The sequence below is a fragment of the Lentzea sp. NPDC058450 genome, from assembly GCF_042721395.1.
Taxonomy (GTDB): Bacteria; Actinomycetota; Actinomycetes; order Mycobacteriales; family Pseudonocardiaceae; genus Lentzea.
Map to the genome: position 1 here is coordinate 164,112 of NZ_JBHXLO010000013.1, position 55,030 is coordinate 219,141.

Below are 55,030 nucleotides of genomic sequence, written 5' to 3' on the forward strand. Positions count from 1 at the left end.
GGGCCTCAACCGCAAGCCGCACTACCGGGCGGGCCTCGTGCTCGTCGGTGACGCCGGCGGCATGGTCAACCCGTTCAACGGCGAGGGCATCGGCTACGCCATGGAGTCGGCCAAGATCGCGTCCGAGTCCATCGTCCAGGCCCTCGCGCGCACCGGCGTCAACCGTGAACGAGCGCTCCACGGCTACCCGGTGAGGATCGAAGAGGCGCTCGGCAGTTACTACCGTTTGGGCAACGTCTTCTCGAAGCTCATCGGTAACCCGGCGATCATGCGGACCGCAACGAAGTACGGAATGCCGCGGAAACGCCTGATGAAACTCGTGCTCAAGCTGCTCGCGGGCCTCTACGACCCCAAGGACGGCGACGCAATGGACAAGCTGATCGTGGCCGCGACGAAGCTCGCTCCGACCGCTTAAATTACTCCGAATAGGTGACGGCACCGGCTCAATACGAGCCGGTGCCGTTTCGCATGTGACGGGCAAGTTAAAGCCCCAGGTCAGACCCTGTGATCTAGGTCATTTACAGGCGTTCTACACTGGCGAGCGACCTTGTGAATCACTTCACAACAGTCTGAACTAGCTTGTGAACTGTTTCACAAGCGTTTGTTAGGTTCGCCTAACAAACGAGTCGGAGAACAACACCCTTAGGGTGCGGTCGACCGCGAGGAAAGGACGACGGAGCGTGCTTGACCCTTACCTCCCCCTCGTATTGATGTTCGCGCTCGCCGGGGCGTTCGCACTGTTCTCGGTGACCGCAGCGCCGTACATCGGACCCCGCCGCTACAACAAGGCGAAGCTCGACGCGTACGAGTGCGGCATCGAGCCGAGCCCGCAGCCGGTCGTGGGTGGTGGGCGCATGCCCGTCGCCTACTACCTGACGGCGATGCTGTTCATCTTGTTCGACATCGAAATGGTCTTCCTCTACCCGTTCGCCGTAGCGGCCGACAAGCTCGGCCTGTTCGGGCTGGTGGAGATCGTGCTGTTCGTCGCAACGCTGGGCTTCGCGTACATCTACGTGTGGCGCCGCGGCGGCCTCGACTGGAACTGAGGAAGTCATGGGTCTCGAGGAGAAGCTCCCGAACGGCGTCCTGCTGGTCAGCGTCGAGAAGCTGGTCAACTGGACCCGCAAGTCCTCGCTCTGGCCTGCCACCTTCGGCCTGGCCTGCTGCGCCATCGAGATGATGACGACCGGCGCGCCGCGGTACGACCTGGCCCGCTTCGGCATGGAGGTCTTCCGGGCCTCACCGCGCCAGGCGGACCTGATGATCGTGGCCGGTCGCGTCACCAACAAGATGGCGCCGGTGCTGCGGCAGATCTACGACCAGATGCCCGAGCCGCGCTGGGTGCTGGCCATGGGCGTGTGCGCCAGCAGTGGCGGCATGTTCAACAACTACGCGGTGGTGCAGGGCGTTGACCACGTCGTGCCGGTCGACATGTACCTGCCGGGCTGCCCGCCCAGGCCGGAAATGCTCATCGACGCGATCCTCAAGATCCACGCCAAGATCATGGACGAGCCGCTGAACGCCGTGCGCGCCAAGGCACTCGCCGACTCGGGCTACCGCACCGATCTCATCCCGTCCTCCGAGCGTTTTGCGAGGAAGAAGTGACCGAGCCAGGGGGAGAGCACTCCAGCGCCCAGCGCGCTGTCGAGGGCCTCGAAACCAACGGCGCCGAGGCAAAGGCGCCGATCGTCGCGGGCAAGGAGCGCAAGGGCCTCTTCGGCGTCTCCGGCTCCGGTGACACGTCGGGCTTCGGCGGCCTGCGCCTGCCCGCCCACGTCTCCGCGCCCGCCGAGCGCCCGTACGGCGGCTGGTTCGACGAGGTCGCGGACGAGCTGTTCGCCTCGATCAGCGAGAAGGGTCTGCCCGCCGACACGGTGCAGCAGGTCACGGTCGACCGCGGCGAGATCACCTTCTACCTCCGGCCGGAGACGCTGCTGGAGGTGGCGCGCATCTGCCGCGACACCCCGTCGCTGCGCTTCGAGCTGTGCAGCTCGGTGTCCGGTGTGGACTACGGCGCCGACGTGCCGCAGCGCCTGCACTCGGTCACCCACCTCACGTCGATGACGTACCGCCGCCGCATCCGGCTGGAGGTCGCGGTCGACGTCGAGCACCCGCACGTGCCGAGCCTCGTCGAGGTCTACCCGACCTCGGACTGGCAGGAGCGCGAGACCTGGGACATGTTCGGGATCATCTACGACGGTCACCCCGGACTGACCCGCATCCTCATGCCGGACGACTGGGACGGCCACCCGCAGCGCAAGGACTACCCGCTGGGCGGCATTCCGGTCGAGTACAAGGGCGCGGAGATTCCTCCGCCGGACCAGAGGCGGTCGTACTCATGACCGAGCGGCTTTCCGACGTAACGACCGGAACCGACACCAGCTCAGCGGCAGCCGACACCGAGATCGCGGAGTCGCGCCGCACCACCGAGGGAACCGTCTACACGGTCACCGGTGGCGACTGGGACGAGGTGCTCGCGGACGCGGTCCACGACGAGCGCATCGTCATGAACCTCGGCCCGCAGCACCCGTCGACGCACGGCGTGCTCCGCCTCGTGCTGGAGCTCGAGGGCGAGACGGTCACGCACGCCCGCAGCGTCATCGGCTACCTGCACACCGGCATCGAGAAGAACATCGAGTACCGGAACTGGGTCCAGGGCGTCACCTTCGTCACGCGCACCGACTACCTCGCGCCGCTGCACCACGAGGCGGCGTACTGCATGAGCGTCGAGAAGCTGCTCGGCGTCACGGTGCCGGACAAGGCGCAGGCGATCCGCGTGCTCCTCATGGAGCTCAACCGGATCAGCTCGCACCTCGTCGCCCTCGCCACCGGCGGCATGGAGCTCGGTGCCCTCACCGGCATGACCTCCGGCTTCCGCGAGCGCGAGGAAGCGCTGCACCTGCTGGAGCACCTCACCGGTCTGCGGATGAACCACGCGTTCATCCGTCCCGGCGGCCTCGCGCAGGACCTCCCGACGGACGCGGTCGAGAAGATCACCTCGTTCGTCAAGATCATGGAGAAGCGGCTCCCGGACTACGACAAGCTGCTCACCGGTCAGCCGATCTGGCGCAACCGCCTCGCGGGCGTGGGCTACCTGCCCGTCGACGCGTGCCTCGCGCTCGGCATCACCGGCCCGATCCTGCGCTCGGCCGGCCTCGGCTGGGACCTGCGCAAGGTCGAGCCGTACAGCGGCTACGAGAACTACAACTTCGACGTTCCCACCTCGAACGCGGCGGACTGCTTCGGGCGGTACCTGCTGCGCCTCGAGGAGATGCACCAGTCGCTGAAGATCATCAAGCAGGTCGTGAAGAGCCTGCCGACCGGTCCGGTGATGGTCGAGGACGCGAAGATCGCGTGGCCCGCGCAGCTCACGATCGGCAGCGACGGCATGGGCAACTCGCTCGAGCACGTCCGCAAGATCATGGGCCAGTCCATGGAGTCCCTGATCCACCACTTCAAGCTGGTGACCGAGGGCTTCAAGGTGCCGGCCGGCCAGGTCTACGTGCCGGTCGAGTCGCCGCGCGGCGAGCTCGGCTACCACGTCGTCTCCGACGGCGGCACCAGGCCGATGCGCGTGCACCTGCGCGAACCGAGCTTCGTGAACCTCCAGTCGATGCCCGCGATGTGCGAGGGCGGCATGGTCGCCGACGTGATCGCGTCCGTCGCCTCGATCGACCCGGTGATGGGTGGTTGCGACCGATGACTCAGGCAGCTGAGAACACCACGTTCGACCAGTCCACTGTGGACCGCGCGCAGGCGATCATCGCCCGCTACCCGCAGTCCCGCAGTGCGCTGCTGCCGATGCTGCACCTCGTGCAGTCGGTGGAGGGCTTCGTCTCCCAGGAGGGCATCCGGTTCTGCGCCGGGCAGCTCGACCTGACCGAGGCCGAGGTCAGCGCGGTCGCGACGTTCTACACGATGTACAAGCGCCGCCCGTGCGGTGAGCACCTGGTCAGCGTGTGCACCAACACGCTCTGCGCGGCGCTCGGCGGCGACGCGATCTACAAGTCCCTCAAGGACCACCTCGGCGTGGGCCACGAGGAGACCGCGGGCGAGCCGGGCGCGCCGGGCTCGATCACCCTGGAGCACGCCGAGTGCCTCGCCGCGTGCGACCTCGGCCCCGTTCTCCAGGTGAACTACGAGTTCTACGACAACCAGACGCCCGAGAAGGCGCTGGGCCTCGTGAAGGCGCTGCAGTCGGGGGAGAAGCCCGCCCCCACCCGCGGTGCCCCGCTCACCGACTTCAAGCAGGCCGAGCTCCAGCTCGCCGGGTTCTTCGAGGGTCGCGACGCCGACCTCGACGGCCCGTCGGCGGCGCCGGAGACGCTCGCCGGTGCGCAGATCGCCAAGGACCGAGGCTGGGACGCGCCCGCGATGCCGTCCAACGCCGAGTTCCCCGCCCTGCCGGAAAAGAAGTAGGGACGAACATGGTTGACCCGCTGACTCCCGTTCTCACCAAGCGCTGGACCGAGCCCAGGTCCTGGACGATCGAGACCTACGAGCGCACCGGTGGCTACACCGCCCTGCCCAAGGCGCTCAAGGCCCACCCGGACCAGCTCATCCAGCAGTGCAAGGACTCCGGGCTGCGCGGCCGCGGCGGCGCGGGGTTCCCCACCGGCATGAAGTGGGGCTTCATCCCGCAGGGCGACGGCAAGCCGCACTACCTCGTCATCAACGCCGACGAGGGCGAGCCGGGCACCTGCAAGGACATCCCCACGATGATGGCGGACCCGCACTCGCTGATCGAGGGCGTGATCATCACGTCGTACGCGATCCGCGCGAACTTCGCGGCGATCTACGTCCGCGGCGAGGTCCTGCACTGCATCCGCCGCCTCAACGCGGCGGTGCGCGAGGCGTACGCCAAGGGCTACCTCGGCAAGGACATCCTCGGCAGCGGGTTCGACCTGGACGTCGTGATCCACGCCGGCGCCGGCGCGTACATCTGCGGTGAGGAGACCGCGCTGCTCGACTCGCTGGAGGGCCGCCGCGGCCAGCCGCGACTTAAGCCGCCGTTCCCCGCGACCTCGGGCCTCTACGCGTCGCCCACTGTCGTGAACAACGTCGAGACCATCGCTTCGGTTCCCTTCATCGTCAACGGTGGCGCGGACTGGTTCCGCGAGATGGGTCGCGACCGGTCGCCCGGTCCGAAGATCTACTCGCTGTCCGGTCACGTCGAGCGCCCCGGCCAGTACGAGGCGCCGATGGGCACCACGCTCCGGCAGCTGCTGGAGATGGCCGGTGGCATGAAGGACGGCATCCCGATCAAGTTCTGGACGCCGGGTGGCTCGTCCACCCCGCTGTTCACCGCGGAGCACCTCGACGTGCCGCTGGACTTCGAGGGTGCCGCCGAGGCCGGTTCGATGCTGGGCACCACCGCCCTGCAGATCTTCAACGAGACCGTGTCCGTGCCGTGGGCCGTCATGAAGTGGACGGAGTTCTACAAGCACGAGTCGTGCGGCAAGTGCACGCCGTGCCGCGAGGGCACGTACTGGCTCGTGCAGATCCTGCAGCGGATGGTCGCCGGCAACGGCACGGCGAGCGACATCGACACGTTGCTCGACGTCTGCGACAACATCCTCGGCCGTTCCTTCTGCGCGCTGGGTGACGGTGCCGTCAGCCCGATCACCAGCGGCATCAAGTACTTCAAGGACGAGTTCCTGGCCCTCTGCGACCAGAACTCCAAGGTCCTGGCTGGAGCGAACGCATGACCATCGCCCCTGACAAGAACAGCACCGACGAGATCGTGGTGCCCGAGGGTCACGTCAAGCTCGTCATCGACGGCGAAACCGTTGTCGCGCCCAAGGGCGAGCTGCTGATCCGCACGGCCGAGCGTCTCGGCACGGTCATCCCGCGCTTCTGCGACCACCCGCTGCTGGAGCCCGCGGGCGCCTGCCGCCAGTGCCTCGTCGAGGTCGAGATGGGCGGCCGGCCGATGCCGAAGCCGCAGGCCTCCTGCACGATGACGGTCGCGGACGGCATGGTCGTGAAGACCCAGCTGACCTCGCCGGTCGCGGACAAGGCCCAGCAGGGTGTGATGGAGCTGCTGCTCATCAACCACCCGCTGGACTGCCCGATCTGCGACAAGGGCGGTGAGTGCCCGCTGCAGAACCAGGCGATCGCCCACGGCCGCAGCGACTCCCGCTTCCACGAGCACAAGCGGACGTTCCCGAAGCCGATCAACATCTCCACGCAGGTGCTGCTCGACCGCGAACGCTGCGTGCTCTGCCAGCGCTGCACGCGGTTCTCCGCGCAGATCGCCGGCGACCCGTTCATCGAGCTCCTCGAGCGCGGTGCGCACCAGCAGATCGGCATCGCCGAGGAGAAGCCCTTCCAGAGCTACTTCTCCGGCAACACCATCCAGATCTGCCCGGTCGGTGCCCTCACGAGCGCGGCCTACCGCTTCCGCGCCCGGCCGTTCGACCTCGTGTCGACGCCGAGCGTCTGCGAGCACTGCTCCTCCGGCTGCGCCGAGCGCACCGACTACCGGCGGGGCAAGGTGCAGCGCAAGCTCGCCGGCGACGACCCGCAGGTCAACGAGGAGTGGATCTGCGACAAGGGCCGGTTCGCCTTCCGCTACGCCACGACCGGCGACCGCATCAAGCGGCCGCTCGTCCGGGACGCGGAGAGCGGCGAGCTGCGCGAGGCGTCGTGGACCGAGGCGCTGCAGGTCGCGTCCGCCGGTCTGCTGGCGGCACGGGACGCGAACGGCGTCGGCGTGCTGCCCGGTGGCCGGCTGACCGTCGAGGACGCCTACGCGTACTCGAAGTTCGCCCGGATCGCGTTGCACACCAACGACATCGACTTCCGCGCCCGGCCGCACAGCGCCGAGGAGCTGGAGTTCCTGTCCGGCACCACGGTGTTCACGAACCCGGACAACGGCGTCACCTTCCAGGGCATCGAAGCCGCGCCGGCCGCGCTGCTGGTCGCGTTCGAGCCGGAGGAAGAAGCGCCGATCGTCTTCCTGCGCCTGCGCAAGGCCGCGCGCACCGGCAAGACCAAGGTCTTCCACCTCGGCCAGTTCACCACCCCGGCCGTGGAGAAGACCTTCGGCACGCTGCTCGCCTGCGTGCCCGGTGCCGAGGCGAACGCCATCAACGCGTTGCCGGAACACGCTTCCGACGTCGTCGAACTGCTGAGCAAGCCCGGCGCGGTGATCCTGGTCGGCGAACGTGCCGCCGTGATTCCCGGCGCGTTCACCGCCGTGGCCCGCCTGGCCGAGCGCACCGGCGCCAAGGTCGCGTGGATTCCCCGCCGTGCCGGTGAGCGCGGCGCGCTCGCGGTCGGTGCCACGCCGAACCTGCTGCCCGGCGGTCGCCACGTCGGCAACGCCACCGCGCGCACCGAGGTCGAGCGGACCTGGGGCGTCGAGGAGGGCTCGCTGCCCGCGACCCCCGGCCGTGACACCACAGGCATCCTCGAGGCCGCCGCGAACGGTGAGCTGTCCGGCCTGGTGGTCGGCGGCGTCGACCCGTTCGACCTGCCGGACCCGCGACTCGCGGAGAAGGCGTTGGCAGGGGCCGGTTTCGTCGTCAGCCTGGAGATGCGTCCGAGCGCGGTCACCGCGTACGCCGACGTCGTGCTCCCGATCGCCCCGGCGGTCGAGAAGGCCGGCAGCTTCCTCAACTGGGAGGGCCGCCGCCGCGAGTTCGGGCTGACGCTCGAAGGCACCGGCGCGCTGCCGGACTGCCGCGTGCTCGACACCCTCGCGGTGGAGATGGACGCGGACCTGTTCACGCAGACGCCCGCCGCCTCGGCTGCCGACCTGGCCCGGCTCGGTGAGGGTGCCGTCACCGGCTCCTCGCTGAACGTCGCCGCGCCGCTGGTCTCCCCGGCCGGTCCCGGCCAGGCCGTCCTCGCCACCTGGCACCGCCTGATCGGCAACGGTTCGCTCCAGATCGACGAGCCGAACCTCGCCGGCACGGCCCGCCCGGTCGTCGCGAAGGTCGCCGAGGCCACTGCACAGCAGTTCGGCCTGGCGAACGGCGGTCAGGTCACCGTGTCCACCGACCGCGGCGCGATCACGCTCCCGGTCGAGACCGACGACCTGCCCGAGGGCGTCATCTGGCTGCCCACCAACTCGGGTGACGTGACCGTGCGCCGCACGCTCGGCGCGGGCCACGGTTCGATCGTCTCCGTCAGTGGGGTGAACTCATGACCCAGCACGTCTACGCAGCGGAGATCGGCGAGACCGCCAAGCTCCTCGCGGACGACCCGGTCTGGCTGATCCTGATCAAGGTCGTCGCGATCTTCGCGTTCCTCGTGGTCATGACTCTGTTCATGATCAACTGGGAGCGCAAGGTCGTGGGGCGGATGCAGCAGCGTCCCGGCCCCAACCGCGTGGGTCCCGGCGGCTGGCTGCAGTCGCTCGCGGACGGTCTGAAGCTCGCGTTCAAGGAGGACATCCGCCCTGTCCTCGCGGACAAGTGGGTCTTCTTCCTCGCGCCGGTGATCTCGTGCATCCCCGCGTTCCTCGCGTTCTCGGTGATCCCGCTCGCGGGCGAGGTCACCCTGTTCGGCGAGCAGACGGCGCTGCAGCTCGTCGACCTCCCGGTCGGCGTGCTGGTGGTGCTCGCCTGCTCCTCGATCGGCGTCTACGGCATCGTGCTGTCGGGCTGGGCCTCCGGCTCGCCCTACCCACTGCTGAGCTCGCTGCGCGCCGCGGCACAGGTGATCTCCTACGAGATCGCGATGGGCCTGTCGATCGTCGCGGTGATCATGTTCACCGGCTCGATGTCGACCGGTGACATCGTGGGTGCCCAGGCGACCACCGTGCTCGGGTTCGCACCCGGCTGGTTCGGCCTCCTGCTCTTCCCCAGCTTCGCGATCTACGTCGTGTCGATGGTCGGCGAGACCAACCGCGCCCCGTTCGACCTCCCCGAGGCCGAGTCGGAGCTCGTCGGTGGCTTCCACACGGAGTACAGCTCGCTGAAGTTCGCGCTGTTCTTCCTCGCCGAGTACGTGAACATGGTGACCGTCTCGGCGCTCGCGACCACGCTCTTCCTCGGCGGATACCACGCCCCGTGGAGCGGCGAGTTCATGAACACCGGCTGGTGGGGCCTGCTCTGGTTCGTCCTCAAGACGCTGAGCTTCCTGTTCCTCTTCATCTGGCTGCGCGGCACGCTTCCCCGCCTGCGCTACGACCAGTTCATGAAGCTGGGCTGGAAGGTGCTGGTCCCGACCAGCCTCGTCTGGATCATGGCCGTCGCGGTCATCCGCACCGGCGCGATCCAGCAGCTCTCCACGGCGCAGCGGCTCATCGCACTCGGCGTCGTCGTCGGGCTCGTGCTGCTGGTCTCGTTCCTGCTGCCGGACAAGAAGGTCCAGGACACCAAGGGCGTTCCGCTCGCGGGTTCGGGCTTCCCCGTCCCGCCGCTCGACCTCGCGGTCCCCAAGTCAGCGCCCAAGCGCAAGGTCAAGGTCGCCAACATCCCTTCGGAGAAGGCAGCCGTCACCACCGGTAAGGAGGCTGAGTAGGGATGTTCGAGTCCCTGAAAGGCTTCGGCGTCACCTTCGGCACCATGTTCAAGAAGGTGGTGACGGAGGAGTACCCCGAGGTCAAGAAGGTGACCGCGCCGCGGTTCCACGGTCGTCACCAGCTGAACCGGCACCCGGACGGGCTGGAGAAGTGCGTCGGCTGCGAGCTGTGCGCGTGGGCCTGCCCCGCGGACGCGATCTTCGTCGAGGGTGGCGACAACACCGAGGAAGCCCGCTACTCACCGGGTGAGCGCTTCGGTGCCGACTACCAGATCAACTACCTGCGCTGCATCGGCTGCGGCCTGTGCATCGAGGCCTGCCCGACCCGTTCGCTCACGATGACGAACGAGTACGAGCTCGCCGACGACAACCGCCAGGACCTGATCTTCACGAAGGAAGACCTGCTCGCCCCGCTGCTGCCCGGCATGGAGCAGCCGCCGCACCCGATGCGGCTCGGCGAGAACGAGCAGGACTACTACGTGAACGGTCCGCAGTTGGCCAAGGAGGCTCAGAAGTGAGCCTTCTCGTCCAGTTCTTGGCGCAGCAGCAGCCGGAACCCGTCCAGCGGGTGGTCGACACCGTCACCACCGGCGAGGCGATCTCGTTCTGGGTGCTGGGCCCGCTGGCTCTGGCCGGCGCGCTCGGCATGCTCTTCGCGCGCAACGCCGTGCACTCCGCGCTGTGGCTCGTCGTGACGATGCTCAGCCTCGGTGTGCTGTACATGGTCCAGCAGGCGCCGTTCCTCGGCTTCGTGCAGATCATCGTCTACACCGGCGCGATCATGATGCTGTTCCTGTTCGTGCTGATGATGGTCGGCCGCGACAGTTCGGACTCCGTCGTCGAGGTCATCCGGGGACAACGACTCGCGGCCGCGTTGCTCGGCATCGGGTTCGCGATCCTGATGGTCGGCTCGGTCGCCCGTGCGCTCACGTCGGTCGAGCCCCGCGGTCTCGCCGAGGCGAACACCACGAACGGCGGCAACGTCGTCAACATCGGCACGAAGCTCTTCACGGACTACCTGTTCGCGTTCGAGCTCACGTCGGCGCTGCTGATCACCGCCGCGCTCGGCGCGATGATCCTGGCCTTCGTCGGCCGCGACGGGAAGCCCGCCAAGAAGACGCAGAAGGAACTCGTCGAGGAGCGCTTCCAGGAGGGCAAGCGGGTCGGCTCGCTGCCCGGCCCCGGCGTCTTCGCCACCGCGAACTCGGTGGCCACCCCCGCCCTGCTGCCCGACGGCACGGTGGCGGAGGAGTCGCTGTTCGACGTCATCGAGGCGACCGACAAGTCCAAGCTCTCGGACGACGTCGCCGAGGTGGCCGGCACCGCCCACGAGGCGGACGCGCACGCGCTCAAGGGAAGTGAGTCGTGACCCCCACCTACTACCTGCTGCTGTCGGCACTGCTGTTCAGCATCGGCGCCGTCGGCGTGCTGGTGCGCCGCAACGCCATCGTGGTCTTCATGTGCGTCGAGCTCATGCTCAACGCGGTCAACCTGAGCCTCGTGACGTTCGCGCGGATCAACGGTTCGCTCGACGGTCAGGTGATGGCGTTCTTCGTGATGGTCGTCGCCGCGGCGGAGGTCGTCGTCGGCCTCGCGATCATCATGTCCATCTTCCGGACGCGTCGCTCGGCCTCGGTCGACGACTCGAACCTGCTGAAGTACTGAGGGGTCACCGGTGACGGAACCTGTTGTCGCCAGCGGGGTCGCGAGCTTCGCATGGCTTTTGCTCGCGCTGCCCGCTCTCGGTGCGGCGGTGCTGTTGGTCAGTGGCAAGCGCGCCGACAAGTGGGGCCACCTGCTCGGCAGCGCGACGCTCCTGGCGTCGTTCGGCTACGCGCTCGCGTTGTTCTTCTCGACCGTCGGCATCTCGAACGCCGAGGAGCGGGTGCAGAACCTGCACCTGTTCAACTGGATCGACGTCAACGCGCTGACCGTCGAGTTCGGACTGCGGCTCGACCCGCTGTCGCTCACGTTCGTGCTGCTGATCACCGGTGTGGGCTCGCTGATCCACATCTACTCGATCGGCTACATGGCGCACGAGGAAGGCAGGCGGAAGTTCTTCGCCTACCTCAACCTCTTCGTGTCCGCGATGCTCCTGCTGGTGCTGGGCAACGGCTTCGTGACCCTGTACTTCGGCTGGGAGGGCGTCGGTCTCGCCTCGTACCTGCTGATCGGCTGGTACCAGTACAAGCCGGAAGCGGCGTCGGCGGCCAAGAAGGCCTTCCTGATGAACCGCGTCGGTGACCTGGGCCTCGCGATCGCGATCTTCCTGATGTTCAACAAGCTCGGGACGACGCAGTACACCGAGGTCTTCAGCCGCGTCGGCGAGTTCTCCTCGGCCGAGGTCCTCGCGATCACGCTGCTGCTGCTCCTCGGCGCCTGCGGCAAGTCGGGTCAGTTCCCGCTCCAGGCCTGGTTGCCGGACGCGATGGCCGGCCCGACCCCGGTGTCCGCCCTGATCCACGCGGCGACGATGGTCACCGCGGGCGTGTACCTCATCGCCCGCTCGAACCCGCTCTACAACCTGAGCGAGGACGGCCGCCTGGTCGTCATGATCATCGGTGGCGTCACGCTGCTGATCGGCTGCATCATCGGTTGCGCCTACGACGACTTCAAGAAGGTCCTGGCGTACTCGACGGTCTCGCAGATCGGCTACATGATCCTCGCCGTGGGCCTCGGCCCGATCGGCTACGCGCTCGGCATCATGCACCTGCTGACGCACGGCTTCTTCAAGGCCGGGCTCTTCCTCGGTGCCGGTTCGGTCATGCACGGCATGAACGACGAGGGCAACATCCGCCGGATGGGCGGGCTCGCGAAGTACCTGCCGATCACCTTCGTCACCTGGACGCTCGGCTACCTCGCGCTGATCGGCATCCCGCCGTTCGCGGGTTACTTCTCCAAGGACGCCATCATCGCGGCGGCGTTCACGGGTGAGGGCTGGCGGCCGTGGGTCTTCGGTGGCGTCGCTCTGCTCGGTGCCGCGCTGACCGCGTTCTACATGACGCGCCTGCTGATCCTGGTCTTCCTGGGCAAGCCCCGCTGGAAGGAGCTGAAGACCGAGGACGGCAAGGAATACCACCCGCACGAGTCCCCGCTCACGATGACCGTTCCGATGATCGTCCTGGCGGTCGGCTCGATCGGTGGCGGCTGGTTCCTCTCCTCCGGCGGACGTCTCGCCGGGTGGCTCGAGCCCTCGCTGGGCGAGCTGAAGGAAGAGCACGGCGTCATCTCGCACGGCATGGTCGGGATCCTGACCGTCGCGCTCGCGGTCGTCGGCGCCGGTCTCGCGTTCCTGCTCTTCGGCCGCGGCAAGCAGCCGGTCGAACGTCCGATGCGCGTGTCGTTCCCGGTGCGCGCGGCCCGTGCGGACCTCTACGGCAACGCACTGAACGAGGCGCTGTTCGCGCGGCCGGGCACCTGGCTCACCCGCGCGCTGGTGTTCCTCGACCTGAAGGGCGTCGACGGTGTCGTCAACGGCACCGCGGCGCTGCTCGGCGGTAGCTCCGGCCGGTTGCGCAGGCTGCAGACCGGGTTCGTCCGCTCCTACGCACTGTCCATGCTGCTGGGCTCGATCTTCGTGCTCGGGGCGCTCCTGGTGGTGAGGTTCTCGTGACCTGGGTTCTGATCGCACTGCTGGTGGTGCCGCTCGTCGGCGCCCTGGTGGTGGCGTTCCTGCGCAAGGACGACAAGAAGGCCAAGTTCGTCGCGCTGGCGTTCTCGCTCGTCGAGCTCGTGCTGGCCGTGCTGCTGTGGGCCGCGTACGACCCGGACGGCGACCGCATCCAGCTCGCCACCGGCGTGGACTGGATCCCGGCGTTCGGCGTGCGGCTCTCGTTCGGCATCGACGGCATCGCGCTGGTGATGATCGCGGTCATCGCACTGCTGATCCCGCTGGTGATCGGTGCCGGCTGGACGGAGAAGCTGCCCGCCGGTCGTTCGCAGGGCGGCTACCTCTCGCTGATCCTGATCCAGGAGGCCGTGACGGTCGCGGTGTTCGCCGCCACCGACGTCTTCCTGTTCTACGTGCTCTTCGAAGTCATGCTGATCCCGATGTACTTCCTGATCGGCGGCTACGGCGGCGCGCGCAGGCAGTACGCGGCGGTCAAGTTCTTCCTGTACTCGTTCCTCGGCGGCCTGATCATGCTGGCCTCCGCGATCGGCGCCTACGCGATGGCGTCGGACGAGCTCGGCAAGGGCACGTTCGACTGGGCGACGCTGGTGAAGGTGGTCAGCGACGCCGACTCGACGACGCAGACCTGGCTGTTCCTCGGCTTCTTCCTGGCGTTCGCGATCAAGGCGCCGCTCGTGCCGTTCCACACCTGGCTGCCCGACGCGGCCGCCGAGGCGCCCATCGGCGTCACGGTCATCGTCGTCGGCATCCTGGACAAGGTCGGCACGTTCGGCATGCTGCGCTACCTGCTGCCGATGTTCCCGGAGGCGTCGAAGAACCTGGCGCCGTTCGTGCTCGTGCTGGCGGTCGCCGGTGTCCTTTATGGATCGCTGCTCGCCACGGGCCAGCGGGACATGAAGCGGTTCCTCGCCTACGTCTCGATCGCCCACTTCGGCTTCATCGCGCTCGGCATCTTCTCGTTCACGTCGCAGGCGGGCGTGGGCTCGGTGTCGTACATGCTCAACCACTCGATCTCGACCGGCATGCTGATCCTCGTGGTCGGCATGGTGATCGCGCGCGGTGGTTCGTCGCTGATCTCCGACTACGGCGGCATGTCCAAGGTGGCGCCGCTGCTCGCCGGCATGCTGCTGATCTCCGGTCTGACCACGCTGTCGCTGCCGGGCACGAACTCGTTCGTCTCGGAGTTCCTCGTGCTGATCGGCTCGTTCCCGACGCAGCCGGTGTTCACGATCATCGCGACGGTCGGCATGGTGCTCGCGGCGCTCTACGTGCTGTGGCTCTACCAGCGGATCATGACCGGCCCGCTGCGCGGTGACGCGCTCGTGGGTGCGGCCGCCGGTCCGGGTGCTGTGGGAGACCCGGAGAAGAAGACCACCATCGGCGACCTCAACAAGCGTGAGATCGCGATTCTGGCACCGCTCGTTGTCATCGTGCTGGCCCTCGGGTTCTACCCGCAGCCGGTGCTCGACGTCATCACCCCGACTGTCGGGGCGACGCTGACCGAGGTCGGCGTGACCGACCCGGTCACCGTGCAGGAAGGCAAGTGACGTGAACCTTCTCGTCGCTCAGGCGCAGACGATCGAGGCGCCGGAGATCGATTACGGCGCCATCGCGCCGCTGCTGATCGTGCTCGGTGCCGCGTGCATCAGCGTGTTGCTGGAAGCGTTGCTGCCCAAGCACCAGCGGTGGGCCGTGCAGCTCGTGCTGACGCTCGTGTCGATGGTCGCCGCCACCGGCACGCTGATCCTCTACGCCACGTCGGACCGCCCGGAGACGGGCGTGGCGACGCTGGCGGGTGCGATCGCGGTCGACTCGCCGTCGCTCTTCCTGTGGGCCACGTTGCTGGTGCTGGCCTTCGGGTCGGTGCTGCTGATCGCGGACCGCTCGGTGGAGCCCGGTGGCGCGTTCGTGGCGCAGGCCGCGATCCGTCCGGGCACCATCCAGGACCGCGCGCAGGCGACGAAGACCGGCATGCAGACCGAGGTCTTCCCGCTCACGCTGTTCGCGCTCGGCGGCATGATGACGTTCGTCGCCTCGAACGACCTGCTGACGATGTTCATCGCGCTGGAAGTCCTGTCGCTGCCGCTGTACCTGCTGTGCGGCCTGGCTCGTCGCCGTCGCCTGCTCTCGCAGGAAGCGGCCGTGAAGTACTTCCTGCTCGGCGCGTTCGCCTCCGCGTTCTTCCTCTACGGCGTGGCCCTGCTCTACGGCTACGCCGGTTCGGTGAAGCTCTCGGCGATCGCGACGGCCGCCGGCGGCACCGACCGTTCCGACACGCTGCTGTTCGCGGGCTTCGGCCTGCTGGTGGTGGGCCTGCTGTTCAAGGCCGCCGTCGGTCCGTTCCACGCCTGGACCCCGGACGTGTACCAGGGCGCGCCGACGCCGATCACGGCGTTCATGGCCGCCTGCACCAAGGTCGCCGCGTTCGGCGGCATCCTGCGCGTGCTCACGGTCGCGTTCGAGAACACGCAGTGGGAGTGGCGCGGCGTGCTCTACGCCGTCGCGGTCGTGTCGATGGTGATCGGCGCGATCCTGGGTCTGACCCAGACCGACGTGAAGCGCATGATCGCGTACTCGTCGGTGGCACACGCGGGCTTCCTGCTGATCGGCTCGATCGCGCTGACCCCCGAGGGCGACGCCCCCGGTGTGAGCGCGACCATGTTCTACCTGCTGGCGTACGGCTTCACCACGATCGCCGCGTTCGGCATCGTGTCGCTGGTCCGCAACTCGGACGGCGAGGCGACGCACCTGTCGCAGTGGGCGGGTCTCGCGAAGCGGTCGCCGATCGTGGCGGCCACCTTCACGTTCCTGCTGCTGGCCCTGGCCGGCATCCCGCTGACGTCCGGCTTCATCGGCAAGTTCGTCGTGTTCAGCGCGGCGATCGAGGCCGGCCTGACGCCGCTCGTGGTGATCGCCCTGGTGGCCTCGGCCGTCGCGGCGTTCTTCTACCTGCGGGTGATCGTGCTGATGTACTTCAGCGACCCGGCTCCGGACGGCCCGACCGTCACCGTGCCCGGCGCGTTCACCACGATCGCGATCACGTTGGGTGCCGTCGTGACCTTGGTGCTGGGTTTGTGGCCCACGTTCGTGCTCGATTGGGCGGGTACCGGCACCTTCCTCAGCTAGGTGTACGTAGGCTGCTGGTGTGACCAGTAGCGAGCATGAGGGACCGGGGTTCGCGTTGGTGGACCCCGTGCTCACCGAGGTAGTCCAGGACGGCCTGGCCGAGGTGGAGCGCATCCTGCACGACGTCGTGCAGAGCGAGTTCACCCCGGTCACGGAAACCTCGCTTCACCTTGTGGAGGCGGGCGGAAAGCGGATCCGCCCGCTCTTCACACTGCTCGCATCGCAGTTCGGCGCCGACTGGGACCGGGAAAAGGTCATCAAGGCGGCCGCTGTGGTCGAGCTCACCCACCTCGCGACGCTCTACCACGACGACGTCATGGACGAGGCGACCATGCGGCGCGGAGCCGTCTCCGCGAACGTCAAGTGGGACAACAGCATCGCGATCCTGACGGGCGACTTCCTCTTCGCCCACGCGTCCCGGCTGACCGCCGACCTGGGGACGGACGCGGCGCGGATCATCGCGGAGACCTTCTCGTTGCTGGTGACCGGCCAGATGCGCGAGACCGTCGGCCCGCAGCCCGGCGAGGACGCCATCTCCCACTACCTCAAGGTGATCGAGGAGAAGACCGGCTGCCTGATCGCCACGGCGGCCCGGTTCGGCGGCATGTTCTCCGACGCCACCGAGGAGCAGACGGACGCGCTGCGCCGGTACGCCGAGGTGATCGGGGCGGCGTTCCAGATCTCCGACGACGTCATCGACATCGCGTCGCCGTCGGTCACGTCGGGCAAGACGCCCGGCACCGACCTGCGCGAGGGCGTGAAGACGCTGCCGATGCTCTACGCGCTGGCCGACCCGTCCGAGACGCGGCTCGCCGAGCTGCTGGCGGGGCCGATCTCCGACGACGACCTCGTCGACGAGGCCCTGGACCTGCTGCGGAAGTCCGCGGGCATGGACAAGTCGCGCGAGACGCTCGGCGACTACGTCGACAGGGCTCGGGTGGAGCTCGGCAAGCTGCCGGAGTGCCCCGCGAGGGACGCGCTGGAGGAGCTGGCCGTGTACGTGGTGGAGCGCTCCCGCTAGCCCTGCTAGTTCAGCCGACCGGCGCGAGCGCCTGCTTGCGCCGGTTCCTCAGGGCGTCGAACGTGAAGAACGCCAGGGCGAGCCACACCAGGCCGAACCCGATCCACCGGCTCGCCGGCATCGGCTCGTGCACCACGAACACGCCCCACGCGAACTGCAGGATCGGGGCGATGTACTGGAGCATCCCCATGGTGCTCAACGGGATGAGCCGCGCGCCCGCGCCGAACAGCAGCAACGGGATCACCGTCACGATGCCGGTGGTCATGAGCATCAGCGCGTGGCCGGTGCCCTCGGAGGTGAAGGTGTTCGCGCTGCCGAGTGTGAGCAGGTAGACCAACGCGATCGGCGCGATCACGGCGTTCTCCGCGGTGAGGCTGGAGATCGCGTCCAACGGCACCTTCTTCTTCAGCAGGCCGTAGACGCCGAAGGAACACGCCAGGACCAGTGAGATCACCGGAAGCCTGCCGTAGTCGATGGTGAGCACGATCACAGCGATCACGGCCACGGCGATCGCCGCGACCTGAGTGATGCGCAATCGTTCCTTGAGGAAGATCATGCCCAGTGCCACGCTCACCAACGGGTTGATGAAGTAGCCGAGGGCGGCCTCGACGACATGATGGCTGTTGACGGCATAGATGTAGACGCCCCAGTTCACCGTGATCAAGACGGCGGCTGAGGTAACGATGAGCCAGCCTTTCCCGGATAGTTCCAGGAGAGGGCGCCAGCGCCGGAGCACTGCGACGACGATGGCGAGAGTGACGAACGACCAGACGATCCGGTGCGCGAGCACCTCGACCGGCTGGGCGGGTACGAGGAGTGGCCAGTACGCCGGGAACAGGCCCCAAAGGACGTAGGCGAGTGCGCCGTAGGTGACCCCTCGCCCCTGGGTGTGAACTTCTGGCGAAGTGATGGCCGAGGTGGTCAGAGGGGGCACAAAATCCCACTCTACGCTGGGCTTTCGACCCGTTATTTGCGCTGAACGGCGTAGTGACGGAGCATCATCAAAGGCACTGTAGTTTGGCCATGCTCACCCTTCCGAGTGAGTGGGGTCGGAGTGTGGTCTTAGAAGGGGCTTACCCGTGAACATCTTCGGGCAGGTCTGGCTGTGGAGCCTGCTGTCCTTCGTTGCGGGAGTGCTGCTCACCTGGTTGGTGATGGTGCGCCCCGCGCGAAAGCAGATCGCCGACCTGGATGATCAACTTCTCGACGCGCGCAGGGCGGCCAAGCCGGTCCCGGCCGCCGTCACCGTCGACGACTTCGAGGTCGACGAGTGGGAGGCCGCGCCGCCGCGATCGCTGAGCGACGAGGTGCTGACGCCGCCGTCGCCCGTTCCGGCGTTGCCGCCAGCGCCCGCGCCGTACGTCGAGCCGCCCGCTTACTTCGGTGAGCCGGTGCCGCCCGCGCCGGTGCAGCCGCCGCCGCCGTTGCTGACACCGCCGCCGCCTCCTCCCGTCGTGGAGGAGCCCGCGCCGTACGAGCCGGTGTCGTACGAGACGACGACTTTCGACGCCCTGCCTCTGCCTGAGCAGGACGAGGAGCCCGCCGCGCCGGTCCGCCAGTACCTGGAGCCCGAAGAGGCGCAGCGCCGCTTCGAGGAGCAGCTGGCGGAGCAGAAGGCACTGGCCGACGCCGAGGACGACCGTCCCCGCTCGCTGTTCGAGCGCCTGGCGCCCGAGGTTCCCCCGGAGACCCCGGCGGAGCAGACGACCGTCCTGTCGCAGTCGGGCCTCGAGGCCGCGGACTTCGACGACGAGCCGGAGCTGCCCGCCGAGCAGACCTCGCACCTGCCGACGGTCCCGCCGGTCGCCGAGCCCGGTGCCCCGGCGCAGTCGCCGACGGCCGGTCCCGAGGTCGAGCAGCCGGACGACTTCATCTACCAGCCGCGCGAGGTCTGGGCCCAGGAGGAGCAGGAGGTCTTCCAGGACGAGGCCGCCGAGCAGGAGGACGAGCCCGCCGGCACCCGCTCCGAGCAGACGACGTTCATCGCCGTCGAGGAGAGCAGCTGGCCCGGCAACGACCTCACCGGCGAGTACCCCGTCCTGCGCGACGACTTCTCCGGCGAGCTCGACGGGTTCACCGAGCCCGAGGTCGAGCCGGAGACCGCCGCCGAGCAGACTGGCCTGATCGAGCCGATCGACCTGGACGCGCCGCACGTCCGCAACGGCGTCTTCGAGACGACGTCGGCCGAGGAGCCGCAGTTCGCGGAGCCCGAGCCGGAACTGGAGGCGGAGCCCGAGACCGAGTCCGCGCACGCCCTGCGGGAGGAACCGACCCACGAGGAGCCGGACCACCAGGAGCAGGCGTACGAGGAGCCGGTCTACGAGGAGCGGGTCTACGACGAGTTCGTCGCTCCCGAGCACACCGGCTCGTTCACCATGCCGTTCACGACGCCCGGCGCCCCGCCGCCCGCGCCGTTCTCGGCGTTCGAGCCGCGGGTCGAGGCCGACGAGGTGCCGGAACGCACCCCGCGTGCCGTCGGTGCCGCCTTCTCGCACGCCACGGAGACCCCGGTGGCCCCGGTGGCCCGGCCCGCCGAGCCCGTGTCACGGTCGTTGTTCGAGCCGCTGCTCGAGGCCGACGAGCCGTTGCCCGCGCTGGGCCAGACCCGCACGCTCCCGGACACGAGCAACGACCAGCCGTTCGTGCCGACGTTCGTGCCGAGCGACGAGCCCCTGCTGGCCGCCCCGCCGGAGCCCGAGCCGGAACCGGTCGACCTGCCGCAGCGGCACACCGACGCGGGCCTGCCGATCCGCGAGGCACGCCGCTCGACGATGCAGCAGCAGCGTCAGCAGAGCTTCCCGGCGTTCTCGGCCTTCGAGTCCGCGAAGCCGGAAGCCCCCGCGGCCCCGGCTCTCCCGGTGCGTCCCCGCCCGGTCGGCTTCTCGCCGTCCACCGGCGGCGCCCCCGCGCCCGCGCCCACTGGCGCGCCGCCCCGGTTCCAGCAGCCGGAGGGCTTCAACCCGCGCTCGCCGTTCGGTCCCGGCTCGGTGCTGCCGAAGTCGGACGGCCACGCGCCGGCCGCGGACTTCGCGGTCAAGGCCACGCTGACCGGCCGTCGCTACTACTCGGAGGGGTCGGCGAACTTCACCGGCACCCGTGCCGACGTGTGGTTCCGCACCGAGGCGGACGCCGAGAAGGCCGGGTTCCGTCCCGCTCCCTGATCGATTACCGCCAAATGGAACGCTGTTCTGGCAGGGGATGACATGCGCCGATAGCTTCGGCGCATGTCATCCGAGCTGGCGAAATCGCAGATCTCCTCGACGATCGTGGACTCGATCGAGGCTCTGAAGGGCACCCACCACGGCCTCCGCCGCGCCCACGCCCGAGGCTTCGTCTACGAAGCCGTGTTCACCCCGTCCGGCGCCGCTGCCCCGTTCACGACGGCCCCGCACCTGCAGGACGCGCCGGTCCGCGCGACCGTCCGGTTCTCGCACACCGACGCCAACCCGCACGCGTTCGACAGCGACCGTTCCGTGCGCGGGTTCGCGACGAAGTTCCACCTCGCCGACGGCACCAACACCGACCTGGTGATGGTGAACGTGGAGCGGTTCGTGGCGGCGACGCCCGAGGAGTTCGTGGACTTCATCAAGGCGGCCAAGGCCGACACCGACGCGGCCGACCCCTCGGTGCCGCACATCAAGTCGTTCGTGGGCGCGCATCCGACCGTGGGGCCCGCTCTGGTGGCGGCCAAGTCGGTCGGCATCCCCGAGAGCTACGGCACTTCGCAGTACTGGGCGATCCACGCGTTCCTGTGGCGTGACGCCTCCGGTGTCGTGCGACCCGTGCGCTACTCGTGGGTGCCGGAGGCGGGTGTCGTGGATGCCGCGGATTCCTCTTCGTGGACCCCGCACCACCTCACCGAGGAACTGCGCGACCGCCTGCCGATCTCGTTCGGGCTGCGCGTGACGTTCGGCGAGCCAGGTGACCCGACGCACGACTCGACGCTCGCGTGGCCGGCTGATCGTCGTTCGATCGACGTCGGCCGGATCGAGATCACCGGGGAGGCCGCGGACCAGGAGCACTGGCAGGCGCAGGTGTTCGACCCGACCTCGCTGGTCGACGGCATCGAGGTGTCGGACGACCCGGTGCTGGCCGCCCGCAGCACGATCTACGCGGTCTCCTACGACCGCCGCTCGCACCAGCGTTAGGAACGGAGAAGGCCCCTGACCGAACGTTCGGTCAGGGGCCTCCGTCGTCGCGTCTGCTAGCCGACCACGGTCCAGGTGTCCTTGCCGTGCAACAGCTTGCTCAGGTCCGCGGCCTTCGCACTCTTGGCCTCGTCGACCTGCGCGCGCACGCCGTCGTCGTACGTCGCGCGGTCCGCCCGGCGGAACACGCCCGTGACGGTGTGCGTGAGGTCCTGCGTCGACAACCGCGAGAGCGCGAACGACAGGTTCAGGTCCGACGCGTCGTGCACCACGATGTCGCTCGCGTCCACGTCGGCGGACTTCGCGACGGCGAGGCCGAAGCCCTCGCGCACCACGCAGTACTCGCCCTCGCGGCCGAAGCGGATCGGCTCGCCGTCCACGACGTTGATGATCCGCCGCTGCGCCTCGTCCGCGTCCTTCAGCACGTCGAACGCGCCGTCGTTGAAGATCGGGCAGTTCTGGTAGATCTCGACGAGCGCCGAACCGCGGTGCTCCGCGGCCTGCCGCAGCACCGAGGTCAGCCCGGCCTTGTCCGAGTCGAGCGCCCGGCCCACGAAGGAGGCCTCCGCGCCCAGTGCCAGCGACACCGGGTTGAACGGGTGGTCGACCGAGCCGATCGGCGTCGACTTCGTGACCTTGCCCGGCTCCGACGTCGGCGAGTACTGGCCCTTGGTGAGACCGTAGATCCGGTTGTTGAACAGCAGGATCTTGAGGTTCACGTTGCGCCGCAACGTGTGGATCAGGTGGTTGCCGCCGATGGACAGCGCGTCGCCGTCACCGGTCACCACCCACACGCTCAGGTCCGGCCGCGCCACGGCGAGACCCGTCGCGATGGCCGGCGCACGGCCGTGGATGGAGTGCATGCCGTACGTGTTCATGTAGTACGGGAATCGGGACGAGCACCCGATGCCCGAGACGAACACGATGTTCTCGCGCTTGAGACCCAGCGACGGCAGGAACGACTGCATGGTGTTGAGCACGATGTAGTCGCCGCAGCCGGGGCACCAGCGGACTTCCTGGTCCGACTTGTAGTCCCTGGCCGACTGCTTCTCGTCGGTGGTGGGAACCCCGGTCAAGCCGGGGAGACCGATGTCAATCGCGGTCACGCCGACACCCCCTTGATCACGTCAGCGAGCACGTCCTGCAGCTCTTCCGCCTTGAACGGCAGGCCCTGCACCTTGGTGTACGACTCCGCGTCCACGAGGTACTTCGCCCTCAGGAGCATCGCCAGTTGGCCGAGGTTCATCTCCGGCACGATGACCTTCTCGTACGACTTCAGCACGTCGCCCAGGTTCTTGGGGAACGGGTTGAGGTGCCGCAGGTGCGCGTGCGCGACCGGGAGGCCGAGCTTGCGGACCCGGCGCGCGGCCGCACCGATCGGGCCGTACGACGAACCCCAGCCCACGACGAGGACCTTCGCGTTGCCGTCCGGGTCGTCGACCACGACGTCTGGCACCTCGATGCCGTCGATCTTGGCCTGGCGCAGGCGCACCATCTTGTCGTGGTTCTCGGGGTCGTACGAGATGTTGCCGGTGACGTCCTGCTTCTCCAGGCCGCCGATGCGGTGCTGGAGACCGGGCGTGCCGGGCACGGCCCACGGACGTGCCAGCGTCTCCGGATCACGGGAGTACGGCTGGAAGTTCTCCGGGTCCGTCGCGAACTCGACTGTCAGGTCCGGCAGCGTCTCGACGTCGGGGATCATCCACGGCTCGGAGCCGTTCGCGATCGCGCCGTCGGACAGGAACAGCACCGGGGTGCGGTACTGCAGCGCGATCCTGGTCGCGTCGACCACGGCGTCGAAGCAGTCCGAGGGGGACTGCGGCGCCACGATCGGCACGGGCGACTCGCCGTTGCGGCCGAACATCGCCTGCAGCAGGTCGGCCTGCTCGGTCTTCGTCGGCAGACCGGTGGACGGGCCACCGCGCTGCACGTCGATCACGAGCAGCGGCAGCTCGGTCATCACGCCGAGGCCGATGGTCTCGGACTTCAGCGCGATGCCGGGACCGGACGTCGACGTGACGCCGATCGCGCCGCCGTAGGACGCGCCGAGGGCGATGCCGATGCCCGCGATCTCGTCCTCGGCCTGCACCGTGGTGATGTCGAAGTTCTTGTGCTTGCTCAGCTCGTGCAGGATGTCCGACGCCGGCGTGATCGGGTACGTGCCGAGTACGACGGGCAGCTTCGAGAGCTGTGCGGCCGCGACGATGCCGTACGCCGTCGCCGTGTTGCCGGTGATCTGGCGGTACGTGCCGACGTTGAGCTTTGCGGGCGCCACCTCGTAGGTGACGGCGAAGGCCTCGGTCGTCTCGCCGTAGTTCCAGCCAGCGCGGAACGCGAGGACGTTGGCCTCGGCGATGTCCGGCTTCTTCGCGAACTTCTCGCGCAGGAACCGTTCCGTGCCTTCGGTGGGCCGGTGGTACATCCACGACAGCAGGCCGAGCGCGAACATGTTCTTCGCGCGTTCGGCGTCCTTCTTGCCGAGGCCCGTCTCCTCGAGCGCCCCGATGGTCAAGGTCGCCATGGCGATCTTGTGCACCTGGAACTTCTCGAGCGAGTCGTCTTCCAGCGGGTTCGAGTCGTAGCCGACCTTCGTCAGGTTCCGCTTCGAGAACTCGTCGGTGTTGACGATGAGGATGCCGCCGTCCGGCAGTTCGCCCACGTTCGCCTTGAGCGCCGCGGGGTTCATCGCGACGAGGACGTCGGGACGGTCGCCGGGCGTCAGGATGTCGTAGTCGGCGAAGTGCAGCTGGAACGACGACACACCGGGCAGCGTGCCCTGTGGTGCGCGGATCTCGGCGGGGAAGTTGGGCTGCGTGGCGAGGTCGTTGCCGAACGCCGCCGCTTCCGACGTGAACCGGTCTCCGGTGAGCTGCATGCCGTCACCGGAGTCGCCGGCGAAGCGGATCACAACGCGATCCAGCTTGCGAGTCTCAGTGCTCATTCCTACGCCGATACCTCTCTCCAAGGGTGGCCGTGCCCCACCACGAGGGTAGTCGCCAGGACCACGTGCGAGACGGGCCGTGTACCACCAGGCGAGACGAACTGTCCCATCTGCCGCAACGAGTCCTTAACTAGACGGTAAGCACAGCACTACCAGCGGATACCCGAATGCGTCAGACGTCACCCTCGATACCTGTTACCCAAGGTAACACTTATCGTCCGCTGATCCGAGCCTTCATCGCGGCAAGCCTCGCAGCGAACTCTGGAGTGTCGATCGATTCGACCTGTGGCCCCAGTTCGGCCTCGACCGCATCAGCGTGGACCTGCATTGCATCGGTCTTCCGCATCGTCGCCTTGATGGTCCGCACGAGTGTCGCGGGCGCTTCAGCGGCTGCCTTGGCCAGCTCTTTCGCCACCGCCAGCGGGTCTTCGGCCTTCGCGTAGGCGAGTCCGTGCCGCACGGCCTGGTCGGCGTCGAGGATCTGCCCGAAGAGCGTCATGGCCGTGGCGACCTGGGGGTTGGTGAGGCGCTGCAACATCCACGTCATGCCGCCACCGGGGTGGATGCCGAGCTGCAGGAACCGCGCGTCGAACCGCGCCTTGGGCCCGGCGACCCGCACGTCCGCGGCCAGCGCCAGGTTGAGCCCGGCCCCGACCGCGGCCCCGTTGACCGCGGCGATCGTGGGGATGGCGGCGTTCTTGACGGCCAGGAACCCCCGGTAGATGTTCCGCAGGCCCTCGTCCTTGGAGTTCCCGAGCTGCGTGAGGTCGGCCCCCGCGCAGAACGCCGGCGGCGCCCCCGTGACGATCAGCGCGTTGGCGTTCCGTTGCGCCTCTTCGACCTTCTCCGCGAGCTGGTGCGACAGGTCGATCGTCAGCGCGTTCCGCCGCTCCGGATCGTTGATCGTGATCACCGCGACGGACTCTTCGAACTCCAGCAGAACCTCAGCCATGCCGCGGACTCTAGGGTGCCGGCGGCCGGTCCAGGAGCCGGGACAACACCACCGTCGACACCGTCCGGTCGATGATCTCCACGGCCCGCAGCCGCTCCAGCGCGGTCTCCAGATGGTGGATGTCCGCCGCCCGCAGGTGCACGATCGCGTCCGCCGCCCCCGACACCGTGTAGGCGGCACTCACCTCGGCCATCGGCTCCAGCCGGTGCTGGATGTCGTGCGGCGCCACGTTCCCCCGGCAGTGCACCTCCACGAACGCCTCGGTGCCCCACCCGAGCGCCTCGGGGTCCACCACGGCCGTGAACCCTCTGAGAACCCCCGTGTCCAGCAGTTTGTCCACCCGCCGCTTCACCGCGGGGGCACTCAACCCCACCTCCTTCCCGATCTCCGCGTAGCTGGAACGAGCGTTGGCCATGAGGCACGAAATGATTCGATGGTCGATGCTGTCCACACGCAACATTCTGCCCTAGTTAACGCAATGTCGCGGCGTTGATCGATGGTCGACCCGCGCTTTACATTTCGATCCATGACGGTATCCATCTCCGGGCCTGGCGAGCCGATCACTCTCGACATCGCCGCACCCATCGCGCCGACGCGCATGCCGACCACCCGTCGGTACCTCATGTGCCCGCCGACGTACTTCACGGTGGAGTACGCCATCAACCCGTGGATGGATCCCACCAGGCCCACCAGCACACAGCTGGCCGTAGAGCAGTGGACGAACCTCCGCGAGACCTACGAGCGCCTGGGCCACGAGGTCCACGTGATCGAGCCTGTCGTCGGTCTGCCCGACATGGTCTTCTCCGCCAACAGCGGCACCGTCATCGACGGCAAGGTCCTGGGCTCCCGCTTCCGCGCCGAACAGCGCTCCGCCGAAGCCGACCACTTCCGCCGCTGGTTCCTGACCTCCGGCTACAACTCGGTGGTCATGCCCACAGCCGTCAACGAGGCAGAGGGCGACTTCACCTGGACCGGCTCGCTGCTGTTGGCCGGCACGGGCTTCCGCACAGACCCACACGCCCACGGCGAGGCCCAGGAAGTCCTCGGCGTCCCCGTGGTCTCCCTGCAGCTGGTGGACCCGCGCTTCTACCACCTCGACGTGGCCCTCTTCATGCTCGACGACCAGTCCCCGACCCCTCTGGTCGCCTACTACCCGGAAGCCTTCTCCCCAGGCTCGCAGCAGGTCCTGCGCCGCCTCTTCCCGGACGCCGTGATCGCCAACGACGACGACGCGGTCTGCCTGGGCCTCAACGCCGTCTCCGACGGCAAGCACGTCGTCATGCCGGTCGAGGCCACGCATCTGGCGGAGCAGGTGGCGCGCCGCGGCTTCGAGCCGGTGCTGGTCGACATCTCGGAACTGCGCAAGTCGGGCGGCGGCCCGAAGTGCTGCACGATGGAACTGCGCGGCTAGACCTCGCCCACGCAGTCCTTCAGACCGGCGCTGGTCGGAGCCCTCGAAACGGGTTCTGGCCAGCGCCGATCTGTTTCTTGCTGGAAGACGCATCGAGGGATCCGGTTCAGCACAACTTCAATCCGAGGTCGAGAATCGGACCGATGTATATTTTCAGTCCGGCGTTGTTCGGATCGTCGGCCCAGATTTCGTGGATCCTTTTCCCTCGGTTCCTCGTCATCGCGGTCCCGTTGACGTCGTAGCTGGAGCCATTCGTAGTGAAGGTGACGGCTCCGCCTTGGCATCGAACTACGCCTGAGTCGACCGTGAGTGGCCACTTCTCCCCGAAGTCCTCTCGTCGGACTTCGCCCGGTTCTCTTGCTGCTTGTGTCGGGTCGGGGGGTCTGGTCGCGGTTGTGGTGGGAGTATGCACGGAAGGCGTCGCTGGATCGACTTTTGATCCACTTGGGGATTCCTGTGTGCCGCAACTTCCGACAAGTGCCGCGGTCAAGAGCAGTGACAGGCGGCTGGCGGACCTCAAGTTCATCTGCTCTCCCAAAAAATTCTGTTGAGGTAAGAGTGAGGGCCGTGCGAGCCCTTGCATCGGTTAAGAACGTGAATGTTCGGCGCAAGGCGATCCAGCATCATGCCCCGAGCTGCTGACATACCGTCTCCCCGCTGATGAACAACGGCAAGGGCGAACACGTACGTAGGACATCGAGCGACTGGGCGGGCTGTTACGTGCCGCGCATGACGCGGGACGGCCCACGGGCCACAGACGCCTTCGAAATACCCGTGGCGCTCCGACGACCCGCAGTAGGGTTCCGGGAATGAACGGTCCCGAGCACTACGCGGCTGCCCAGGAGTACCTCGCGGCGGCCAAGGCCGACGGCGTCGAGCCGGGCGGCGCGGCCTCGAACCTCGCCATCGCGCAGGTGCACGCAACGCTCGCGCTGGCGGCGGCCACCGCGATGGCGGGCTCCGTCGTCACCGCGCACGGGGCGGTGAAGACCGCGCTGCCCGCTGTCGACGGGAAGGCGTGGCAGGCCGTGGCCGGTGTGTCGGTGCAGGCCGGCGGTCGGGACTAGCCCGGAGTGCCGGACGCGCGGGAACGGCACGAGTACAAGGCGTCGCTGAGGGTCTTCAGCGAGTTGGTGCTGGCGGACCTTGTCGCCGCGCTCGGCGAGCCCGACCACGGCTACGACATCGGTGATCCGGTGGGCAGGCGCCCTGATGGCCCTCGTCGGGCCGTGTCGCACTGGTCGCTCCACAGCCGTACGGAGCGCACGCGCCCACTAGACGAACACGTCGCGGAGCTCGTGACGTTCGTCGAGGGGCATCGGCGTGAGTTCGAGGAGCTCAAAGCCGACGTCGACATCTTCTGCGGCGTCTTCACCGCCGACGACGCGCAGGGCGGTTTCACCTTCACCGCGGACCTGATGCAGCGGCTGGCCGAACTCGGCCTAGAAGTCGGCTTCGACCTCTACTGACTCCCGTCGGGCGCGAGCAGGCGATCGGTCGCGCCGATATGACCGGGTGGCTCCACCTGGGAGGGCAAGAAGTTGTTTTAAATCCAACCCGCTTGTCGTGCCCGAAGTGCCGTTCAACGCGTTAAGGCGCTAACGGCGACGTTAAGCGTTCTGAGGAAATCGGTAAACGTCAGCACCGGCCGCTGAAGGCTTTGGTGTTGTCCGCCGTGCCGATGGCGCCGTTCAGCGACATAAGGCCGAGAACGGCTTACTGGCGCACATATGGGTCCATACGCTTGCTTCGTTCGACATAGACACGGTCCAAGGAGCGAGCAACGGTGACGTTAGCCAGGCGGTCTGACCAGCGAGGCCAGGAGAACGTGTGGTCCACGATCCGGCACCACACGTCGAGCTGGCTGCTCCTGTGGCGGTTGCTGGTGCTGGCGGTCGGCATCGCGACATTGGTGGCCGGGGCGGCCGTCCTCCTCTGGTTCCTGGGAATGAGGATCGGCATCGCCGGGTTCGAGCTGGCGCCGGCCTAGGCCTCCCACTTCACATAGCGCATCGTCGCCGTGAAGCCCGCCCTCTCGAAGATGCCGAACGCCCCGGTGGCGTTCTCCGAATCGACGCTCAACAACGCGCGGTCATAGCCTTGATTAACGGCGGCTTGTAGTGCGTGTGCGATCAGCGCGCTCGCAATGCCCCTACGGCGGTGCGACGGCAACACGCCGATGAGCATGAAGTGCGCGTCGTTGATGCCGGTGGCCTGTGTGTCGGCCTCCCAGTTCATCGTCACGAGCATGCCCGCGGCCACGCCGTCGTCGCGGAGCAGGAAGCTCATCGACGGCCTGAACGTCTGGTTGGTGATCTTGTTCTGCCAGAGCGACACGGGCATCGGCGTCGTGCCGAACGAGGAGCGGTAGGCCTCGTTGCGCAGGAGGCGGAACTCCTCGTCAACAGACGGCGACCACGGCTCGATGCGCGGGTCAGAAGAAGGCTGCACGGAGCGCAGGCCGTGCTCCATCCGCTGGAAGTAGCGGACGGGCGCGAAGCCCTGAGAAGACAAGAGCAGGGCCAGGCCCTCGACGTGCTCGGCCTTGTGGACGTTGACCGCCAACCGCAGCCCTGGGTGGTGCAACGCGTGCAGGACGCGGGCCGCCTCGACGCCCGCCCGCACGAGTCGCGTGCCGATGCCCTGGCGGCGATACCGCGGGTGCACGCCGCCGTCGAGCGAGACGCGGTGCACCTCCGTGGCGGTCGGCCGGTACTGGATCTTCATGTAGCCGACCATCACGTCGCCGTCGAAGACCGCGAGGCTGGCGCGCTCCAGGTCCGCGAACGGATCGACGAGCTCGGTGAGGGTGTCCTCCGCGGTGTAGTTCTCGCCGATCTTGTCGACGGCCTCCATCGCGTTGAGGAGGTCGGCCGACGGCTGTGCGTCGTCGCGGGTGAGCGGGCGCCACGTGAGGTCTTCGCGCATGTGACGACCGTATTGAGGCTGTCGCGCCGGTTTCGCCGCTCGAACAGCCGGTCGCGCGAGGTGCACGTCGGCGCCGACGTCGTGGTGAAGCTCATCGCTGCGGACGGCCACACGCGGCTTGACCGCGAGATCGCTCTCGCCCTGGCCAGGCAGGGCATCGCCAAGCTCAACGCCCTGCACGCCTCCGGCCGAGGCTCGCGAGGTGCTCAGGACCGTGCCAATCCACGCTGACTGCCACTGGGACAACTGGCTCGCGGACGGCCCCGAGCTCACCGCCCTGCTCGACGTGCTCGTGGCCGGCCTCTGGTGGCCGCAGTAGCGTCGCGAGATGACCGACGTTCTAGTGATCGGCTTCGACCCGGCCACCATCCCCGGCTTCGACCCCGCGCCCGTCGCGAAGGGCATCGAGCAGGGCAGCAGGCAGTTCGCCGAGCTCGGCCTCGCCGAGGACCTCTTCCTCATCGACTTCGCCGAGCTCGACGGCCGCGCCCAGGCCAAGCTCGCCGAGAAGCTGCGGGCCAGGAAGTACGACGTGGTCGTGGTCGGTGGCGGCATCCGGAAGGGGCCGGGGCTCTTGGAGCTCTTCCAAGCCGTCGTCAACGAGGTGCACTGGCATCAGCCGGAGGCCGCGCTCGCCTTCAACGACAGCCCAGGGGACAGCCCGGACTGGGTTCTCAAGGCGCTGGAGCAGAAGAGGAAGAGTTAACCCACAACATCGGGTGAACCGAAAGCGCGCTCTCTCCGTACCCCTCCTCAGACCGAGAAAAACGCTGTCCAGCGATCAAGTCCTCGCAGGTCAGCTCCCCGAACCCCCACTGCATCACGAAGCGTGACCGGATCACTCGATCGCGTGGTCGTGGACGTAACCCATAACGAGAGCCGGGCCAGCAGCGAACTAACAGACAGCTCCGACAGTTCGTCAGGAGGCAACGATGAACTTACGCGGCATTCACAAGGCTCGTTGACTGTCTGTCAGCAACTGGTAGCCCGACCCGACGCAAAAGTGACGAGAGTCACCCAACGGGCGCTCAAGCTTGCCTGCGCTCGTGACGCGAGGTTACGTTCTCGCCCGCCGATAACGGTTTGGTCACCGGCAGGACACAGGAGCTGCAAGCACTAGGGCCCTTTGTCCGCCCAGAGTCCCCCGCCTGGGTTCGCCGGAGACCAAGCTCCCCGACGCAGGAGGCTCCCCCTTGGCCCGGCACAGCAAGGCCGATGGCCGAACCGTGTACACGGTCGTGCCCAGACAGGAAGTCAAGCCCGGCGCTCACCGCGTCGAGGACGACAAGGTCCCGCTCGCTCACCGCGTGAGCGCGATCGTCGTCGCAGCAGGTGTCGCCGCCGGCACCGCCGCCATCGCCAACGCCGCCACCAGCGGGTCCTCCACGGAACTCGCCGCGGGTGCGGCCGAGCTGGGCGCTCTTCCCGACCAGCAGGCCACCAAGACGATCCAGACGGTGCACGACGTCAACCCCGGCAACCAGGTCGGCCGGCTGCTGCAGTTCCAGCAGATGTACGCGCAGCAGACGTTCGAGCAGGCCACGAAGGTCGCCGCGGACGCTCACGCCCAGCGCGAGGCGGCGGCGAAGGCCGAGGCCGAGCGGCAGGCGGAGATGCGCAAGCCCGCCAAGCAGCGCGAGGTCGAGGGCTGGATCAAGGAAGCCATCAAGGTCCTGCAGGCCAACGGCACCAACATCGACAACGGCTCCGTCGACGAGATCTACACGATCATCATGAAGGAGTCGAACGGCAACCCCAACGCCGTCAACAACTGGGACTCCAACGCGATGCGCGGGACGCCGTCCAAGGGCCTGATGCAGTGCATCGACCCGACGTTCAACGCCTACAAGCTGGCCGGCTACGACAACATCCTCGCGCCGGTCGACAACATCATCGCGGGCGTCCGGTACACCTACGCGCGCTACGGCGGCTTCCACAACCACCCGGGTCTGGTCAGCATGGGCCTCGGCGGCGGGTACCGGGGGTACTAAAGACGTCGAACCGCCGTGTCGGGGGTGCGGAAATCGCATCGGCGGACGATGCTGTCAATCAGGTTCACCCACAAGCATGGCGGCCCTAGCGGGCACACGCCCGGTAGTGCTCCCATCGAACGCGATCCCCGAACGCAGGGAGTGGCCGATGAACGAGCAACAGGCACGCGACGACGAGCTGGAGAAGATCCGCTCGGAGGCGACGAGTTGGCTGGCCAAGATGGCCAAAGCCCAGCACCGTCCCAAAGTCGAGCAACGCAAGCCTGAGCACGACGCCATGACACCCGCGAAGAAGTAAGAAGCAAGAGCACCAGCGCCTCGGCTACGGCCGGGGCGCTTCTGCTTGGAAGGCCGACCACAGCAGGTTGAGCGGGTGGTCCGCCGGATGCTTCGCCAACTCGTCCGTTCGGGCGAAAACGCCGACAAGCCGCTCCAGCGAGTCATCTGAGAGCTCGACGACCCGGAGGCCTCCTCCCTCCCGGAGCTCGTTGTTCGACGCCACCACGCCCAAGCCAGACGTCACGATCATGGCTCCCTGGACGAGGTTCGAGCGCAGCAGCGAGATGCCGTACTGGATCTCGTCGATCTCAGCGGCGATGTCGAGCCCCTGGCGGTAGTCCGGCCCGAACCAGCCCCGCAGGAACTCGGCGATCAGCCCCGCCCCCGGCACGACCAGCGGGACCGACCTCAACTGAGGTACCCGCACCCGGTCGCCCACAACCGTCGTCGGCAGATTCGTCAGCAACGCGAGCCCGCCGCGCCGCCACTCGATCACGTCGAACTCCGGCCGTTCCCATCCCGCGCCTGACCGCGTCACGACGCTGCCGCACACGAGGTCGACCTCCTGCGTCTCCAGCTTCGTCCAGATGTCCTTGGTACGGATGTGCACGACCTTGAGGTCCACGTCGCGCTCGCGGAACTCGTCGGACACGTGGTGCCACGCCTTCGCGAGCGTGTCCAGCATGTATCGCGTGGTGCCGACGGTGACGGTCGTGCCGAGCTTGCGGCGGCACTCGTGAATTCCGTCCAGCCACTCCGCGAGCGTCTCCCGCGCCAATTCGACGAGTGACTCACCGGTCGGCGTGAACAGCACGTCTTTTCCGCGTCCCTGCTTCACCACGAGCGCTTCGCCGCACAGTTCCAGGAAGTTCCTGTTCAACGTGTCGAGCTGCTTCTGAACGCTCGACTGCTCTCGTCCCAACGCACGAGCGGCACGTAGGGCCGAACGGGTCTCGTGCACCGTGAGCAGCGTCCTGAGCTGGTCCATCGTGGTATCCAGTAGTGCACCGGGCATGTTCAGCAGACGGTGCAGCGAGGTGCTCGTGGGAAGCACCAACTGGGACGAGCCGGACATCGGAACCCTCTCTGATATTCTACCGATCAGTTGAACTGAACTTGACCGCATTTCGCCGACAAATTATCTACAGATACTGTCAGCAAATCCCTGGACACTTATCCCGCCGTGTACAAAACTATCTGCGGCGACCACGCGTGGGAGCCGATTCCGGGGGGAATCATTGGGGGGTGGGGGTCCGCCAGGCGCAAGCCGGCGGGCCCCCAAGTATTACCCTCAGCCGTTGTGACGGCTTCCGCTCGCCTGGACTGGGGCACCACCTACCAGGTCACCGTGCTCGAACTCGGACTCGCCTGCTGCGGAGTCGAAGTGATGGCAGCTCTCGACCGCCTTCCCGACCTCGGCGTCACGCCTGTCGACGGCGCGGGCGAGGCGCACGTTCTCGTCGTTTCCGGCACCGTCACGGACGTCATGTTGCCCGCAGTCCTCCGCAGTTACGAGGCCATGCCCGAACCTCGGTACGTGATCTCCGTAGGCGCCTGCAGCAACACGGGCGGCCCGTACTGGGATTCCTACAGCGTCACCAAGGGGATCGACCAGGCCCTGCCGGTCCACGTCGCCGTCCCCGGTTGCCCACCGCGGCCCGAAGCGCTGCTGGAAGGCCTCAAGGCCCTGCACGGGCTGGTGAACGCGTGACGACCCCCTCGGCCCCCTCCGGCGCCACCCCGAAGACCGCGTTCGGCCAGACCGTCCACCACGTGGAGCTCGCCGGCTGGCTCACCGCGGCCACCGAACTCCACGCCGCCGGCCACACGATGTTCGACTGGCTCGGCGTCGAGGACGCGGGCCGGCCGGGTGCCGTCGGTCAGCGCCACGCGGTGTTCCTGCACGTCATCGACCCGAGCACGCGCGCGGGCGTCATGCTGCGCACCGAACTCGGCCCCGACGAGGCGCTCCCGAGCGTCGCCCACCTGTGGCAGGGCGCGCGCTGGCACGAACGCGAAGCCGCCGAGATGTTCGGGATCACCGTCGACAGCGAGCCGGAGCACCTGCTGCTCCCCGAGAGCTTCCAGGGCCACCCGCTGCGCAAGGACTTCGTGCTCGCCTCCCGCGTCGTGCGCCCGTGGCCGGGCCGCCTCGAACCGGGCGAGGACAACACGAGCGCCCCCAGCAGGCGCCGCACCGCACCACCTGGCGTGCCCGACCCGTCGTGGGGCCCGCGCCGTGAAGAGGAGCAGCAGTCGTGACGAACCTTCCCCCGCGCACGAGGGGAGTCATCGCGCTGTTGGACGCCAACTGCACGGTCTGCATGATCTGCGCGCGCGAGTGCCCCGACTGGTGCATTCACATCACGTCGCACACCGAGGTCGAGGAGCAGCCCGGCAGCGCACGGCCGCGCAGTCGCAACGTGCTCGACCGGTTCGCGATCGACTACGGCCAGTGTCTGTACTGCGGCATCTGCGTCGAGGTCTGCCCGTTCGACGCCCTGCACTGGGCGCCGGACTTCGGTTATCCGGGCACGGGCTCGCTCGACGGCGAGGGCGCCGTGGCGGAGCTCGTCCACGAACGGGACGTGCTGTCCACGTGGGTGGAGAAGGTGCCGCCGCCGCCCGCGCTCGACGCCGCCGCGGAGGCCGCTCCGGAAACGGCCGCAGGAACCGGCAGGAGGCCTGGTTCGTTGAGGGGTAGGACGTAACAGACCCGGAGGCGCAACCGTGCACAAGCACTTCAACGGGTTGAAGACCGCCGTGCTGCTCGGCGGGATGAGCGCGCTGATCTTGCTGGTCAGCAGCTTGTTCGGCCGCACGGCGCTGGTCATCGGCCTGGTGCTGGCCCTGGGCGTGAACGCCTACGCGTACTTCAACTCGGACAGGCTGGCGCTGCGCGCGATGCGGGCGGTGCCCGTGTCGCAAGTGGAGCAACCGCAGCTCTACGCCATCGTGCGGGAGCTGTCGCAGAAGGCCCGCCAGCCCATGCCCAGGCTGTTCCTGAGCCCGACGGCCGCGCCCAACGCGTTCGCGACGGGCCGCAACCCGCGCAACGCGGCCGTGTGCTGCACCACGGGCATCCTGGAGCTGCTGGACGAACGGGAGCTGCGCGCCGTCCTCGGCCACGAGCTCGCGCACGTCTACAACCGCGACATCCTGATCAGCTGCGTGGCCGGAGCGCTGGCCGGCGTGATCACGATGCTGGCCAACCTGGCCATGTTCGCGAGCATCTTCGGCGGCGGCGACTCGGATGACGACGGCCCTGGCCCGTTGGGACTGCTGCTGATCGCCCTGCTGGGCCCGGTAGCGGCCACCGTGGTCCGCCTGGCCGTGAGCCGCTCGCGCGAGTTCCAGGCCGACCAGTCGGGTGCCGAACTGACCGGCGACCCGCTGGCGTTGGCCTCAGCCCTGCGCAAGATCGAGCTGGGGACGCGGGCGGCGCCGCTCGCACCGGAGCCGGAGGTGGTGTCGCAGAGCCACCTGATGATCGCGAACCCGTTCCGCACCGGGGAACAGTTCGCCAAGTGGTTCTCGACCCACCCGCCGATCGCCGACCGCATCCGCAGGCTCGAAGAGATGGCCAGGCGTTAACGCCCTGCCTTCGCCACGGCCATGAGGTACTCGCCGTACCCGGACTTGCCGAGCTTCTCGCCGAGCGCGTAGCACTCCTGCGCGGAGATGAAGCCCATGCGCAGCGCGATCTCCTCGGGACACGCGATGCGCACGCCCGTCCGGTGCTCCAGCACCTGCACGAACTGCCCGGCCTCGAGCAGCGAGTCGTGCGTGCCGGTGTCGAGCCACGCGAAGCCGCGGCTCAGGTCCACGAGCTGGGCACGCCCCTCGCGCAGGTACGCGAGGTTGACGTCGGTGATCTCCAGCTCGCCGCGCGGCGACGGCTTGAGGTTGCGGGAGATGTCCACCACACCGTTGTCGTAGAAGTAGAGCCCGGTGATCGCCCGGTTCGACTTCGGCTGCGCCGGCTTCTCCTCGATGGACAACAGCCTGCCCGTCGAGTCGACCTCGCCCACGCCGTACCGCTCGGGGTCCTTCACCTGGTACCCGAACAGCACGCAGCCGTCCAAAGAGGACGCGTGCTGCTGCAGGGTGGTGGAGAAGCCCTGGCCGTAGAAGATGTTGTCGCCCAGCACCAGCGCCACGTCGTCGTCCCCGACGAAGTCGGCGCCGATGATGAACGCCTCGGCGAGCCCGTTCGGCGCCGCCTGCTCCGCGTACGAGAACGACATGCCCCACTGGGACCCGTCGCCCAGCAACCGCCGGAACAGCGGTAAGTCCGTCGGCGTGCTGATGATCAGCACCTCGCGGATGCCGGCCAGCATGAGCACCGACAGCGGGTAGTAGATCATCGGCTTGTCGAACACCGGCAGCAGCTGCTTGGAGACGGCCTGCGTGATCGGGTGCAGGCGCGTCCCGCTGCCACCGGCGAGGACGATGCCCTTCACCGGTAGTTGGTGAACTGGAGGGCGATGCCGAAGTCAGAGCCCTTCAGCAGGGCGATGACGTCCTGCAGGTGGTCCTTCTTCTTCCCGGACACCCTCAACTGGTCGCCCTGGATCTGCGCCTGAACGCCCTTGGGCGCCTCGTCGCGGATCTTCTTGGCGATCTCCTTGGCCTTCTCGGACGTGATGCCCTGCACGAGATTTCCCGTGACCTTGAACACCTTTCCCGAGATGGCCGGTTCGCCCACCTCGAAGGCCTTCATCGAGATGTTGCGCTTGACCAGCTTCTCCTGGAAGACGTCGATCGCAGCCTTGCAACGCTCCTCGGTCTCGGAGGTGAAGGTGATCGCCTCCTCGCCGGCCCAGGCCACTGTGGTGTTGGTCCCGCGGAAGTCGAAGCGCGTGCTCAGCTCCTTGGCCGCCTGGTTGAGCGCGTTGTCGACCTCCTGCCGGTCCACCTTGCTCACCACGTCGAACGACGGGTCCGCCACGACTTCACTCCTCAACGATCTCGGGGTCACAGCCTGCTGCGATGCTACTGGGGTACCCCGATTTGGGGCGTCCCGAAGGGGTTATGTATTGTTCCGCCTGCACCGTTACGGCGGTGTGGGGCGGGTTGCCCGAGCGGCCAATGGGAGCGGACTGTAAATCCGTCGCGAAAGCTACAGAGGTTCGAATCCTCTACCCGCCACAGCAGGACGAAAGGCCCCGTGACCAGGGAGTTCCGGTCACGGGGCCTTTGTCGTGCTGTCCGGCTTTGTACGGCTCGATCTGGTCCTATACGGCGGTTCGCGCCAAGGGCACGTCAAAGTTTGGCGAGCCTAGGGACGCCAGGACCAGGCGTCGGGCGAAGTCCTCACCACCGTCAATGCACTTGGCGTAGACCCTCATGAGGACAGCGAGGCTGTGCCCTGCCCACTTGGCTACGCGCGGCGGCTCCACGCCCGCATTGAGCCAGTGAGACACGCAAGCGTGCCGTAGGTCATACGGACGCTTGGCCAGTGGCGTAGCGGCCACCTCAGGCGTGAAAGCGCGGGCACGAGCCATGCCCCACACGCGGCCGTAGGTCGAACTGGCCAGCCGTCCGCCGCGCTCGCCGACGAACAGCAGGCTATCGGGCGCGATGCCGAACTCGTCCAGGTGCTCCCAGGCGCTAAGCACCACCTCGGGCGAGAGCGGAACCGTCCGGCCCTCCGTCACCTCACGGTGCTTGAGACTGCGTTCCTCGTTCCTGGTACCGCTGTCCGTCCACTCCGCGCCCACCTCAGGTGCGGCGCTGTCGAGGTAGATCTCACCCCATTCGTGGACTTCCCATTGGTGCGTCTCGTCGTTCCACGTCCGCTCAGGCAATGAGAGGTCGTTCCGGCGAAGATTGGTCGCTTCCTCGGGGCGGAGACCAGCAAAGAAGAGAAGTTGAAAGAACAGCTTGAGCCTGCGGCCGATTCGTCCGCAGTCGGGCACCTCGTTGAGCACCGTGCGGAACTGCACCGAGTTCGCGACCGATCGGCGGTCGACCTCGTGGAAAACCGTCTTGCGTTTCGCCGTCTTGACCTGCGTCAACGGGTTCGCCGAGAGCGCCTTCTTTTCCACCGCGAAGTCGAGCGCCCCGCCGAACGTCACTCGTCGCAGGCGGATGGTGTCCGGTGCTGCCTTCTTTCCGTTCAACTTGCGCTCGAACTCATTGATCACGGCGCGAAGCACGTCAGGTTTGGTCAGATCGGCAACAGGGCGCGTGTTCCTCGACAACCAGGTGAGCGCATCGGCGATCTCGCACGGGTGGACCGCGTCCCGCTTCGCCGAGTTGAACAACACCCGCAGAGCCTTGCGCAACACCTTCTGAACGGGCCTGCCTCGCGAACTCGTGAGCATCGCTTCAGTGATCGGCGTGAGCGCGTCAGCAATAGACTGCCTGTGTCGCGGAGCCGCGTCCGGCCACTTCATGTCGACGTAGGCACTTGCAAGCTCGAACCACGACATTGACGTCGTTTCTTTTCGTACCAACGTGATCGGTAGACCAGACTCCACGTCGAACGGAACGCCGTCAGCAGCTGCGGTGACGAGTTTCGAGCGGAAGTTGTTTGCCAGTGCCTTAGTCGCCCGCGTCTCCCTGAACGGTTGGCCATCCACCGTCCAGCGCACGTAGTAGCTCACCTTGCGCTTGCCCCTGTAAGGCGCGCCGATCTCCCAGATCCGGACCTTCGTTGACGTGATCATCAGGCCGCTACCTCACAAGATCCGTACCAGGCTTCAATGTCAGTGCGATCGAAACGGAGTTGGCCGTTCGGCAACTTGGAGTGGCGCGGTGCGAGACCCTTTGCCAACCACTCGTAGAGGGTCGAACGCGACACCTTGAACTCCTTGCAGAACTCGGCCACGGTGAGCAATTCGCGTCGACTCATGCCTGTTCCCCCTCCGAGCTTTCGGCTGTCTTCGGGTCGGGCAGGTAGCGCGCCCATGCGTCTCCGAGGCCGTTAGGGCCATCGATCACGTAGCCCTTGAACGTCTTGCCAACGTTCTTGTAGGCGGTGACCTTGACGCCGTAGGCGCTGAGTTCGGTTGCCATTTGGCGGGCGTTGATCGGCCTGCCGTAGAAGTCGCCCCACGGCGCTTCGTCCATGCTGTGCAGGACGGCGAGGATTTCCACGGTGCTCATGCGGGTCACGCCACGGTCGGCGAACACGGTGCGCAGGTCGGAGAGCAGCCGGATTCGGTCGGACGTGGGGTTGGCCTGCGCTGCGGTGACGAAGTGCACGCACGCGGCCCGCGCGGTCTCCGGCCAATGCCCACCTGCCATGTCTGCGATGGCGAGTAGCGGTTCCCAGATCTCGGCCGCGCGGTCGGTGACGCCCTCGGGCATGTCGGGGTAGGCCGCGCCGACGCGTTCGCCCACCACTTCCATCCACGTGGCCAGAGCCTCACGGATCGGCGCGGACTGTTCCTCGACCTTGCGTTCGCGGAACGGCTCGACTCGTTCGTCGGGACGGCGGCGGCGCATGTGGATGGTGATGGCGCGGGTGGTGATGGTGTCGGGCATGTTCCCGGCGATGCCTGCCAACGCGGCGGGGGCATAGACGGGGAAGCGCTCGATCACCATGTTTCCCGCGTCGCCCTTGCAGCGCGCTACGGTCGCGGAGCGCTTGTAACCGGCGTTGACCAGGGCGCGGAGGTCCTCGTTCCCGCCACCCTTGTTGTCGAAGATCGCGTCGACCTCGTCGAACAGGATGGTGAGCGGTCCGGCCCCGACCATGCGGAACAGCGCGGCCGGGGTCGCGGAGAACGTCATCTCCGGCGTGCGGACCAGGTGGCGGGAGACCTCCAGGACGCGCGTTTTGCCAGAGCCAGGTTCCGCGCTCGACAGGACCAGCCGCGGAGTGATGTAGAAGTGCTCGGCTGCCCAGGTGTGGGCGTACCAGAGTGCCAGCATGGGCGCGCAGTGCTCGTCGGGGAAGGCGTTGTAGCGCGACAGGAACGCCTGGACGTCGTCGAGGATCTGAGCGCCGTGGAGGGTGGTCGTGGTCATGCGGCACCTCGCTCGGTGAACAGCGGCGTGGTCGGGTCGACGGATTCGGCCGGCAAAGTTCGCGGGCGGTCGGTACCTGCGGTGATGCCGTTGCGGACCGTCCGGCGCACCTTGGCGTCGGTGCAGTCGCACTCCCCGTTGATCAGGGGCGCGGCGGCTGCCATGAGATGGGCTTCTGCTGTAGCCGCAGGGAGAACGCCAGCGCCGACGAGTTGCCCGAGGGCGATGCCCGCGACGTACGCGGCCCTGTCGTGACCGCCTGAGACGGCCGCAGAGAGCTTGCGGCACTCCCCGTTGATCGCGGCGGTGACGTAGCGGGGCATCCGCTGTGAGGGCACCACAACGGGCGCTGAGACGGCCGTACGCGGCCTAGGAGTGAGGCAGTGAACCAACCACACCGGAAGGGGTAGAAGGGAAGCGTCCTCAGTGAGGCTGTACTCGCCGTCCGGGGTGATCGAGCCGGGGCCGACGACGTAGCCGCCGTGGGCGCGGGTGTCGACCTTCCACCCGAGTCCGTTGCCGTGCTCGCCCTCGGTGTTGCGCAGCTCCACAGTGGACGGCTCACGGAAGTAGAGGTGCGTTCCGCCACGGGCGGTGCCCACGGTGCGCGTCTCCCACGGGACGTCTTCCCCCGCCTCCGCACAGACAGCGGCGAACACGTCGTGACCGTCAACGACCCCCTCCCGGCTCCAGCGTGACGGGGGAACGTCCTCAGGCGACTTGCGGGTGTCCAGGTCGATCACGACCAAGCCGCTCGGTCCGGTGGCGATGCCGATGTTGAACGGCCCTGCCGACCAGCACCGCTCGACCACGTCCAGGTCGAGGGTGGCGCGCTGCTCCCATCCGAGGTGGCCGCCGTGGCACGCTCCGGTCCGGGGGCAACGCTCCGCCTTGTGCAGGGCGGGGCGCTTGGTGCCGGGGCGCAGCGGGAAGACGTAGAAGCCGTGTCGTGCTGCGGTGAGTGCGTGGTGCATGAGCCTGTCGCGATCTGTGGCGCTGCTCATCTCACATCTCCCAAGGTAACTGTGCGTAGCCGTATAAGGGCGTGCGGAGGGAAGGCCTAGGACCCGCGAACGAGTCCAGGCCGTGGCTTTGAGGGTGTTTTCGCTGGTAGGGCCAGCCGCGGCCTAGGAGTGCTAGTGCGCTGGCCACGTGGTGTGCGCGGCCCTAGTGGCTGCCCCTAGGGCTAGGGTCGGTGACGGCTAGAAGTCAGCCGATCCCTAGCCCGACAGGTCGTTACTCTCCGCGATCGATGCGGGCCGACTGGGCGGCGATCACCGCGTCCCGCTTGTAGCCCTGGCGGTTCTTCTTCTCGCCCTCCGGGGTGGTGCCCCACACCTGCGTCGGCTCGACCCCGTAGGCCTTGAGCGCACCGGCGAGGGTGCTGCCCGTCCACCCGTCGTAGAACTCCGGCCGCATCTCCGCTAGCCGCGCCAACACGACCTCGGTGTGGGCACCAGCCGCGCTGCCCGCCACGGCGGTGAGCGCGTTGGCGACGTCGTCCAGGACGCTTCCCGTCGTCTCCACCGTGGGCGTCTCCCCGGCCGCCATGCCCTTGAGCAACCCGAGCGCAGAGCGCAGGGCGCGGCCACGGGCGCAGATGGCCACGATGTCGGCTGAGGACAGCAGATCGGTGCGGACGATCTGGCCACCCTGCTCGGCAAGCTCAGAGTCATCCGAACCGAGCAGGATGCCGACGCCCTTGTGAGAGCGCTGGAGCTTCGAGGCGTCCATACCAGCCTGGTAGCTACCGGCACCGAGAATGGTGTCGGAGGCCTGCCACGTCATGACCTTCATGGCGAACCGAGAGCCGAGCTGGCCGCGCAGGCTGTCCGGGATGACCTTCCCGTCCGGCTTCTGCGTCGCCAGGTCGAGCATGTACCCGGCAGCCGGGCCGACCTTGGCCAGATCCGTAAGCAGCGCAAGGATTTCCGCGCCGTACTCGGGGTGCTCCAGGTACCGCTGCACCTCGTCGATTGCCAGCAGCGTGAGCGGCATGTTGAGACGCTTGTTGCGCGACATCGCCGGGGTGAGCTTGGCTTCCGGGCACACGTCCACGGGCAGCTTGGCCATGCGCTCGAACCGGTCGTTCATCTCCGCGACCATCTTGCGCAGCGTCGTGACCAGCAGCTCCATGACCTGGTCGCGTACGCCCGCGCCGTAAGCGACGGCGACGTCTTCGAACGCCTTCCACGCGCCGTCACCCTTGCCGTTGAACACAAACAGCTCCACGTACGGGTCAAGCGCGGCAGCGGCGGCGGGGATGCGCGCGCTGAACGTCTTGCCCATGCGCGGGATCGCGCCGACCAGCAGCGACGACCAGATCAGCGGCAGCGTCACCTTGCGGTCGCGAGCGTCCAGGCCGAACGGGATCGGCTGCCAGAAGTCGAACTCCTCCATGCCCGCCAACGGCGACGTGCGCGGCTTCTGCGCGAACACGTCCACATCGGACACCCACAACCGCACACGGCGCGCGGAGACCTGGTCAGGGTCGATGAACACCGTGATGGGGTTGACGTTCAGGCCCGAGGCGAGTGAGTCCCGCTTGACGACCGCCTGAGCTGCGTGCCTGCCGTACGGGAGGTCCACCACGGCCAGCCATCCGCGTCCCTCGCGCTGGATCGGCTGAGCGAACGTGACCGGGGTGTCCTCCTTGCACAGACCCGCACCGACGAACGCCCGCACCACCACATCGGGCGTGAGCTTCGACGCCTGCTGACCCAGCACGGCCGCCTTGACGATGGGCTTGTCCTCACGACGTCCCAGCAGACCGAACGCAACGATGGAGACAACGACCGTCCACAGCAGAACCGTCTGCATGGCGTCGGGGTACATCAGCCACACGACACCGAGTCCGAGCGCGGACAGGAACGTGGTGACCGCGCTGACCCGCAACCGCATCCGCACGTGGTCGTCACGCTGCCTCGACAGGGCAAGGTAGGCGGACGGGTCAGCGGCGTCGATGGTGGACTGGCGCAGCGTCCTGGACTCGGTGTCGAACGCCCAACGCTGCCACGCCATGACCGCACGGGCAGCACCGCGAGGGGAAGCCGCGGTGAGCTTCACGGTGTAGAGCGGGACGCGAACAGCGTGGTAGCGGGCGGTGTGGTGGCAGTAGGTCCACGCCCACCGCACGGTCGCCTCGAACTGGTCGCGGTCGGCGAGCCACGCCGGAATGATCGGCAGCAGCTCGCGGCGCGCGGGTCCCGCCAATTCGGCCGGCAAAGTCGGACGAGGTCCCTCGTCGTCGCCGACGATCTCGCCGTCGAGCACCTCGACCTCGTCGGCCTGGTCGAGCTCGACCAGCGCACCCGAGTCCTCGACCTCGTCGGGCTGCTCGGTGGCGGGGATGGGGAAGGCAACCACGTTGCTCACCTCCGTGTCGTCGCTGCGGTCGTCGGGGTTGGGGGTGGGGTGGCTCATCGCTGCGCCTCCGTGTCGTCGTCGTCGTTCAGGAGGTGGGTCAGAGCTGCGCCGCAACCGAGCACGACCACGGGAAGGCAGGACACGAACGTGGTGATCCACCACGGGGCCGTGGTGACACCAGCGGCGACCATGAGGTGGTAGGCGACCTGTCCGGCGGCACCGAGCACGAGGGAGCCGATCGCGGACCAGCGGGCGAACCTGCGGGCCTTGCTCGATCGGGTCCGGCCGGACAACCAGACCCGCAGGGCGTACGCGGCGTACGCCTCGACACCGATCGGGAGCGTGATCGCGGAGTTGATGACGAACGAGTCCGCGATACCGGGCAGCAGCCGGATCGGGCCGAACCCGGTCAGCTCGCCCAGACCCACCCAGCCACCCCAGATGGCCACGAACGCGCCCGCCGCGAGCAGCAGCAGCGGCCACGACCGAACCGGCTTCACCCGCGTCTTCACGACCGTGTCGGCAGGCGTCTCGGGCTGCTCGACCACGGCGGGGACCGGGTCCACAACCGCGCTGACCTCGGACACCGACGCGGGCTGCTCGACCGCGACCACGGGTGCGGGAACCGGCTGGACCACGGGGGCGGGCTCGGTGTCGGTGCCGGGCTGGTCGTCCGTGACGGGCTCGGCGATGGGCTCGGTGGTCTCGGTGGCAGGCACCGAGTGCAGACGGCGGACCGTGCTCACCTCGTCAGCCGGGTTCGGGTTGGCGGGGTCGAAACCCGTCTCCTCCAGGGCCGCGAGCACGGCGTTGGCCTTCGGCGCACCCACGTTGAACTCGGACTTGATGCGGTTGCGGGTGGGGATCTTGCCCTGGTCGATCGCGAAGGCCTTCACGCGCTCGGTGAGTTCGGCCACGGTGATCGGGTACGCGCTGGTCATCGCTTGCCTCCCTTGGCATGGGCGTGCTCGGTGGTGGTGACGGTGAGGGTCCGCACGACTCGCGCGGAGGTGACGAACGCGGGCACGGCCAGCACGACCGCGATCACCCGCCAGTCGGTGGCGTTGGTGAGGATCAGCCACTGCACGCCACCGATCGCGGCGGTGCCGAGCAGCGTCCGCAGCACGTTGCGGCCCGTTCGCGACACCTGGCGCGTCTTCTGCACGGTCTTGGCGGTGGCCCGCATGACGGCGATCAGGGCCAGCACCCCGAGAACGAGGGCCACGAGCATCCACGGCTCAATCCGGTCGATGGCGTTCACCGCTCGTTCTCCCTGTCCCGCAACGCGTTTGCGGACTGGACGGCCTTGGCGGCGAAGTGCCGCGCGCGGTCGTGCTCGGGGTGGTCGGGGTTCGAGGTGATCGGCGCGAGCAGCTCGACCTTGAGGTCGAACCAGGCCGCGACGACCTCGTCAGCGGCGTGCGGGTCCGGCGTGCGCTCGGTCCACACCGCTAGGACTTCGCTCAGCGACGGCGGCTGCTCGGCCGTGTCGTCGCGAGGGGTCGTGGTACACACTGGAGTTGCCTTTCGGTCAGGTGATCGGTGGGTGGCAACCCGGACCTGCGGTGTCTTCTGGCCGGAGTCGGCCGCAGGTTCGGGGTGATCAGAAACCCGAGGCGTCGGCCTGTCGGGCGGTGTCGAGCGCCAGGGCGAGCAACGGTCGGTGCGCCTCGTAGAGGTGTCCGCCAGCGGCGGTCACGGCGTCGGTGAGCTGGTCGAGGTCGCCGAACGGCCACCACCGGGCGGCAGCGGCGTCGTCACCAGCGGTCGCGGTGACCTGCTCGGGCAGCTCGTAGAGCGCGGCCGTGGTGCACACCCACGCGTGGTCGGTGTTGCGCCAGTCGGCGACGTACGTGGTGGCCAGGATCGTCGGCTGCACGTCGCCGAGGTCCACGCCGGTTTCCTCGTGCAGCTCACGAACCAGCGTCTTCGGGGCGGTTTCGCCGGGGTCGACCATGCCGCCCGGGATGGCCCACACACCACGGTCGCGGCGCTGAATGAGCAGCACCCGCCTGTCAGTGCCGGTACCGGCGACCACGATCGGGTCGGCAGCGGCGTTCTCGCCCCACTTGCCGAGGTTGCGACCGCAGCGTCCGGTGCGCCCGGTCGGGTTGAGCGGCTGGCCGTTCTCGTCCAGGTCGAATGGCAGCAGCGCGAGAGCCTGACGGGCGGACCAGTCGGGGACGTCGTTCGCGGTGACGAACGGCTCCGCCCAACCGTCCACAACGGACTTGGGCAGGCCTGCCGGGCGCAGCTCTTCCGGGGTGATGTCCACGGGGCTGTACTCGGGGAACGAGACCGACCACGAACGCTTGGTCTCCGGCACGGTCACGCCGGGGTGGTCAGGGCTTGCGTAGCGCTTGCGCATCACGCGGCCTCCGTTCCGAACGGCGCGGACGTGATGGCCTCGACGTGCAGGACGCGGACCGTGGCACCCAGCGCGCGGCGCTCGATGCGGCGGAACATCTGCGTGCGGGCCGTGCCGTCCAGCAACGCGGACGTCGGGGCGAACGGCAGGTCCGCCAACTCGTCCTGAACGTCGGCGATCAGCGCGTCGATTGACGCCTCGTCCAGCCCGTCCGGGCTGTAGGTGTGCTGGCCCATCCCGTAGGCCATGAGTTCGAGCGAGTCCACGGTGTCCTCCGCTAGTTGTTGAGACGTTCAGACGTCTGAACGTCTGGAACACAAGCTAGGGCGTGAACGTTGAGGTTGTCAAGACGTCTGAACAACCTAAGATGGAGACGTCTCTACCTCGATGAACGGGAGGCGGGCGTGGCCGCCAAGTACGACCGGATTGCTGCGGACCTGCGAGAGCAGATCCTCACGGGCCAGCTTGGCCCTGGTGAACGGGTGCGGGCCGAAGAGGAGTTGGTGGGCGAGTACGGCGTCAGCCGGAACACGCTGCGCCAGGCGCTCGCTGCCCTTGAGTCGGAAGGGTTGATCGTTCGAAGGCATGGCATCGGCACGTTCGTGCGGGAGGCTCGGCAGCGAATCTGCCGGACGACAGACCGCTACCAGTGGGAGAAGGATCGAGTGCTTCTCCCGCGCGAAGAGCGTGCGGCTACTGGTGCGACGGAGCGGGACACCGGTCTCGAAATGGATGACCTCCAGTTCAGCGCCGTCTACACCGAGGAGTCAGCGTCTAAAGGCCTTGCTGCCGTTTTCGGTGTCGAGGCAGGAACGAAGCTGCTGCGAAGGGTTCACACGACTCGAAAGCGGGGAGAGAAGGCGCCTCTTGCCTCTGGGGTGTCCTATCTCGTGTACGACGTCGCAGCAGAGAACCCGGAACTCTTGAAGTCGGAGAATGAGCCGTGGCCGGGTGGCACTCAACATCAGCTGTCAACCATCGGTATTGAACTGGACCGCATCGTTGATCACGTTTCGTCGAGGCCTCCTACTGCTGAAGAGATCGAGTCACTCGATATTGATCCTGGTGTCTCGGTTATGGTCATGAGAAAGATATCAATCGACACGACGGATCGGGTTGTCGAGGTTTCAGATATCGTATGGCCCGGAGATCGCATTGAGCTTCAGTACACGACGAAGCTTCGGCCGTGGCCTAAGCGGAAGTCGAGTGCGCGCGCTACCGGTTCAAAGGGCTGAGGATAAATGCCTATCGTATCTATTATTACGGCGGCGTACGCGCCGTCCGGTCAGTTCCTTATGGAGACTGCTGGCAGCGTCGCCGAACAGTCATTGCCGAACGGCTGGACTCTTGAGTGGATAATTCAGGAGGACGGCGAGCAGCCTGCGCTGGCAGACTCATTGACTGGCATTCCTGGCGTGCGCTACGAGGCTAATGACGGGCAGCTCGGTCTTGCGGTGACGCGCAACCTAGCTCTATCACGAGTCTCCGGCGAACTTGTGCAGGTTCTCGACCATGATGACCTGCTTCTGCCTGGAGCAATTGAGCTGCTTGTTTCGCGGTTCATCGAGAATCCGATTCACTGGGCAGTCGGGCAGGCCGATGATCTGATGCCAGACGGTGAGCGGCGTAGCTATCCCTCTGCGCTCGAATTTGGCGTGGTGCCACCAAAGGTGGTCAACGAGTGGGCTACGGAGCGGAAGGGGAACTGGCCCGTTCACTGTGCGGGATTGATGATGAGGACGGAGTCCGTCCGTGCGCTAGGAGGGTGGGCTGGCCTGCCTGCGGAGGACGACATTTCGCTGTTTGCCGCGCTGTCAGAGGTAACTAGCGGCTATTGCGAGGAAGCTGTTACTTGGCTTTACCGGCAGCATGCCGGACAGACGTTCCGTACCGAAAAGTGGAGGTCGCGTAGTGCGCGCGGTCGTCAGGTTGCGCTTCAGCGAGCGCGAGCCATGAGTAGGGCAGGAGTGCGGATCGAGGCAGTTCCGTTCGGTGGCAAGGTGGAATCAGCCGTCGAGATAGGCGACTCGATCAAAAAGCCTCGCAAGATCTAGCGCTCTGCTGTTCTGGCCTGCCTCTCCAGGGTCGGTAACTGCGGTAACTGCGGTAACCATGCAGGTCAGACGGTTACCGCAGTAGGTGCGGTTACCGATCGCTGCGGTAACCGACGTGGCGCGAGTGGCCTTCACGCCACACGGCCGTAGTCGGGCAGGGCGGCTGTAGCCGGAGGGGGTCTCCGGGATCGGTAACTGCGGTAACTGCGGTAACCATGCAGGTCAGGCGGTTACCGCAGTAGGTGCGGTTACCGATCGCTGCGGAAACCTCCGGTCTCCAGCAAGGGTGCAGGTGCCGCTTGGCTGTACGGCATTGGTACTTACCGCGGCAAGCGAAGTTCGCGTTGCCGGCGTTTGTGTCTGTGCTGGTGAGAGCGTTTCGCAGCGGAGGAAGGTTGCCGCTCAAAGTCGCCAATGGTTCACCCCCTCCGGTTTCAGCATCGTTCTGCCGTGGCGCGCTGTCCGCAGTAGGGCCGAGTTACTGAGCCGATCGGTAACCGCACCCTCATCGGTAACCTTCTGACCTGCACGGTTACCGCAGTTACCGCAGTTACCGACTTCTGAGATGCAGGGGGACATCAGGTCGGGGAGGTGCCCACCGCAAGTCCAAGCCCACCACCGTCAGGGACAGAAAGAGCTGCGCTGCGAGGCACGTGGGCGGCGGCTAGAACGCTGACGCGCCAAGGGCACGTCAAAGACCTCTTGCTATGCTCCAAAAGCCCTGGTCAGAGGGCAGGCGGGCGCCGGTCTGTAAATCCGTCGCGAAAGCTACAGAGGTTCGAATCCTCTACCCGCCACGCAAGACTGATGGGCCTCTGACCGGACAGGTCAGAGGCCCATCGTCGTATCGACGTTCGGACCGAGGGGGATCTCAGTGCGTACGCAGATGGCCACGGAGGCCGGCAGGACGACGGCGCCGAGCGAGGACCGGGCGTTGGTCGGGCCCCATCTCCTCGCGGTGCTCGACGGCGTGACGGCGAAGCCCGAGAACGGGTGCGAGCACAGCGTCGGGTGGTTCGCCGACCAGTTGGCCGCGGAGATCTTGCGGGTGGCGCACCTGGAGCCCGCCGAGGGGCTCAGGAAGGCCATCGAGCAGGCCGCTGAGCTGCACGGAGGCGCGTGCGACCTCGATCATCCCGACTCGCCGTCCGTGGCGATCGCGGTGGTGCAGATCAAGGACGACGTGCTGCGGTACCTGGTTCTCGGGGACGCCACGGTGGTGGTGGACACCAAGCAGGAGCTGCACGTCGTGAGTGACACGCAGACCAAGCGCACGGCCGGTGCGAAGGTCGAGGACGTCGCGCACGCGCTCACCGGTGAGGTGCCGCTTCAGGACGTACGGCGGGTGGCGATCCTGTCGGACGGGGCCGCGCGGGCGGTTGACCTGTTCAACCTCTTCGACTGGCGGCAGGCATTGGAACTGATGGCTGCTAACGGGCCGGACGACCTCATTCGGCGAATGCGGGCCGTGGAGAAGGAAGACGCCAAGGCCGTGGATTGGCCGCGCGCGAAGATTTCGGACGACGCCACCGTCGTTTACCTCGACCGGTGACGGCGGACATCACGCTGCTCAATGCCTAGGAGCCGGTTCAACGCCGCGGCGGCGGGCGATGGCGCGCATGTTGTTGTCGCCCCAGTCGCCCAACGGCAGGAGCGCCTCGTTCAGGCGCACGCCCAGCGGCGTCAGGGAGTACTCGACGCGCGGTGGGACCTCGTGGAACACCTCGCGGTGCACGATCTCGTCGGCCTCCATCTCGCGCAGCACCTGGATCAGCATCTTCTCGCTGATGCCGGACACGGAGCGGCGTAGTTCGCCGGTGCGCACCGGGCCGTGGTGCAGGGCCCAGAGGATGAGGGCCTTCCAGCGGCCGCCGATCACGTCGATCGCCGCGTCCAGTCCGCACGAGTACTGCCGTGGCTTCATGCTGGATCCTTACCAAAAGGTGGGTACCTGACAAAATAGTAGGTACTTGTCGCTTTGACGGCATCAAACCAGCATCTGAAGGCATGGGGATCAAGAAGACCGTGAGCGTGCTCGGCCTCGGCCGGATGGGCAGCGCGCTCGCCAGGGCCCTCGTCGAAGAGGGCTACGAAGTCACGGTCTGGAACCGCACGCCCAAGACGATCGAGAACACCAGAACCGCCGCAACGCCGCAGGAGGCGTTCAAGAGCGACGTCGTCGTCGCCTGTCTGTCCACTTACGACGTTCAGCAACCGTTGCTGTCCAACGAGATCAAGGTGCTCGTCAACCTGACGTCCGGCACGCCGGAACAGGCCAGGCAGACGGCGGAGTGGGCGCGCACCAACGGCGTCGAGTACGTCGACGGCGTGATCATGGCCGTACCGCAGCAGATTCGCACCGCACAGGCGAAGATCCTGTTCAGCGGCAACGAGAACCACCACGTGCTGCACGCGTTCGGCGAGCCGGTGCACGTGGGGGAGGACGCGGGGCTCGCCGCGCTCTACGACCTGGCCCTGCTCGGCATCATGTGGTCCGCCTTCACCGGCTACCTCCAGGCCGTGGCGCTGGTCGGCACCGAGGGCGTCACGCCCGAGCAGATCACGCCGATGGCCGCCGGCTGGCTCGCCGACCTCGGCACGATGCTGCCCGAGATGGGGCACGTGACCCAGACCCGGCAGTACGAGACCGACGTGTCCGCGCTCGACATCAACGTGTCGGGCCTGGCCCTGCTCACCGAGGCCAACAGGGCACAGGGCCTCGACGTGACCCTGCCGAAGACCCTGCACGACCTGTACGAACGCGCCCAGCGCAACGGCCACGGCGCGCACAGCATCGCGAGCGTCATCGAGGAGATCCGCAAGTGAGGTACCTGGGGAAGAAGGCCGTCGTCACGGGCGGCACGCACGGCATGGGCCGCGCGACGGTCGACAAGCTGATCGCACAGGGCGCCGAGGTGCTGCTCACCGGCCGCAGCACCGAGAAGGCCGAGGGCGTCAAGGCGCACGTCGTCAAGTCCGACGCGGCGAACCTCCAAGACGTCGAGAAGCTCGAAACCGAAGTGCGGGAACGACTTCAGAGCATCGACCTGCTCTTCATCAACGTCGGCTACTCGACGCTGACGCCGTTCCCGCAGGCCACTGAGAACGACTACGACCGCACGTTCGACATCAACACCAAAGGCGCGTTCTTCACCGCGCAACGCCTGGCCCCGCTCATCAACGACGGCGGCGCGATCGTCTTCACCACCAGCGTCGCCACCGAGCAGGGCGCCGAGGGCCTGACCCTCTACGCGGCGGCGAAAGCCGCGGTGCGGTCGTTCGCCAGGGGGTTCGCCGCGGAACTCGCGCCGCGCGACATCCGGGTCAACGTCGTCAGCCCCGGCTTCATCGACACCCCGTCGATGGGCGTGGTCGGCGCCTCGCCGGAGACCCTGCAGGAGTTCAAGGAGATCGGCGACCGCATCACCCCGTTGAAGCGCCACGGCACGATGGACGAGGTCGCGGACGCCGTGCTGTTCCTCGGTTTCGACGCCACGTTCACGACCGGCTCCGAGCTCGCCGTCGACGGCGGACTGGGTCAGGGCGTCCAGGTGTAAAAGATCTTCGAACGACCTGTCACATCTTCCGGGCCTGCCGGGTCGAGCAGGTACAGGACGAGGACAGGGAGAAGAAGATGAGGATCGCCAACCCGATGATGTCGGTGCCCGGTGCGATGCAGGCGTTGCTGGGGCTGTCCGAGGCGGCGGAGAAGACCGGGCTGGACAAGAACTTCCTGGAGCTGGTCTACCTCCGGGTCAGCCTGGTCAACAGCTGCGGCGTGTGCATCGACTACCACGGCAAGCTGCTGCGCAAGGCGGGCGAGACCGACGAGCGGGTCCAGTGCGTCGCAGCCTGGCGGGACGTGCCGTACTACACCGACGCGGAGAAGGCGGCGTTCGCGCTCGCCGAGGAGATGACGCACGTGCACGTCAGCGATGCCGTGTGGGCCGAGGCCGCGAAGCACTGGAGCGAGGAGCAGCTCGCCGGGCTCACGATCGCGATCTCCGCGATCAACGTCTGGAACCGGCTGAACGTCGCCACGGGGCAGAAAGTCGCCTGAGGAAACAAGGTTGAAGCCGGCGCGCAAGAGCTTCCTCTCTCTTGCGTGCCGGCCTCAGCGCGGAGCATACCCCATGTCGAACAGATGTTCGATCATTGGGCGATCGACGCGCCGTTCAGGACGCGGCGAGTGCCGCGCGGCCGTCGTCGGTCAGTTCAGCACCGACGCGCAGGCCGAAGCTCGTGGGCCGCGAGGCGCGCAGCAGGCCCGCGTGGACGAGGTCGTGCGTCGCCGTCCGGTCGCAGCACGGCAGTCCGTCGACGTACAGGTCGGGCTCCGCACCGCCTGTCACCTCGGCACGACCCGCGGCGACCGCCCGCAGCATCGCCCTCGCTCTGGCACTGAGTTCCATCTCGACCCCCCAGGTGTGGCGTCCGAATCCGCTTACCCCTTTGTCGAAATAGAGGCCGGATTCGTTCCACAAGTACGGGTTCGTTTGGGTTCTTCGCTTGTGTGAACGGGTAGATCATGTCCCACTAGGCCGTTCGGGTTGCGCCGACACGCCGGACGACGCGCGCAACGCGGGCCGCCGAACCCAGGTCGTCCAGCGCGGGCGGTAGCCGTTCGAGTACCAGAACGGCGTCGAGCGCGGGTTCGGCAGGGCGTGGTGGAGCAGCGTCGATGCCACGCCGGCGTCGTCCAGCACGCGGTGCGCGTGTGCGAGCAACGCGCTGCCGGCACCCGTGGAGCGCGCATCGGGCCGCACGCCGAGATGACCGAGGTAGGCGAACGGTCGCGCCGAGGCGAACCGGTCCATCCACGCCGCGTCCTGCGGCATGTCGACGTAAAGCATGCCGACGGGCGTGTCGCCGCTCAGCGCCAGCCACATCGCCTCGTGGTCGCGGTCGAGCACCTCGGCCAGCGCCGAACGCAGGTGCTCGGCGGTGTTGGCTCGTTCGGTGACCATCCCGAACGCCGTGTCGTACCGAACGGTGTGCATGTTGAGTTCCAGCGCGAAGTCCAGATCGGCAGCAACCGCCGGACGGACGACCACGGCAGACGGACGCGCAACGGCAGTCCGGCCGGCAAGACGTTCGGCGATGACGGTCAACGGCGCGAAACCGCGGTGGATCAACGGCAGCGCGGCCTCGGTCTCGTGGCTCGGCACCGTCACCATCGCCGCGGTCTCGGGATCGTCGAGGCCGGTCAGCCGGGTCTCCCACTCGTCCAGCAGCGACGGCAGGTCCCAGCCGTCGTACCAGGTCAGGCTGTGCAGGCGCAGCGGTCCCCAGGTCGCGAGCAGGGAGTCCGGGTCGGCCTCGCGGTAGGAAAAGGTCTCGGCCACGCCCCATCCGACCATGGCAGGGTCGGCTCTGTGGAGATCTACGTCGTGGACGCGTTCACCGACCGCCCCTTCGCGGGCAACCCCGCCGGAGTCGTCCTCCTCACCGAACCGCGCGAGGACGCCTGGATGCAGCAGGTCGCCGCCGAGATGAAGCACGCCGAGACGGCCTTCGTCACGCCCGACAACCACCTGCGCTGGTTCACGCCGGAGGCCGAGGTCGACCTCTGCGGGCACGCCACCCTCGCCACCGCGCACGTGCTGGGCGGCGACCAGGCGTTCACCACGCGTAGTGGGGTGCTCACATGCGCAAATGACGATGGATGGGTGCGGATGGACTTCCCCGCGGACCCGCCAGAGTTGACTGACCCGCCAATCGGTCTAGCGGAAGCGCTGCCACATGCGACGATCAAGGCCGTGGCGCGTGGGCGCTTCGACTACCTGATCGAGTTGGAGAGCGCCGCGGAGGTCCGTTCTCTGCGACCTGATGTCCAAGGACTGGCACATTTCCAGTCACGCGGAGTAATCGTGACGGCCCCTGGCGACGGCGATGCCGACATCGTCAGCCGCTGTTTTTATCCGGCCGTCGGCGTGCCGGAGGACCCCGTCACCGGATCGGCCCACTGCACCCTTGCGTCCTATTGGGTGCCCCGGCTGAAGCGGGCTGACCTGCTGGCGGAGCAGGCGTCACCCCGTGGCGGGCTCGTGCGCGCGACCCTGGCACAAGATCGCGTACTGCTCTCAGGGAGGGCCGTGACAGTGCTCCGGGGACACCTCGCGGTGTGACCACGTCTGGGTGAATCGACGTCACCAAACGTGCTCGACCTGCCATTTCGTCCCCCGAGCGGGGTACATTGGTGCCCCTGGAGGGGTCCTGATCGCCAAGTGCGGGACCCCTCAGTCACGCCTAGAGGTCCCCCCACCCAGGCCGACGAGGAGGCTGGATGTCCGACCGAGCGTCGGCCCCCGTGTCGGACTCGGCCGCCTGGTCGGCCAAGTCGACCAACCGCGCGTTCAGCGCGTTCGCCGTCACCCTCCTGGTGGCAGGCGTCGTCTGCGCGGGCATGGTCGCGGCATGGCTTCCGGAGAGGGAGACGACCTCCCTCTTCTGGATCGGCCCCCTTCTCGTCGTCGGCTTCCTGCTGGCGGAACAGCTCGCGATCAACGTCGACGTCCGCAGCGGCGTCGCCTGGACGATCTCCTTCACGGAGATTCCGCTGGTCCTGGGCTTGCTGGTCGCGCCGTTCGAGATCGTGCTCGCCGCGCACGTGGTCGCGGGCGTGGGCACGTTGCTCGGCCGCCGGATCCTGGACCGCGCCGTCTACAACGCGGGCCTCATGTTCATGGAGATCTCCGTGGCCTTCGCGGCCGCGACCGCCGTGAACAACTTGCTCGGCAAGGGCGGGCCGTTCTGGGCCGGCGCCTTCGTCGGCACCATCACCGTGCCGCTGCTCGCGAGCGTGCTGGGCCTCTGCGCGTTGCGCCTCATGGGCAAGTCGATGCGCGTCGGCAACAGCGTCCGTCTCGTGCTCCAGACGCTGGTCGTGGCGCTGCTGAACACCTCGGCCGGCCTCGTCGGCTACCAGATCGTCACCACCACCGAGTGGGGTGGCGTCCTCATCGTCCTGGTGCTCGCGGGCATCGTCGCCACCTACCTCGCCTACTCCGGGCTGCTGCGCGAACAGCGCGACCTGGAGGCGTTGAGCGAGGTCAGCCTCCGCGTCGCGAGGTCGGGCCAGCACGGCACCGGCCCCCGCCAGCCCGACGACGACCTGACCACCGGCGTCGAAGAGGACGAGTGGCAGCTCATCGCGGAACGCATCCGCGAGCAGCTCAACGCCAACAGGGTCGTGCTGCGCCTGCGCACAGACCCCCAGGAAGCCATGATCACCCTCGTCGCCGGCGAACCGCTGCCCGACGAGATGAACGCGACGGACCCCCGTGCCGTGCGCGAGGACCCGGTCCTCCAGCTGCCCGGCACGCACGTCCGCTACTACCGCGTGGCCGACGCGACCGAG

At 67.6% G+C, this 55,030-nt stretch carries 61 protein-coding genes and 1 tRNA gene (2 of these 62 only partly in view); 39 read left to right on the forward strand and 23 right to left on the reverse strand.

All coding sequences use genetic code 11. From position 1 onward, the window contains the following. The 16 genes from ACFWNN_RS21685 to ACFWNN_RS21760 form a co-directional block, all read left to right on the forward strand. On the forward strand, nt 1–415 hold the 3' portion of the coding sequence (locus ACFWNN_RS21685; protein WP_382441720.1) for a geranylgeranyl reductase family protein. Its footprint begins 851 nt before the window's first position; the window shows 415 of its 1,266 coding nt (coding positions 852–1,266); its start codon lies beyond the left edge, outside the window; it ends in the stop codon at nt 413–415. Nucleotides 416–680: 265 nt separating this feature from the next. Beyond that, entirely contained in the window at nt 681–1,046 is a 366-nt protein-coding gene (locus ACFWNN_RS21690; RefSeq protein WP_363778714.1) for an NADH-quinone oxidoreductase subunit A, read from the forward strand. 7 nt (nt 1,047–1,053) lie between these two features. Next, nucleotides 1,054–1,605: a NuoB/complex I 20 kDa subunit family protein gene (locus tag ACFWNN_RS21695; RefSeq protein ID WP_382441721.1), complete on the forward strand. Its 552-nt coding sequence runs from the start codon at nt 1,054–1,056 to the stop codon at nt 1,603–1,605. Next, a complete protein-coding gene (locus ACFWNN_RS21700; RefSeq protein ID WP_382441722.1) occupies nt 1,602–2,342 on the forward strand; it encodes an NADH-quinone oxidoreductase subunit C in 741 nt (246 codons plus the stop codon). Before ACFWNN_RS21695 ends, ACFWNN_RS21700 begins: the two co-directional genes overlap by 4 nt. Further along, nucleotides 2,339–3,703, forward strand: a complete 1,365-nt coding sequence (locus ACFWNN_RS21705; protein WP_382441723.1) for an NADH-quinone oxidoreductase subunit D — start codon at nt 2,339–2,341, stop codon at nt 3,701–3,703. The genes ACFWNN_RS21700 and ACFWNN_RS21705 overlap by 4 nt, the downstream gene beginning before the upstream one ends. After that, nucleotides 3,700–4,419: an NADH-quinone oxidoreductase subunit NuoE gene (gene nuoE, locus ACFWNN_RS21710; RefSeq protein ID WP_382441724.1), complete on the forward strand. Its 720-nt coding sequence runs from the start codon at nt 3,700–3,702 to the stop codon at nt 4,417–4,419. The genes ACFWNN_RS21705 and nuoE overlap by 4 nt, the downstream gene beginning before the upstream one ends. 8 nt (nt 4,420–4,427) lie before the next feature. Then, nucleotides 4,428–5,708, forward strand: coding sequence for an NADH-quinone oxidoreductase subunit NuoF (nuoF, locus tag ACFWNN_RS21715; RefSeq protein ID WP_382441725.1), 1,281 nt, complete (start codon nt 4,428–4,430; stop codon nt 5,706–5,708). After that, nucleotides 5,705–8,155: an NADH-quinone oxidoreductase subunit G gene (locus ACFWNN_RS21720; RefSeq protein WP_382441726.1), complete on the forward strand. Its 2,451-nt coding sequence runs from the start codon at nt 5,705–5,707 to the stop codon at nt 8,153–8,155. Before nuoF ends, ACFWNN_RS21720 begins: the two co-directional genes overlap by 4 nt. Nucleotides 8,156–8,178: 23 nt before the next feature. Next, complete coding sequence (gene nuoH, locus ACFWNN_RS21725) at nt 8,179–9,474, forward strand: NADH-quinone oxidoreductase subunit NuoH (protein ID WP_382441789.1); 1,296 nt, start codon at nt 8,179–8,181, stop codon at nt 9,472–9,474. A 2-nt stretch (nt 9,475–9,476) separates the two neighbouring features. Beyond that, entirely contained in the window at nt 9,477–9,992 is a 516-nt protein-coding gene (gene nuoI / locus ACFWNN_RS21730) for an NADH-quinone oxidoreductase subunit NuoI (protein WP_382441727.1), read from the forward strand. Next, nucleotides 9,989–10,843 (forward strand): NADH-quinone oxidoreductase subunit J, encoded by an 855-nt coding sequence (locus tag ACFWNN_RS21735; protein WP_382441728.1) that lies wholly within the window; start codon nt 9,989–9,991, stop codon nt 10,841–10,843. The genes nuoI and ACFWNN_RS21735 overlap by 4 nt, the downstream gene beginning before the upstream one ends. After that, nucleotides 10,840–11,139 (forward strand): NADH-quinone oxidoreductase subunit NuoK, encoded by a 300-nt coding sequence (nuoK, locus tag ACFWNN_RS21740; RefSeq protein WP_030473209.1) that lies wholly within the window; start codon nt 10,840–10,842, stop codon nt 11,137–11,139. The genes ACFWNN_RS21735 and nuoK overlap by 4 nt, the downstream gene beginning before the upstream one ends. A gap of 10 nt (nt 11,140–11,149) precedes the next feature. Continuing rightward, a complete protein-coding gene (gene nuoL / locus ACFWNN_RS21745) occupies nt 11,150–13,087 on the forward strand; it encodes an NADH-quinone oxidoreductase subunit L (RefSeq protein WP_382441729.1) in 1,938 nt (645 codons plus the stop codon). Beyond that, a complete protein-coding gene (locus tag ACFWNN_RS21750; protein WP_382441730.1) occupies nt 13,084–14,652 on the forward strand; it encodes an NADH-quinone oxidoreductase subunit M in 1,569 nt (522 codons plus the stop codon). Before nuoL ends, ACFWNN_RS21750 begins: the two co-directional genes overlap by 4 nt. Nucleotide 14,653: 1 nt before the next feature. Then, on the forward strand, nt 14,654–16,231 hold the full coding sequence (gene nuoN, locus ACFWNN_RS21755; RefSeq protein WP_382441731.1) for an NADH-quinone oxidoreductase subunit NuoN: 1,578 nt from the start codon (nt 14,654–14,656) through the stop codon (nt 16,229–16,231). 55 nt (nt 16,232–16,286) lie between these two features. Further along, nucleotides 16,287–17,252: a polyprenyl synthetase family protein gene (locus tag ACFWNN_RS21760; RefSeq protein ID WP_382441790.1), complete on the forward strand. Its 966-nt coding sequence runs from the start codon at nt 16,287–16,289 to the stop codon at nt 17,250–17,252. A gap of 10 nt (nt 17,253–17,262) precedes the next feature. Here ACFWNN_RS21760 and rarD read toward each other — a convergent pair whose 3' ends face one another. After that, nucleotides 17,263–18,186 carry an EamA family transporter RarD gene (rarD, locus tag ACFWNN_RS21765; protein ID WP_382441732.1) on the reverse strand — a complete coding sequence of 308 codons (924 nt, stop codon included), beginning with the start codon at nt 18,184–18,186 and terminating at the stop codon, nt 17,263–17,265. A gap of 145 nt (nt 18,187–18,331) precedes the next feature. Here rarD and ACFWNN_RS21770 point away from each other — a divergent pair, with 145 nt between their 5' ends. Then, on the forward strand, nt 18,332–20,413 hold the full coding sequence (locus ACFWNN_RS21770) for a hypothetical protein (protein ID WP_382441733.1): 2,082 nt from the start codon (nt 18,332–18,334) through the stop codon (nt 20,411–20,413). A gap of 63 nt (nt 20,414–20,476) precedes the next feature. Continuing rightward, a complete protein-coding gene (locus ACFWNN_RS21775) occupies nt 20,477–21,400 on the forward strand; it encodes a catalase family peroxidase (protein WP_382441734.1) in 924 nt (307 codons plus the stop codon). A gap of 56 nt (nt 21,401–21,456) precedes the next feature. Here the strand turns inward: ACFWNN_RS21775 and ACFWNN_RS21780 are convergent, their stop codons facing one another. The 4 genes from ACFWNN_RS21780 to ACFWNN_RS21795 all read right to left on the reverse strand — a co-directional run bounded on the left by ACFWNN_RS21780 (nt 21,457) and on the right by ACFWNN_RS21795 (nt 25,753). Next, nucleotides 21,457–22,506 (reverse strand): 2-oxoacid:ferredoxin oxidoreductase subunit beta, encoded by a 1,050-nt coding sequence (locus tag ACFWNN_RS21780; RefSeq protein WP_382441735.1) that lies wholly within the window; start codon nt 22,504–22,506, stop codon nt 21,457–21,459. Further along, complete coding sequence (locus ACFWNN_RS21785) at nt 22,503–24,341, reverse strand: 2-oxoacid:acceptor oxidoreductase subunit alpha (RefSeq protein WP_382441736.1); 1,839 nt, start codon at nt 24,339–24,341, stop codon at nt 22,503–22,505. The genes ACFWNN_RS21780 and ACFWNN_RS21785 overlap by 4 nt, the downstream gene beginning before the upstream one ends. A gap of 211 nt (nt 24,342–24,552) precedes the next feature. Beyond that, a complete protein-coding gene (locus tag ACFWNN_RS21790) occupies nt 24,553–25,293 on the reverse strand; it encodes an enoyl-CoA hydratase (RefSeq protein ID WP_382441737.1) in 741 nt (246 codons plus the stop codon). Nucleotides 25,294–25,303: 10 nt separating this feature from the next. Further along, complete coding sequence (locus ACFWNN_RS21795; protein ID WP_382441738.1) at nt 25,304–25,753, reverse strand: Lrp/AsnC family transcriptional regulator; 450 nt, start codon at nt 25,751–25,753, stop codon at nt 25,304–25,306. Between the two features lie 138 nt (nt 25,754–25,891). Between ACFWNN_RS21795 and ddaH the strand changes: the two genes are divergently transcribed. Continuing rightward, the gene (gene ddaH / locus ACFWNN_RS21800; protein ID WP_382441791.1) at nt 25,892–26,704 is read left to right on the forward strand and encodes a dimethylargininase; all 813 of its coding nucleotides are present in this window, start codon (nt 25,892–25,894) and stop codon (nt 26,702–26,704) included. A 106-nt stretch (nt 26,705–26,810) separates the two neighbouring features. Here ddaH and ACFWNN_RS21805 read toward each other — a convergent pair whose 3' ends face one another. Then, a complete protein-coding gene (locus ACFWNN_RS21805; RefSeq protein WP_382441739.1) occupies nt 26,811–27,287 on the reverse strand; it encodes a DUF2511 domain-containing protein in 477 nt (158 codons plus the stop codon). Between the two features lie 226 nt (nt 27,288–27,513). Between ACFWNN_RS21805 and ACFWNN_RS21810 the strand changes: the two genes are divergently transcribed. The 3 genes from ACFWNN_RS21810 to ACFWNN_RS21820 all read left to right on the forward strand — a co-directional run bounded on the left by ACFWNN_RS21810 (nt 27,514) and on the right by ACFWNN_RS21820 (nt 28,694). Further along, nucleotides 27,514–27,771 (forward strand): hypothetical protein, encoded by a 258-nt coding sequence (locus ACFWNN_RS21810; RefSeq protein WP_382441740.1) that lies wholly within the window; start codon nt 27,514–27,516, stop codon nt 27,769–27,771. 6 nt (nt 27,772–27,777) lie between these two features. After that, nucleotides 27,778–28,173 carry a DUF4279 domain-containing protein gene (locus ACFWNN_RS21815; RefSeq protein ID WP_382441741.1) on the forward strand — a complete coding sequence of 132 codons (396 nt, stop codon included), beginning with the start codon at nt 27,778–27,780 and terminating at the stop codon, nt 28,171–28,173. A gap of 317 nt (nt 28,174–28,490) precedes the next feature. Continuing rightward, nucleotides 28,491–28,694: a hypothetical protein gene (locus tag ACFWNN_RS21820; RefSeq protein WP_382441742.1), complete on the forward strand. Its 204-nt coding sequence runs from the start codon at nt 28,491–28,493 to the stop codon at nt 28,692–28,694. Here the strand turns inward: ACFWNN_RS21820 and ACFWNN_RS21825 are convergent. Continuing rightward, a complete protein-coding gene (locus ACFWNN_RS21825; RefSeq protein WP_382441743.1) occupies nt 28,691–29,632 on the reverse strand; it encodes a GNAT family N-acetyltransferase in 942 nt (313 codons plus the stop codon). The two genes, ACFWNN_RS21820 and ACFWNN_RS21825, sit on opposite strands and share 4 nt — an antisense overlap. Between ACFWNN_RS21825 and ACFWNN_RS21830 the strand changes: the two genes are divergently transcribed. The 4 genes from ACFWNN_RS21830 (at nt 29,633) to ACFWNN_RS21845 (ending at nt 31,921) form a co-directional block, all read left to right on the forward strand. Beyond that, nucleotides 29,633–29,863, forward strand: a complete 231-nt coding sequence (locus ACFWNN_RS21830; protein WP_382441744.1) for a hypothetical protein — start codon at nt 29,633–29,635, stop codon at nt 29,861–29,863. A gap of 97 nt (nt 29,864–29,960) precedes the next feature. Then, nucleotides 29,961–30,338 (forward strand): hypothetical protein, encoded by a 378-nt coding sequence (locus ACFWNN_RS21835; RefSeq protein WP_382441745.1) that lies wholly within the window; start codon nt 29,961–29,963, stop codon nt 30,336–30,338. A gap of 532 nt (nt 30,339–30,870) precedes the next feature. Next, entirely contained in the window at nt 30,871–31,623 is a 753-nt protein-coding gene (locus ACFWNN_RS21840; protein WP_382441746.1) for a transglycosylase SLT domain-containing protein, read from the forward strand. A gap of 148 nt (nt 31,624–31,771) precedes the next feature. Then, the gene (locus ACFWNN_RS21845; protein ID WP_382441747.1) at nt 31,772–31,921 is read left to right on the forward strand and encodes a hypothetical protein; all 150 of its coding nucleotides are present in this window, start codon (nt 31,772–31,774) and stop codon (nt 31,919–31,921) included. Between the two features lie 24 nt (nt 31,922–31,945). Here ACFWNN_RS21845 and ACFWNN_RS21850 read toward each other — a convergent pair whose 3' ends face one another. Further along, a complete protein-coding gene (locus ACFWNN_RS21850; RefSeq protein WP_382441748.1) occupies nt 31,946–32,977 on the reverse strand; it encodes a LysR family transcriptional regulator in 1,032 nt (343 codons plus the stop codon). Between the two features lie 225 nt (nt 32,978–33,202). Here ACFWNN_RS21850 and ACFWNN_RS21855 point away from each other — a divergent pair, with 225 nt between their 5' ends. From ACFWNN_RS21855 to htpX, 4 genes are read left to right on the forward strand one after another with little or no spacing between them, the layout of a single operon-like run. Then, nucleotides 33,203–33,613 (forward strand): NADH-quinone oxidoreductase subunit B, encoded by a 411-nt coding sequence (locus ACFWNN_RS21855; RefSeq protein WP_191298138.1) that lies wholly within the window; start codon nt 33,203–33,205, stop codon nt 33,611–33,613. Further along, complete coding sequence (locus tag ACFWNN_RS21860; protein WP_382441749.1) at nt 33,610–34,164, forward strand: NADH-quinone oxidoreductase subunit C; 555 nt, start codon at nt 33,610–33,612, stop codon at nt 34,162–34,164. Before ACFWNN_RS21855 ends, ACFWNN_RS21860 begins: the two co-directional genes overlap by 4 nt. After that, nucleotides 34,161–34,613 (forward strand): 4Fe-4S binding protein, encoded by a 453-nt coding sequence (locus ACFWNN_RS21865; protein ID WP_382441750.1) that lies wholly within the window; start codon nt 34,161–34,163, stop codon nt 34,611–34,613. Before ACFWNN_RS21860 ends, ACFWNN_RS21865 begins: the two co-directional genes overlap by 4 nt. A gap of 19 nt (nt 34,614–34,632) precedes the next feature. Beyond that, nucleotides 34,633–35,496, forward strand: a complete 864-nt coding sequence (gene htpX, locus ACFWNN_RS21870; protein WP_382441751.1) for a zinc metalloprotease HtpX — start codon at nt 34,633–34,635, stop codon at nt 35,494–35,496. On the opposite strand, the gene rfbA is transcribed toward htpX, so the two are convergent. Both rfbA and ACFWNN_RS21880 read right to left on the reverse strand, forming a co-directional pair. Next, a complete protein-coding gene (gene rfbA, locus ACFWNN_RS21875) occupies nt 35,493–36,365 on the reverse strand; it encodes a glucose-1-phosphate thymidylyltransferase RfbA (RefSeq protein ID WP_382441752.1) in 873 nt (290 codons plus the stop codon). The genes htpX and rfbA overlap by 4 nt on opposite strands. Beyond that, complete coding sequence (locus tag ACFWNN_RS21880; RefSeq protein WP_045309744.1) at nt 36,362–36,853, reverse strand: YajQ family cyclic di-GMP-binding protein; 492 nt, start codon at nt 36,851–36,853, stop codon at nt 36,362–36,364. Before ACFWNN_RS21880 ends, rfbA begins: the two co-directional genes overlap by 4 nt. 119 nt (nt 36,854–36,972) lie before the next feature. On the opposite strand from ACFWNN_RS21880, the gene ACFWNN_RS21885 reads away from it, so the two are divergent. Further along, nucleotides 36,973–37,053: transfer RNA gene (locus ACFWNN_RS21885), tRNA-Tyr, on the forward strand. Between the two features lie 86 nt (nt 37,054–37,139). On the opposite strand, the gene ACFWNN_RS21890 is transcribed toward ACFWNN_RS21885, so the two are convergent. From ACFWNN_RS21890 to ACFWNN_RS21935, 10 genes are all read right to left on the reverse strand, one after another. Further along, nucleotides 37,140–38,576, reverse strand: coding sequence for a tyrosine-type recombinase/integrase (locus tag ACFWNN_RS21890; protein WP_382441753.1), 1,437 nt, complete (start codon nt 38,574–38,576; stop codon nt 37,140–37,142). After that, nucleotides 38,576–38,818 carry a helix-turn-helix transcriptional regulator gene (locus tag ACFWNN_RS21895; RefSeq protein WP_382441754.1) on the reverse strand — a complete coding sequence of 81 codons (243 nt, stop codon included), beginning with the start codon at nt 38,816–38,818 and terminating at the stop codon, nt 38,576–38,578. Before ACFWNN_RS21895 ends, ACFWNN_RS21890 begins: the two co-directional genes overlap by 1 nt. Further along, nucleotides 38,758–39,882: a DUF3631 domain-containing protein gene (locus ACFWNN_RS21900; RefSeq protein WP_382441755.1), complete on the reverse strand. Its 1,125-nt coding sequence runs from the start codon at nt 39,880–39,882 to the stop codon at nt 38,758–38,760. The genes ACFWNN_RS21895 and ACFWNN_RS21900 overlap by 61 nt, the downstream gene beginning before the upstream one ends. After that, nucleotides 39,879–40,886 carry a bifunctional DNA primase/polymerase gene (locus ACFWNN_RS21905; RefSeq protein ID WP_382441756.1) on the reverse strand — a complete coding sequence of 336 codons (1,008 nt, stop codon included), beginning with the start codon at nt 40,884–40,886 and terminating at the stop codon, nt 39,879–39,881. Before ACFWNN_RS21905 ends, ACFWNN_RS21900 begins: the two co-directional genes overlap by 4 nt. Before the next feature lie 232 nt (nt 40,887–41,118). Then, nucleotides 41,119–43,305, reverse strand: coding sequence for a hypothetical protein (locus ACFWNN_RS21910; protein ID WP_382441757.1), 2,187 nt, complete (start codon nt 43,303–43,305; stop codon nt 41,119–41,121). Continuing rightward, a complete protein-coding gene (locus ACFWNN_RS21915) occupies nt 43,302–44,189 on the reverse strand; it encodes an ABC transporter permease (RefSeq protein ID WP_382441758.1) in 888 nt (295 codons plus the stop codon). Before ACFWNN_RS21915 ends, ACFWNN_RS21910 begins: the two co-directional genes overlap by 4 nt. Beyond that, entirely contained in the window at nt 44,186–44,509 is a 324-nt protein-coding gene (locus ACFWNN_RS21920) for a hypothetical protein (RefSeq protein ID WP_382441759.1), read from the reverse strand. Before ACFWNN_RS21920 ends, ACFWNN_RS21915 begins: the two co-directional genes overlap by 4 nt. Further along, nucleotides 44,506–44,763 (reverse strand): hypothetical protein, encoded by a 258-nt coding sequence (locus tag ACFWNN_RS21925; protein ID WP_382441760.1) that lies wholly within the window; start codon nt 44,761–44,763, stop codon nt 44,506–44,508. The genes ACFWNN_RS21920 and ACFWNN_RS21925 overlap by 4 nt, the downstream gene beginning before the upstream one ends. A gap of 88 nt (nt 44,764–44,851) precedes the next feature. Further along, nucleotides 44,852–45,616 carry an NUDIX domain-containing protein gene (locus tag ACFWNN_RS21930; protein ID WP_382441761.1) on the reverse strand — a complete coding sequence of 255 codons (765 nt, stop codon included), beginning with the start codon at nt 45,614–45,616 and terminating at the stop codon, nt 44,852–44,854. Beyond that, nucleotides 45,616–45,882, reverse strand: a complete 267-nt coding sequence (locus ACFWNN_RS21935; RefSeq protein WP_382441762.1) for a hypothetical protein — start codon at nt 45,880–45,882, stop codon at nt 45,616–45,618. The genes ACFWNN_RS21930 and ACFWNN_RS21935 overlap by 1 nt, the downstream gene beginning before the upstream one ends. Before the next feature lie 138 nt (nt 45,883–46,020). On the opposite strand from ACFWNN_RS21935, the gene ACFWNN_RS21940 reads away from it, so the two are divergent. The 3 genes from ACFWNN_RS21940 (at nt 46,021) to ACFWNN_RS21950 (ending at nt 49,222) form a co-directional block, all read left to right on the forward strand. Beyond that, on the forward strand, nt 46,021–46,851 hold the full coding sequence (locus tag ACFWNN_RS21940; protein ID WP_382441763.1) for a GntR family transcriptional regulator: 831 nt from the start codon (nt 46,021–46,023) through the stop codon (nt 46,849–46,851). Between the two features lie 6 nt (nt 46,852–46,857). Further along, nucleotides 46,858–47,670, forward strand: a complete 813-nt coding sequence (locus ACFWNN_RS21945; protein ID WP_382441764.1) for a glycosyltransferase family 2 protein — start codon at nt 46,858–46,860, stop codon at nt 47,668–47,670. 874 nt (nt 47,671–48,544) lie between these two features. After that, complete coding sequence (locus tag ACFWNN_RS21950; RefSeq protein ID WP_382441765.1) at nt 48,545–49,222, forward strand: protein phosphatase 2C domain-containing protein; 678 nt, start codon at nt 48,545–48,547, stop codon at nt 49,220–49,222. An 18-nt stretch (nt 49,223–49,240) separates the two neighbouring features. Here ACFWNN_RS21950 and ACFWNN_RS21955 read toward each other — a convergent pair whose 3' ends face one another. Beyond that, nucleotides 49,241–49,594 (reverse strand): winged helix-turn-helix transcriptional regulator, encoded by a 354-nt coding sequence (locus ACFWNN_RS21955; protein ID WP_382441766.1) that lies wholly within the window; start codon nt 49,592–49,594, stop codon nt 49,241–49,243. 83 nt (nt 49,595–49,677) lie between these two features. Here ACFWNN_RS21955 and ACFWNN_RS21960 point away from each other — a divergent pair, with 83 nt between their 5' ends. The 3 genes from ACFWNN_RS21960 (at nt 49,678) to ACFWNN_RS21970 (ending at nt 51,730) form a co-directional block, all read left to right on the forward strand. Continuing rightward, entirely contained in the window at nt 49,678–50,496 is an 819-nt protein-coding gene (locus ACFWNN_RS21960; protein WP_382441767.1) for an NAD(P)-dependent oxidoreductase, read from the forward strand. Further along, nucleotides 50,493–51,227 (forward strand): SDR family NAD(P)-dependent oxidoreductase, encoded by a 735-nt coding sequence (locus tag ACFWNN_RS21965; protein WP_382441768.1) that lies wholly within the window; start codon nt 50,493–50,495, stop codon nt 51,225–51,227. The genes ACFWNN_RS21960 and ACFWNN_RS21965 overlap by 4 nt, the downstream gene beginning before the upstream one ends. A gap of 77 nt (nt 51,228–51,304) precedes the next feature. Further along, nucleotides 51,305–51,730: a carboxymuconolactone decarboxylase family protein gene (locus ACFWNN_RS21970; RefSeq protein ID WP_382441769.1), complete on the forward strand. Its 426-nt coding sequence runs from the start codon at nt 51,305–51,307 to the stop codon at nt 51,728–51,730. 115 nt (nt 51,731–51,845) lie between these two features. Here the strand turns inward: ACFWNN_RS21970 and ACFWNN_RS21975 are convergent, their stop codons facing one another. Beyond that, a complete protein-coding gene (locus tag ACFWNN_RS21975; protein WP_382441770.1) occupies nt 51,846–52,082 on the reverse strand; it encodes a hypothetical protein in 237 nt (78 codons plus the stop codon). 114 nt (nt 52,083–52,196) lie between these two features. Next, entirely contained in the window at nt 52,197–53,015 is an 819-nt protein-coding gene (locus tag ACFWNN_RS21980; protein ID WP_382441771.1) for a GNAT family N-acetyltransferase, read from the reverse strand. 30 nt (nt 53,016–53,045) lie between these two features. Here ACFWNN_RS21980 and ACFWNN_RS21985 point away from each other — a divergent pair, with 30 nt between their 5' ends. Continuing rightward, nucleotides 53,046–53,798, forward strand: coding sequence for a PhzF family phenazine biosynthesis protein (locus ACFWNN_RS21985; protein WP_382441772.1), 753 nt, complete (start codon nt 53,046–53,048; stop codon nt 53,796–53,798). Nucleotides 53,799–53,956: 158 nt separating this feature from the next. Continuing rightward, nucleotides 53,957–55,030, forward strand: the 5' end (the start) of a protein-coding gene (locus ACFWNN_RS21990; protein WP_382441773.1) for a putative bifunctional diguanylate cyclase/phosphodiesterase. Its footprint extends 1,533 nt past the window's final position; the window shows 1,074 of its 2,607 coding nt (coding positions 1–1,074); the start codon lies at nt 53,957–53,959; the stop codon falls past the right edge of the window.

Coding starts and splice junctions, on each gene's coding strand:
- ACFWNN_RS21695 (WP_382441721.1), top strand. CDS start 1,054: ATGGGTCTCGAGGAGAAGCTCCCGAACGGCGTCCTGCTGGTCAGCGTC.
- ACFWNN_RS21705 (WP_382441723.1), top strand. CDS start 2,339: ATGACCGAGCGGCTTTCCGACGTAACGACCGGAACCGACACCAGCTCA.
- nuoE (WP_382441724.1), top strand. CDS start 3,700: ATGACTCAGGCAGCTGAGAACACCACGTTCGACCAGTCCACTGTGGAC.
- nuoF (WP_382441725.1), top strand. CDS start 4,428: ATGGTTGACCCGCTGACTCCCGTTCTCACCAAGCGCTGGACCGAGCCC.
- ACFWNN_RS21720 (WP_382441726.1), top strand. CDS start 5,705: ATGACCATCGCCCCTGACAAGAACAGCACCGACGAGATCGTGGTGCCC.
- nuoI (WP_382441727.1), top strand. CDS start 9,477: ATGTTCGAGTCCCTGAAAGGCTTCGGCGTCACCTTCGGCACCATGTTC.
- ACFWNN_RS21775 (WP_382441734.1), top strand. CDS start 20,477: ATGTCATCCGAGCTGGCGAAATCGCAGATCTCCTCGACGATCGTGGAC.
- ACFWNN_RS21785 (WP_382441736.1), bottom strand. CDS start 24,341: ATGAGCACTGAGACTCGCAAGCTGGATCGCGTTGTGATCCGCTTCGCC.
- ACFWNN_RS21790 (WP_382441737.1), bottom strand. CDS start 25,293: ATGGCTGAGGTTCTGCTGGAGTTCGAAGAGTCCGTCGCGGTGATCACG.
- ACFWNN_RS21795 (WP_382441738.1), bottom strand. CDS start 25,753: ATGTTGCGTGTGGACAGCATCGACCATCGAATCATTTCGTGCCTCATG.
- ddaH (WP_382441791.1), top strand. CDS start 25,892: ATGCCGACCACCCGTCGGTACCTCATGTGCCCGCCGACGTACTTCACG.
- ACFWNN_RS21805 (WP_382441739.1), bottom strand. CDS start 27,287: ATGCAAGGGCTCGCACGGCCCTCACTCTTACCTCAACAGAATTTTTTG.
- ACFWNN_RS21810 (WP_382441740.1), top strand. CDS start 27,514: ATGAACGGTCCCGAGCACTACGCGGCTGCCCAGGAGTACCTCGCGGCG.
- ACFWNN_RS21825 (WP_382441743.1), bottom strand. CDS start 29,632: ATGCGCGAAGACCTCACGTGGCGCCCGCTCACCCGCGACGACGCACAG.
- ACFWNN_RS21835 (WP_382441745.1), top strand. CDS start 29,961: ATGACCGACGTTCTAGTGATCGGCTTCGACCCGGCCACCATCCCCGGC.
- ACFWNN_RS21845 (WP_382441747.1), top strand. CDS start 31,772: ATGAACGAGCAACAGGCACGCGACGACGAGCTGGAGAAGATCCGCTCG.
- ACFWNN_RS21850 (WP_382441748.1), bottom strand. CDS start 32,977: ATGTCCGGCTCGTCCCAGTTGGTGCTTCCCACGAGCACCTCGCTGCAC.
- ACFWNN_RS21890 (WP_382441753.1), bottom strand. CDS start 38,576: ATGATCACGTCAACGAAGGTCCGGATCTGGGAGATCGGCGCGCCTTAC.
- ACFWNN_RS21895 (WP_382441754.1), bottom strand. CDS start 38,818: ATGGGCGCGCTACCTGCCCGACCCGAAGACAGCCGAAAGCTCGGAGGG.
- ACFWNN_RS21900 (WP_382441755.1), bottom strand. CDS start 39,882: ATGACCACGACCACCCTCCACGGCGCTCAGATCCTCGACGACGTCCAG.
- ACFWNN_RS21905 (WP_382441756.1), bottom strand. CDS start 40,886: ATGAGCAGCGCCACAGATCGCGACAGGCTCATGCACCACGCACTCACC.
- ACFWNN_RS21910 (WP_382441757.1), bottom strand. CDS start 43,305: ATGAGCCACCCCACCCCCAACCCCGACGACCGCAGCGACGACACGGAG.
- ACFWNN_RS21915 (WP_382441758.1), bottom strand. CDS start 44,189: ATGACCAGCGCGTACCCGATCACCGTGGCCGAACTCACCGAGCGCGTG.
- ACFWNN_RS21930 (WP_382441761.1), bottom strand. CDS start 45,616: ATGCGCAAGCGCTACGCAAGCCCTGACCACCCCGGCGTGACCGTGCCG.
- ACFWNN_RS21945 (WP_382441764.1), top strand. CDS start 46,858: ATGCCTATCGTATCTATTATTACGGCGGCGTACGCGCCGTCCGGTCAG.
- ACFWNN_RS21955 (WP_382441766.1), bottom strand. CDS start 49,594: ATGAAGCCACGGCAGTACTCGTGCGGACTGGACGCGGCGATCGACGTG.
- ACFWNN_RS21960 (WP_382441767.1), top strand. CDS start 49,678: ATGGGGATCAAGAAGACCGTGAGCGTGCTCGGCCTCGGCCGGATGGGC.
- ACFWNN_RS21970 (WP_382441769.1), top strand. CDS start 51,305: ATGAGGATCGCCAACCCGATGATGTCGGTGCCCGGTGCGATGCAGGCG.
- ACFWNN_RS21975 (WP_382441770.1), bottom strand. CDS start 52,082: ATGGAACTCAGTGCCAGAGCGAGGGCGATGCTGCGGGCGGTCGCCGCG.